Source organism: Pseudomonas sp. AM4(2022), from assembly GCF_036346515.1.
Classification (GTDB): domain Bacteria; phylum Pseudomonadota; class Gammaproteobacteria; order Pseudomonadales; family Pseudomonadaceae; genus Aquipseudomonas; species Aquipseudomonas paracarnis.
The window spans coordinates 115,343-170,568 of record NZ_JAOTNW010000012.1 but is presented as its reverse complement, the minus strand read 5'-3'; the positions used below and the strand labels follow the sequence as shown (position 1 = coordinate 170,568).

Here is a 55,226-nt window from a genome sequence, read left to right as displayed (position 1 = left end):
GCGTGCAGTTACAGGCCACAACTAATGGGGCGCGTACCGAGTTCACCGAATACATGAGCAAGACCCCAGCCGAACGTATTCGTGAACAGTTGCTCAAGGAACAAGGGCTGACCGAAGAACAAGTGCAGGCGCTACCCCAGGAAAAACAAGACGCCATCGCCAAGCAAGTGGCCGAGCGCTTGAAGGAGCAGCAACAACAGCAGGTAGCGGCGAAGGCCACTGCTTCGCCAGCCGAGACACTCAAAGAAACCCTGGCCGCGATCTAAACAGGTGGGAGCTGGCTTGCCTGCGATAGCCTCACCTCGGCCCAACTGATACACCGAGGTGTCTGTATCGCAGGCAAGCCAGCTCCCACACTGTTCGGTTCAGGGGTCTGACTCATGGAAGGTCAAGGGGCTTGAAGACAGCCTGCTGCACATCGACTTTTTTCGGGATCAGGCCGTTGGCAAAAAACAAGTCGGCGGTGCGTTGCTGGTTGGCGATGTCGATGGCTTCCAAGGGGCGGATCGGCTCAGGCGAGCGATGTTCGAAGTAGCTTTTGACCACTGCCGGTTGCAAGCCCAGGGTGCCGGCCATCAGCGTGATGCTCGCGTCGGGCTGATCAAGCGACAGGCGCTGCGCCTTGCCAAGCGTCTGGATAATCGTGGCGATGGCCTCTGGGTGCTGCTTGGCAAACGGGTGGTTGACCACGAAGAAACTGCCCGCGGGGTTCAACCCTTGCCCGTCCCGCAGTACGCGTGCCGAGCCGTCGATCACGGCGGCCGAATAGTACGGGTCCCACACGACCCAGGCGTCCACCTTGCCTTGTTCGAACGCGGCACGGCCGTCGGAAGGCGACAGGTACACCACGTTCACATCCTTCCACTGCAACCCCGCGCGCAGCAGGCTCTTGAGAAACAGGTTGTGCGCACTGGAGCCTTTGAGCAATGCCACGCGCTTGCCCTTGAGTTCGGCCACGTTCTGCACGGTACTGGCCTTGGGTACCAGCACTGCTTCGGCCTTGCCCTCGTTGGGCTCGACGGCAAAATACTGCAAGTCGATCCCGGCCGCCTGGGCGAAGATCGGCGGGATATCGCCAATATTGCCAATGTCCAGGCTGCCTGCGTTAAGCGCTTCGATCAGCGGCGGGCCACCGAGGAATTCGGTCCACTGCACCTGTGTACCGGGCAGCGCCGCTTCGAAGAGCTTATGCTCACGGGCGAGCACCATGCTGACCGAGCTTTTCTGGTAGCCGATGCGCAGCGTGGAAGGTTCGGCCGCCGAGGCGGGTTGCGCCAGTACCGCCAATGCCAGCAGCGCGCTGCCCAACAGGTGTTTGATTGCTTTCATAAGTCGCCTCTGGGTGGTTCGATTCAGATTCAAAGTGAGCACCGTCAGTGTGGGATTCAAGTCCGGTAACGGCGCGGGCCATGTAGTCACTGACCGAGCGCTGGGAAATCCCCAGTTCGGCGGCGATCTGGGGGTACGTCAGGCCGTTGACGCGGGACAACAGGAACGTCGTCTTGATCTTGGCCGGCAAGCGGTCGAGTAATAGATCGATGGCTTGCAGGGCTTCGAGTACCTGGGCCCGATCCTCGGCGCAGGCTGCATCGTCATCCAGCGCAGCGAGGTAGGCACGCTCCAGGTCACGCCGGCGCCACACCTCGTACACCAGGCGCTGGGCAATGGTGGTAAGCAATGCGCGGGGCTGTCGTATCGGCGTTAACTGAGGTGCACTCAGGAGCTGGACAAAGGCGTCGACGGCGATGTCTTCGGCGTGGGCACGGGAGTTGAGGTAGCGGTGCAAGCGGCTGCACAGCCAAGGGTAATGAATGCGAAACAGTGAGCCCACGTAGTTGCTGTGAGCACTATCGGCGCCGGACATAGTGGCTCCTTCTGAGTAGGTTGCGCGGTATGTCCGGTGTTCCGGTAGAGCGATCCTAGCAAGGCTTCTTATGCTTTAATAATATTTAAAATGCATTTTTATATAACCTTATTGAAGTTTTGGATAGCCGGCGCTGGCGGCCTGCCGTTGGTAATCCAACACCACCTGATAGTCGTCTTCGCTGGCAGGGAGCACGGCTTGCACACCCAAGGTTTGCGTCACCTGCGGCAGGTCCTGCAACGCCAGGTTCATCGCCTCACGAATCTGCGCCACCTGCGCGTCGCTCAAGCCCAGCGCGCCTATGTAGGGCAAAGTCGGGCTCGGCGCGCTGTGGGCGATGACGCGCAGGCCCGCGACCTCTTCGGGGGCGAATCGGGCGAGGTAGTCGTAGGTGACGCTGTCGATGGCGGCGAGGTCGGCACAGTCTTCACGCAGCCAGCGCAAGCTCTCGCGGTGGGCGCCGCTGATGCCGACGCTGGCGAAGAACCGCCCGTCGCGCTGCAACGGCGCCAGACAGTGACGCAGCAGATTCATGCCGCTGTTGGAGTTGTGGTCGTTGATCACGCCACGACTGCGGTAGAACTGCGCCAGGCGGGTACGCGGGTTGTCAGCGCGGGTCAACAGCAGGCTGCAATGTTCGCCGTGGCTGCTGTGGGCCAACTCGTAACGGGGGCGCCCAATGATGCGCACCTGGCCGCGCAGTTGGGTCATCAGCGGGTAGCCGCAGGTTTGGGTGAAAAGCAATTGCGGCGCTAGCCACAGGCCGGGCAAGTCGAGGTGGTCGGCGTTAACACGATGCAGCTTCAAGCGCTCAAGGATGCGCGCCAGCCAGTGTTGATTGGCCTGCTGGATGGGCTCGGGCGCAACGTACATGCGCAGGTCGGCGTAGTGCTCACTCATGGTCGTCTCTCAGGCAAACGGGTGCCGGGGACTGTCGATGGCCTTGAGGCCGTGACGGCTGATCAACTGGCCGTAGCCCTGCACCAGGAAACCACCGCTGCGCGCCAGCCACTGCTCGCGCCGGGCACGGTACACCCTGGGCAGCAGGTACCACGGCAACTTTGGCAGATCGTGGTGTACCAGGTGCAGATTGTTGTTGAGAAACAGCCAGGCCCAGGGCCAGGACGCTTCGTTGAGCACTGTGCGCTGTTCCGGCCGGGGATGGGGGCGGTGCTCATAGTAGGAACGGATCGAGGCCAGGGACAAGGCTGGCACGCTGACCAGCAGCAGGTAATGCCACACCGCAAGCGCGCTGTAGTAGGCGATGAAACTCAGCATCAGCACAGTGACGGCGCCGTGGGCCAGCCACATCGGCCATACCTGGGGCAGGCGTTGAAACTCGTGACGTGCCAACCGGCCAATTGCCAACGGCGCAGCCAGCAGGAAGCGGCCAAGCACGGTCTTGGTCAGCCAATGCACGCCACGTTCGAACAGCGAGCTGTTGTTCCATTGCTGTTGATTGAGGTAGCGGCTTTCCGGGTCGATGCCCGGTAGGGTCAGGTCGTGGTCGTTATGGTGCAACAGGTGGCTGTCGCGGTACAGCGTGTAGGGATACCACACCGCGAAAGGGGCATAGCCGAGGAGTTTATTCAGCCATAACGAACGGGTCGGGTGGCCGTGAAGCAATTCGTGCTGCACCGATAGCCACAGGGTCACCAGCGGTATCAGCAGCAACATGCTCAGCCACAGGCCCAGCCACCGGCTGCCAAGGATCACCGCGAACCAGCCGGCATATACGCCGATCAACAGCAGCCAGGTCGGCCACTCCGTTCTTGCCACAAAGGTCGTCGCCAGGGCTTCGATTTCCCGGCGTTGGGTCGGATCAAGGTAATTGGCCATCGGCAGCTCAGAGCAGGTGTTTCCTGCTCTGTGCAATGAGGCGGGAAAATCTTGCAGATCGTTTGGTTCTAAGCTTGTAACTCAGTGACCGAACAGGCCTGCTTCGGATTTTTTGGTCTTCTTGTCCGCGCGTTTTTCATCCGCGGTCTTTGCCGGTTTTTTCTTCGCGGCTTTCTTTGAATCCATACCTTTGGCCATGATGCATGCTCCACTAACAGGGGATGTAGCACTGGGTATACCACCTATTGCCCGGCAGAAGGCGCTTATAATCCCCTGCCCTGGATAACGCTTGTCTGAATCCCATGCCCCCATTGCACATCGAACCGCTGGCCGAGCCTCTGTGGCCACTGCTAAACAAGTTTTACCGCAGCCACAATTCATCGATGAAGGCGCTCAAGGGCGGCCGTTTGTGGGTAGTGCGAGATGGCGAGATCGTGGCCGGCTTGTGCCTGAGCCCGGTGGTGGGCGGGCAGTGGCTCACGGGGGTGTTTGTGGCGCCGACTTATCGTGGCCAGAGGCTGGCAGCGCGACTGATTGGCGAGGCCGTGGCAAGTTGTGAGGGGACGGTTTGGTTGCTGTGCCATCCGGACCTGGAACGGTTATATCAACGCATGGGGTTCAGCCAGGACACGGTTTTGCCGCAATCGCTGAGTGAACGGCTGGTGCGTTACAAGCGCAATAAGCCGATGATTGCGATGGGGCTCAATGCCCAGGATAAACACTGAACCCATGTGGGAGCTGGCTTGCCTGCGATGGCGGTGGGCCAGCCAATCTATCTGTGACAGATACACCGCTATCGCAGGCAAGCCAGCTCCCACAGTTGAACTGTGGGTGTGTCAGAAGGGCTATTCGTCAGCCGTTGGGTCCAGCTCCGGGAACATCACTTCAATAAACCCGAATTTGCTGAAATCGGTAATCCGCGACGGGTACAGCCGGCCAATCAAATGGTCGCACTCATGCTGCACCACCCGCGCATGGAAGCCGTCGGCAAAACGTACGATCGGCTCGCCCTTGGGGTCGAACCCTTCGTAGCGGATGTGCTGGTAACGGTTCACGGCGCCGCGCAGGCCGGGCACTGACAGGCAACCTTCATAGCCCTCTTCCAGCACCGGGCTGAGCGGTGTGATCAGCGGGTTGATCAGGATGGTCTGCGGCACCGGCGGCGCGTCCGGGTAGCGTTCGCTGGCCTCGAAACCGAAGATCACCAGTTGCAGGTCCACCCCAATCTGCGGCGCGGCCAGGCCAACGCCGCCCACGTGCTCCATGGTCTGGAACATATCGTCGATCAGTTGCCACAACTCGGGGCTGTCGAACATCTCCGGCGGTACCGGCGGGGCGATACGCAGCAGGCGCTCGTCGCCCATTTTCAGGATTTCACGGATCATTGTTCAGGCTCAGTCATGGGCTTGGAGTGGTCCCGGCCTAGGCCTGAGACATGTTGTTTTTCATCGGTGTGGCCCGGCTCGCCTATTTCCTTCTCACCGGGGTCCTTGCCCTCGGCGGACATGTGCTCGATCACCGCGTTCATCTCCGCGCCCAGCAGCAGTACGGCGGCAGAGATGTAGAAATACAGGAGCAAGACAATGATCGCACCGATGCTGCCATACATGGCGTTGTAGTCCGCGAAGGTCTTGACGTAGTAGCCAAAGCCCAGGGAGGCGACGATCCATACCACCACGGCCAAGACGGAGCCGGGGGTGATAAAGCGAAACTCCTGCTCAACGTCCGGCATCACGTAATACATGAGGGCCACGGCGAACATCAGCAAGATCACAATCAGCGGCCAACGCAGGATCGTCCACAGCGTGACCACGAATTCCTGCATGCCGATCTGCCCGGCCAGCCACTCCATGACTTGCGGGCCCAGCACCATCAGCGCGGCGGCGGCCAGCAGCATGCCAGCGATGCCCACGGTGTAGAAAATCGACAGCGGGAAACGCTTCCAGATCGGCCGCCCTTCAACCACGTCGTAGGCGGCGTTCATGGCGCTCATCATCAGGCGCACGCCCGCAGAGGCTGTCCACAGTGCGATGACGATACCCACCGAGAGCAAGCCGCCCTTGGACTGCTGCAACTGATCGATCACCGGGTTGACCTGTTCCAGCGCCTGGGGAGGCAACACCAACTCCGATTGCAGGCGCAGCCATGTGAAGAAGTCAGGCAGGTGCAGGAAACCGATCAGGGCAATGAGAAACAGCAGGAACGGAAACAACGAGAACAGCATCTGGTAGGCCAGTGCCGAGGCGTAGGTAGGCATCTCGTCATCGACGAATTCCTTGACGGTGCGTACCAGCACCTTGTGCAGCTTGAGACCATCGAGTACCGGAAAAAGCATAGCGTCTCCTTTCGCCGCAAAGAGATTGAGTTCGTGGGCGACTCAGGGGCCGTTTTCTACATCAAAGTAGCCCATTTGGCGACTTTGAAACAATTTCGAAAGTTTAGTTGCACCTTCAGATACAAAAACGGCCATCCGTGGATGGCCGTCGGGCTGCTGGGGTCAGCCAGCCAGGACGTGTTACTCAGTGGCTTTTTTCACTGCGTCCTTGGTCTTGCCCACTGCTTGCTGCGCTTCGCCTTCTTTCTCTTGGATCACGCCTTCAGCACGCAGTTTGTCGTTGTCTGTGACTTTACCGACGCCTTGCTTGATGTTACCGACAGCTTCGTTCGCCAAGCCCTTTACCTTATCGGAAGTGCTGCTCATGGTATTACTCCTGATAACAATCAAATGGTTTTTGGTCACTACGTAGCGGTTGACCTGAAGCGCAGCGGCGGAGTTTCAATTATTTTTACGTGAACATTTCATCGAAAGCGGCAGGTTTGGCTTTATGTTTTGCAGCCAACCCACGAGAATGCCCGGCACATTCAGGCTGCAACGCTGAATAACAGATCCCGTAGGAAGGTTATGAAACTCAATAAAGCACAGGCCATTGCCCGCAGAAACCAGGAACTGGGCGGTGCCGTACTCGGCGTCAACAACTGCCACTTCACCGACCTGGACCGCAAACGCAACATCTGGTGGTTCGACCTGCCGGTGGGGCGTATTGCCGTGGGCCAATACGAGTGGATCCACCTGTTGATGCACAACGCCGACACCGACCAGTTGCTGCACCTGAAGGTGCCGACGGTGTTCCTGCGTGAAAAACTCGAAGGGCTGGTGGTACGCAATGCGGGCAAACGCAAGCCGGAGATTACCCTGGAGCTAAGCGCGGATAAGGACTCGTTCTTGAAGGACGTACGCCCCGCCGGTGCGGGTGTGAGCTTCGCGCAGTTCGCCCTTTAAAAAACCGTGCGGGCTGCCCTGACAGGCTTTTTGTAGGAGCGAACTTGCTCGCGAAAAACTCACAGGCACAGCGTTTATCCAGGAAGCACGCGTTACCGTTGACGTTCTTCGCGAGCAAGCTCGCTCCTACAAAAGGTGATGAACGCGCCCACATAAAAAACCCCGCATCAGCGGGGTTTTTTATGGGTTACTTTTTAAGACCAAGTTTCTTCAGTTCTTCATCACGCAATTCACGCCGCAGGATCTTGCCCACATTGGTGGTCGGCAACGCATCACGGAACTCCACGGCCTTGGGCACCTTGTAGCCGGTGACGTTGGCGCGCATGTGTTCCATCACCTGGTCCTTGGTCAGGGTGGCCCCTGGCTTGACCACGATGAACAACTTGATGTGCTCGCCGGATTTTTCATCCGGTACACCGATGGCCGCACACTGCAGCACGCCTGGCAGGCCCGCCAGCACGTCTTCCAGCTCGTTGGGGTAGACGTTGAAGCCGGAGACCAGAATCATGTCCTTCTTGCGGTCGACGATACGCATGTAGCCGTCTGGCTGGATAATCGCGATGTCGCCGGTCTTCAGCCAACCTTCGCTGTCGAGCATCTCGTCGGTAGCGTCCTGGCGCTGCCAGTAGCCCTTCATCACTTGCGGACCTTTCACACACAGCTCGCCGGTTTCGCCCAGTGCAAGCTCGGTACCGTCGTCGGCGATGACTTTACACGCAGTGGAAGGCACCGGAATGCCAATGGTGCCAATCTGGATGTGCTGGATCGGGTTGACCGTGGCCACCGGGCTGGTTTCGGTCATGCCGTAGCCTTCGCAGATCGCGCAGCCGGTGACGGCCTTCCAACGCTCCGCCGCAGCCAGTTGCAACGCCATGCCTCCCGATAGGGTGACCTTCAGCGCAGAGAAGTCCAGCTTGCGGAAACCTTCGTTGTTGCACAGCGCCACGAACAGGGTGTTGAGGCCGACGAAGCCACTGAACTTCCACTTCGACAGTTCCTTGACCATCGCCGGCAGGTCGCGCGGGTTGCTGATCAGGATGTTGTGGTTGCCGATCAGCATCATCGCCATGCAATGAAAGGTGAAGGCATAGATGTGGTACAGCGGCAGCGGCGTGATCAGGATCTCGCAGCCTTCGTTGAGGTTGGAGCCCATCAGCGCCTTGCATTGCAGCATGTTGGCGACCAGGTTGCGGTGGGTCAGCATGGCGCCCTTGGCCACGCCGGTGGTACCGCCGGTGTATTGCAACACAGCCACATCGCCGCTGGCCGGGCTGGCATCGTTGACCGGCTGGCCATGGCCCTTGGCGAGTATGTCGTTGAACTTGATGGCCTGGGGCAGATGATAGGCCGGGACCATTTTCTTCACGTACTTGATCACGCTGTTGATCAGCACGCGCTTGAAGGGCGAGAGCAGGTCGGCAACTTCGGTGACGATCACATGCTTGACGGCGGTCTTGGGCACGACTTTTTCAGCCAGGTGCGCCATGTTGGCCAGGCAAACCAGGGCCTTGGCCCCGGAATCATTGAATTGGTGTTCCATTTCCCGCGCGGTGTACAGCGGGTTGGTGTTGACCACGATCAGGCCGGCGCGGATGGCACCGAATACAGCGACGGGGTATTGCAGAACGTTGGGCAGTTGCACGGCGATTCGATCGCCAGGCTTCAAGTCGGTATGCTGTTGCAGATACGCGGCGAATGCGCCGGACAACTCGTACAGTTCACCGTAGGTGATTGTCTTGCCCAGGTTGCTGAAAGCCGGTTTGTTAGCGAAGCGCTGGCAGGACTGCTTCAGTACCGCCTGAATATTCGGATACTCGTCTGGATTGATCTGTGCAGCAATCCCGGCGGGGTACTTATCCTTCCAAAAGTCTTCATTCATGGAAGCCCACTCCTCAGCGACGCGAATTCATCATCGCATTTGATGCGATTATTATTGGTGTATGTTTTTAGGTGAGTCTGGCGCTTTCAAGCAGGCCTAGAAGTCACAAAGCGCGCCGAGAGTAGCAGCTTTGCCAAGGGCCGCCTAGAGCCAAAAGAGGGCCCTACAGTCATAAACATGACTCAAGAATATCCAATGGTCACTTTTAGAGCAAAAATTCTATAACACCAAAAATGGCTCTAGAACAGGCTTTCAAGGGCGAAAAATACAGTGTGGGAGCTGGCTTGCCTGCAACAGCGGTGGACCAGTCAATTCAACAGGCGCCTGAAACACTGCTATCGCAGGCAAACCAGCTCCCACATTTTTTGGACCCTATTTCAATTCAAGCGATCTCGCGCAGCTCCCGGCGCAAGATCTTGCCCACCGGTGTCATCGGCAACGACTCCCTCAACACAATATGCTTGGGCACCTTGTACCCCGTGAAGTTGGCCTTGCAATATGCCTTCAGCTCCTCAAGGCTCACCCCCTGGGCCCGTGCCACCACGAACAGCTTCACCGCCTCCCCCGTGCGCTCGTCCGGCACGCCGATCACGGCGCAGTTGGCCACGGCCGGATGGGCCATGATCACGTCTTCAATTTCGTTGGGGTACACGTTGAAACCCGAGACGATGATCAAATCCTTCTTGCGATCCACAATACTGATGTAGCCATCGGTGTCGATCACCGCGATGTCACCGGTCTTCAACCAGCCATCGGCGTCCAGGGTTTCGGCGGTGGCGGCCGGTTGCTGCCAGTAGCCCTTCATCACTTGTGGGCCCTGGATGCACAGCTCGCCGCGCTCGCCCAACGGCAGTTCTTGCCCCAGGTCATCCACGACTTTCATCGCCGTACCCGGCACCGGGATGCCCACGGTACCCAGGCGCGACAGGCCGCCGTACGGGTTGGTACTGGCCACTGGCGAGGTTTCGGTGAGGCCGTAGCCTTCGCCGATGGCGCAGCCGGTCAGCGCCTCCCAGCGTTCCGCCGTGGACTTGACCAGGGCAGTGCCTCCGGAGTTGGTGATCTTCAGGTGGGAGAAATCCAGGGTCTTGAAATCCGGGTGGTCCATCAGCGCCACAAACAGTGTGTTCAGCCCCAACAGGCCGGAGAACTGCCACTGCTTGAGCTCCTTGATAAACCCGCCGATGTCCCGTGGGTTGGTGATCAGCACGTTGTGGTTACCGGAGACCATCATGCACATGCAATTGGCCGTGAATGCATAGATGTGGTACAGCGGCAGCGGTGCAATCATCACCTCCTGCCCTTCCTTGATCAGCGGATGGCCGTCGTCGCCCAGTTGCGACATGCACGCCCGCACCTGCTGCATGTTCGCCACGAGGTTGCCGTGGGTGAGCATCGCGCCCTTGGCCAGCCCAGTGGTGCCGCCGGTGTATTGCAGCACGGCGACGTCGTCCAGGGTCACCGGATGGCGCGTCACTCCAAGGCCCGCGCCCATGCGCAGGGCGCGCTTGAACGACACCGCCCGCGGCAGGTGGTAGGCCGGGACCATCTTCTTGACTTTGTCGACCACGGTGTTGACTAGCCAGCCTTTGGCGGCGGGCATGAAGTCGCCCATCTTGGCTTCGATCAGGTAGTCGATTTCGGTGTCGGTGCACACCTCCTGCACCCGCGAACCGAACAGGTTGAGATAGACCAGCGCCCGCACACCGGCATCCTTGAACTGGTGGCGCATCTCGCGCGGGGTATAAAGCGGGTTGGTGTTGACCACGATCAGCCCGGCGCGCAGTGCGCCGAACACCGCAACCGGGTAATGCAGCACGTTGGGCAGCTGCACCGCGATGCGCTCACCGGGCTTGAGGTCGGTGTGCTGCTGCAGGTAACCGGCAAACGCCGCACTCTGGCGCTCAAGGTCAGCGTAGGTAAGGGTAATGCCCATGCTGCTGAATGCCGGACGGTCGGCAAAGGTCTTGCAGGAACGCTCGAAGACCTCGATCACCGACTTGTAGGTGCTGAGGTCGATGGCATTGGGGACTCCCGCCGCGCGTTTGTCATTCCAGAAATCAGGTTGCATTATTCTTGTCCTCTTTACCTGAGTGTGTCCGGCCGCTGCCATGCAAAATGTGCAGCAATAAGAAGCGGAGCTTTGGGGAAGTTAGCAGCTATGGCCAAACAGGCAAGATGCGCAACTGTGTCATTGATTGTATGAATCTTGTACCTAAGGTGTAGGCAGATACCCCGCCCCTCGCCGGATGAGCTATACAATGCAACCACCCTGAGCAAAGGAAGCCGCCATGAACCACAGCACCTTCTGGCTGACCGCGAACGACCACACCCGTCTGTACGTCAACCAATGGATGCCCGACGGCCCGCCCAAGGCCGTGGTGATGATCTCCCATGGCATGGCCGAGCATGGCGGCCGCTATGCGCGCCTGGCACAGGCATTGTGTGAGGCAGGCCTGGGTGTGTATGCGCTGGACCAGCGCGGGCATGGCCGTACCGCAGAGGCCGGCACCGTTGGGCTGTATGCCGAAACGGATGGCTGGAACAAAGTAGTGGGCGATCTGGCCAGCCTTAATCAGCACATCGGCCAACAGCATCCCGGGCTGCCGATCATCTTGCTGGGCCACAGCATGGGCAGCTATATCTCCCAGGCATACTTGCTGCATCACAGCGCCAGCTTGCATGGCGCAATACTCAGCGGCTCGAATTTCCAGCCGGTGGCGCTCTACCGTGCAGCGCAAATCATTGCGCGCATCGAGCGAGCACGCCAAGGCCTGCGAGGACGCAGTGCGTTGATCGACTTCTTGTCGTTCGGTTCATTCAACAAAGCCTTCAAACCCAATCGCACCAAGTTCGACTGGCTCAGCCGCGACCCGGCTGAAGTGGACAACTACATCAACGACCCACTTTGTGGCTTCCGTTGCACCAATCAACTGTGGATCGACCTGCTGGGCGGCTTGCAGCAGATCAGCAAAGTCTCCAACCTGGCGCAGATCGATCCTGGCCTGCCGATCCTGGTGATGGGCGGCGATTGTGATCCGGTGAGTGAAGGCAAGCGTCTGAAAAACCTGGCCCATGCCCTGCGTGAGGCCGGTTGCCAGGACGTGCAATTGACGCTCTACCCGCAGGCGCGCCATGAAGTATTCAACGAAACCAACCGTGATGAAGTCACCGCCGACCTGCTGGCCTGGCTCGAACAGGCGCTGGCGTTGCGCAGGCCCACCCGCTGCGAATAGTTTTTGCTTTAAAATCAGCCGATTAATTACCGTTAAGCCACAGGATGCACCTTGAGATGACCCAGGTAACCAACACCCCGTACGAAGCGCTTGAAGTGGGCCAGACTGCCAGCTTCAGCAAAACCGTCGAAGAGCGCGATATCCAGCTGTTCGCCGCCATGTCGGGTGACCACAACCCGGTGCACCTGGACGCTGAATACGCCAAGGCGACCATGTTCAAGGAGCGGATTGCCCACGGCATGTTCAGCGGTGCGCTGATCAGCGCGGCAGTGGCCTGCGAGCTGCCTGGGCCGGGTACGATTTACATCGGCCAGCAGATGACCTTTCAGAAGCCGGTGAAGATCGGCGACACCCTGACCGTGCGCTTGGAAATCCTCGAGAAACTGCCGAAGTTTCGCGTGCGCATTGCCACTCGAGTGTTCAACCAGCGTGATGAGCTGGTAGTCGATGGCGAAGCGGAGATTCTGGCGCCACGTAAGCAGCAAGTCGTGACCTTGACCGAGCTGCCGCCGATCAGCATCGGCTGATCTGGGCTCCAGCCTTTGCATAAAACAAATGTGGGAGCGGGCTTGCTCGCGAATGCGGTGTGTCAGTCAATACAACAGTGACTGACCTACCGCTTTCGCGAGCAAGCCCGCTCCCACGGGTCTTACGACTGAGCGCGAGCCTGGTTACGCAGGGCTTTTACCTGGTCGTGGTTGCGCTGTACACCGTGGTACTGACGCTCAACCAAGTCACGAATGCCCAGCAGGTTGTGCTTGTTGATCTTCTCGATCGCTTCCTTGTAAGCCTTCAGTGCGTGGTCTTCACCGCGCTCGGCTTCGTTCAATACGGCCTCTTCGTCCTTGCCGGTGACCATCGACTTCACGTCGACCCAGCCACGGTGCAGGGCGCCGGCCATGCTGCCGGAATCTTCAGGATCGCCACCCAAGGCACGCACAGCCGTTTTCAGTTCAGCGGCGGCTGTCGCGCAATCAGCGGAGCGCTTGGCAAACAGAGCCTTGAGTTCTGGATGCTTGATGTCTTCAGCGCATTCCTTGAAACCCTTTTGGCCGTCGATGCTGGTCTCGATCAGGTCGTTTAGTACGGAGATCGATTCTTTGTTGATATCAGTCATTTTTCAATTCCTTGTACGGTTTAGAAGGTTGCCTTGGTTATTGCAGTGCCCGTGCCAGGTTTTCAAAAATAATTTTTATGTTTATTTTCAATAGTTTACGAATTATTGAACCATCTGTATGTTGGTTATTTGCATGATCTGTCATTTGGCCTTCATGCAGAATGCCTGTATTTTCGAAAGCCTGGCCTCAACCTTACGACGCTCATGAATCCCGAAAAACTCGAACTGCTCATCACCCGCCAAATGCCCTTCGGCAAATACAAGGGCCGGATCATTGCCGACCTGCCTGGGCCCTACCTGAATTGGTTCGCCCGCGAAGGTTTCCCCCACGGCGAACTGGGCGGTTTGCTGGCCTTGATGCAGGAAATCGACCACAACGGTCTGTCCGAATTGCTCGAACCGCTGCGCGCCAAACACGGTAAACCTGCCCCCCGCCACTAAGAGACTCACCATGCCAAGGAATGCTGATAACGAACCGCACTGGCACGCCATCGCCCAGCGCTATGAGTGCGAGCCCGGCCCGATCAACCTGGAAAACGGCTACTTCGGGCGCATGAGCCGGGCGGTGCAGGCCCAGTACCTTGAGTACATCAGCTTTATCAACCGCAGTAACTCGGTGCATGTGCGCCAGCGTTTTGAGCAGGGTGAAAACAACGAGATACGCCGCCAGTTGGCCGGGTTGATTGATGTCGACCCCGAGTCGGTGGCTTTCACCCGCAACGCCACCGAAGCCTTGCAGTCGCTGATCCGCAACTACAACCGCCTGCAACCGGGCGACCAAGTGCTGATCAGCGACCTAGAGTACGACACGGTCAAAGGCGCCATGCGCTGGTTGGCAGCGACTCGCGGTGTGAAAGTAATAGAGGTGTCCCACACCCACCCGGCCAGTTTCGACAGCCTGGTGCAGACTTATCACGATGCGTTTGTGCAGTACCCGCGCCTGAAATTAATGGCCTTGACCCATGTGACCCACCGTACGGGCCTGGTCATGCCGGTTGCGGCCATTGCCAAGGCCGCGCGCGAACGGGAAATCGACGTGATCCTCGACGGCGCCCACGCCTTGGGCCAGATCGAATTCAACCTGGCCGAACTGGGCATTAAGTTCGCGGGCTTCAACCTGCACAAGTGGATCGGCGCGCCGCTAACCCTGGGCTTTTTGTACATCGCACCGGAGCGCCTGGCCGATATCGACCCGGACATGGGCGAGTTCCATTACCCAGCCACCGATGTGCGAGCGCGTACGTCCTACAGCACGTCGAACTTTCCGGCGCTGATGACCTTGCCTCTGGTGTTTGAAGAGCATCGACAATTGGGTGGCGCTGCGGCCAAGGGCGCACGCGTCAATTACCTGCGCAACCTGTGGGTAAACCAGGTACGGCCGTTGCCGGGAATTGAAGTGCTGACCTCGGATGACCCGCGTCTGTATTGCGGGATCACAGCCTTCAAGTTCATCGAGCGTGATCAGCAGGCGATGGTGGACCGGTTGCTCAAAGAGCACGGCCTGTTCACCACTACGCGCACGGGGGCAGCGTTTGGCACCTGTATCCGGGTGACGCCGGGGCTGGTGACATCGGCGGCGGACATCAAAGCGCTGGTCCACGCAATCACCCAACTAAACAAAGATTAAAACTGTGGGAGCGGGCTTGCTCGCGAAGGCGCGATACCAGTCACTAGATGCGTTGACTGACCCACCGCATTCGCGAGCAAGCCCGCTCCCACATTTGGATCCAGGGTGGTTTTGAGGCTTTTTACAGGCAAAAAAAAGCGGCACACCGACCAAGTGCGCCGCAAAAATGCCGTTAAGCACAGCAACAACGATTCGATAAATCCGTTCAGTCCAGCAGCGCCAGCGCCTGGGCAGTGACTTCCTGGATACGCGCCCAGTCGCCGTTCTTGACCCACTCCGGATCCAGCATCCAGCTGCCCCCCACGCACATCACGTTTTTCAACGCCATGTAGCTCTTGATGTTGGCTGGGCCAACACCGCCAGTCGGGCAAAATTTCACTTCGCCGAACGGGCCGCCAAGGGCCTTGATGGCAGCAACACCACCGCTGACTTCAGCCGGGAACAGCTTGAAGCGGCGATAACCCAGGCCGTAGCCTTCCATGATACCGGAGGCGTTGCTGATGCCCGGCAGCAGCGGGATCGGGCTGTGCACCGAAGCTTCCAGCAAGTCACGGGTGATGCCGGGGGTGACGATAAATTGCGAGCCTGCCACTTCTGCCGCTTCGAGCATGTGACGGTCGAGCACGGTACCGGCACCGGTGCACAGCTCAGGACGTTGCTCGCGCAAGACCTGAATGGCCTTGAGGCCGAACTCGGAACGCAGGGTCACTTCCAACGCGGTCAAACCGCCAGCTGCCAGGGCATCGGCCAGGGGCAGGATGTCCTGTTCGCGGGCGATGGTGATCACCGGCAGGATCCGCGCCTTGGCGCAGAGGCTGTCGATCAAGGCAACTTTATCCGCCATGGACACGGTCGGTTGAGGGCTTTTCATAGCGGCTGATCCTTGGCTCATGGGCACCAGTAAATCTCTAGAGTAGGTTGCAAAAACGCGCGAATCGGCATGGCAGCAACATCGTCGCTGGCCAGGGCGGCGCTCAAGGTGGTCAATTTCGAACTGCCGGAAATCGACAGCACGGTGTAGTCGGCCGTGGCCAGCAACGCACGACTCATGGTCAGGCGCTGGTGCGGCACCGTGGGCGCAAGCATCGGCCAGCAACGGCGGGTACCGTCGGCCTTCAGCGCGTCACTCAGGTTGGGGCTGTTGGGGAACAGCGATGCGGTGTGGCCGTCATCGCCCATGCCCAACACCAGCACATCAATGGCTGGCAACTCGCCCAGCAGGCGATCGGCCTGCTCGGCAGCATCTTCAAGGTTGGCAGCGGGGCTGTACAGGCTCAAGAACTTCGCCTTGGCCGCCGGACCTTGCAGCAAATGTTGCTTCAACAGGCCAGCATTGCTGTCGGCGTGTTCGACCGGCACCCAGCGCTCATCGGCCAGAGTGATGGTGACCTTGGACCAGTCCAGGCCCTGCTTGGCCAGGTTCTGGAAAAACGCCACGGGGCTGCGGCCACCGGACACCACCAACGTCGCCTCGCCACGGGCACTGATGGCCGCGCGCAGTTGTTCAGCCACGTCATTGGCCAGGCCATCGGCCAGCAGCGCAGGCGTACGGTACTCATGGGCAGTGACGCCCTGAGGCAGTTTCAATTCAGATATCGCCATACCACGACCTCCCATCCCGCGTGATCAGTGCAATGGAGCTCATCGGCCCCCAGGACCCCGCCGCATACGGCTTGGGCGCATCACCGGATTTTTTCCACCCGGCGATCAGTTGGTCACACCACTTCCACGCGGCTTCGATTTCATCTTTGCGAACAAACAGGTTCTGATTGCCGCGCATCACTTCCAGCAACAATCGCTCGTAGGCATCGGGGATGCGTGCGCTGCGATAGGTGTCGGAAAAATTCAGTTGCAGTGGCCCGCTACGCAGTTGCATGCCCTTGTCCAGGCCCTGCTCCTTGGTCATCACACGCAAGGAAATACCTTCATCCGGCTGCAGGCGGATGATCAGCTTGTTGCTGATCTGCAGGCGCTGCTCGGGAGCGAAGATGTAGTGGGACGGTTCCTTGAAGTGGATAACAATCTGCGACAGCTTTTGCGGCATACGCTTACCGGTACGCAGGTAGAACGGCACGCCGGCCCAACGCCAGTTACGGATATCAGCACGCAGGGCAACGAACGTCTCGGTGTCGCTCTGGGTGTTGGAGTTGTCTTCTTCCAGGTAACCCGGCACGGCTTTACCGGCGCTGTAGCCGGCGATGTACTGGCCACGGACTACCTGGGTGGTCAGGCCCTCGGGACTGATCGGCGCCAGGGCCTTGAGCACCTTGACCTTCTCGTCGCGGATGCTGTCGGCAGACAGGTCGGCGGGCGGGTCCATGGCAATCAGGCAAAGCAGTTGCAACAGGTGGTTCTGGATCATGTCGCGCAACTGGCCAGCCTTGTCGAAGTAACCCCAACGGCCTTCGATGCCAACCTGCTCGGCCACGGTGATTTCCACGTGGGAGATGTAGTTCTGATTCCACTGGGTTTCGAACAGGCTGTTGGCGAAACGCAGGGCGATCAGGTTCTGCACCGTCTCTTTGCCCAGGTAGTGGTCGATGCGGTAGGTGCGGTTTTCCGGGAAAAACTGCGCCACGGCGTCGTTGACCTTGCGCGACGACTCCAAGTCCGAACCGATGGGTTTTTCCAGCACTACGCGGGTATTTTCCGCCAGGCCGACCTTGGACAGGTTTTCGCAGATCGCGCCGTACACCGCCGCCGGGGTGGCGAAGTAGGCAATCAGGCGCTGATCGCTGCCGGCTTTTTCGGCCAGGGCGACGTAGTCGTCGGCTTTCATGAAGTCGACATGCACATAAGCCAGGCGTGCGAGGAAACGCTGGGCCACGGCTTCGTCGAGCTCCTTGCCGACGTATTTACGCAATTCTTTTTCGATATGGGCCAGGTGTTGCTGCTCGGAGCCGGCCTCACGGGCCAGGGCCAGGATGCGTGTGTCGTCGTGCAGCAACCCGGCGCCATCGAGTTGATAAAGGGCATGAAATAACTTGCGCAGCGCCAGATCACCCAAGGCGCCAAACAGGGCAAAGGTGCAGGGTTCCACGGTTATCGAAGGCATGATGTTTGTTCTTTTATCAAGTTAAGCTACAAATACCTTTTTTCAAGGCATCACTCAAGGAAAAATGTAGTAATAACCACAACATTTTCCCGAAATACGCATTGCGAGTGGTGGTGTTCAGCTACCCTCAGTAGGATAGGCCACCGCGAAAAGCCACTCATCGATTGGTTACCGCCTTTTTATTTGCATCGTCGCCCGAAGGAAAGACTGAATGGACCGCGTGCGAAATCTTCTGGAACAGATCCGGAACCGCCTCGAAGAATTGAACAAGGCCGAGCGCAAAGTCGCTGAAGTGATCCTGCTCAACCCGCAGCAGGCCACACGCTTCTCGATCGCCGCCCTCGCCCAGGCCGCTTCGGTCAGTGAACCGACGGTCAACCGTTTCTGCCGTTCGTTCGGTGTCAGCGGTTACCCTGAACTTAAATTGCAGTTGGCGCAAAGCCTGGCCAGTGGCGCCGCGTATGTCAGCCGCGCCGTGGAGGCCGATGATAACCCCGAGGCCTACACCCAGAAGATCTTTGGCAGCGCCATTGCATCCCTGGACAGTGCGTGCCAGGCCCTGGACCCGGCGCTGATCAGCAAGGCCGTGGACTTGTTGATCCAGGCGCGGCAAATCCACTTCTTTGGCCTGGGTGCTTCGGCTCCCGTGGCCATGGATGCGTTGCACAAGTTCTTCCGCTTCAACCTGGCGGTGACCGCCCATGCCGACGTGCTGATGCAACGCATGATCGCCTCGGTGGCGCACACCGGTGAGTTGTTCGTGATCATTTCCTACACCGGCCGTACCCGCGAACTGGTGGAAGTGGCGCGTATCGCTCGGGAAAACGGTGCGTCAGTGCTGGGCGTAACCGCCGAGAACTCGCCGCTGGCCAAGGCCAGTACGGTGAGCCTGAACATCCCGTTGCCGGAAGACACCGATATCTACATGCCGATGACTTCTCGGATTATCCAGTTGACGGTGCTGGATGTGCTGGCGACCGGCATGACCTTGCGTCGCGGGGTGGATTTCCAGCCGCATTTGCGCAAGATCAAAGAGAGCTTGAATGACAGCCGGTATCCGGTGGGGGATGAGTTCAACTAGCAGGCAGCTCTACCAGCAGTACCGGCCCTATCGCAGGCAAGCCAGCTCCCACAGGGGGATGCATTCCAAATGTGGAAGCTGGCTTGCCTGCGATAGCGCCATCAGCCACACCGCTAAACGCCAGCCCTGGCCTGCAAACTCAAATGGGCCCTCTCCCCCGGCGCCAGGCTCGCCGCCGCCATCGCCGCCTCTACGCACACAAACCCTGACGCTTCGTTAAAGCTCACACCCAACAGCGGCCGGCTCCCCGGGTGCCACACCACCGTGTCGGCGCTGTCGCCAGTGTCGATGCACAGTTCACGCTGCCAGGCGTGGTCCTTGAGCTGCAATTCGCCCTCATGCTGGAACACCCGCTGGCATCCGCCATCGACCCGCAAGTCACCTTCCTGCTGGCAAACCTGGCGATTGAGCTGGTCGTAACCTTGCGCCCCTTCAAGCCCAGACAGCGCTACCTCATCAACGTGACCAATACGCCAGTAAGCGTGCAATGCATGACTCAACTGGCACGGCAGCTCGTCGTGATGCTCGGTGCTCAGGCGCAGTTCCAGGGTGTCGCCCAGGTGCGCGTGCAAATCCACCTGCCAGTCGCACAGTTGCAATTGCCAGTGCAGACGCACGCCGTCGTCATCGGTGCTGCTGTCGAGCAGTTTCCAGTCGATCAAGCGCGCCCAACCGTGGGAAGGCCAGGCATTTTCGCTGGGGTGGCGGCCATACCACGGCCAGCACACCGGTACGCCACCACGGATAGCCCCGACTTGCGGCCATTTGGCAGCACACCACAGCCACGGCTTCTGGCCCGTAGGTTGAAAGTGCAGCAATTGCGCACCCTGGCGACTGAACACCGCCTGGCACAGGGGGTGGTCGATCACCAACACATCGCGCATCTGAAAGCGCTCCCAGGCGAACACCGGTCGCTCGCGCAGGGATTTGAAAAAGCGTTGCAGCGGTTGCTCATGCATGTGCACAGGTTCCGAATATCACAGTGCAAGCCAAAAAAAAGCGGATAGCCATGGCTACCCGCAAATGCGCACAGAGAGAGGAGCTTATCGCAACAGCGTTAGAACGTAGACTGAATTTTCAGGCCGGCGACCAAGGCGTTGTCGACTTGATCCACACCACCTGGGTGGGTGATGTATTGCAGGTTAGGGCGTACGGTCAGCCAATTGGTGACATGGAAGCCGTAGTTGATTTCGTAGTTGTACTCAGTGCCTTGCAGTGGCATGTAACCCGCCTGGCTGTAGTCAGTGAAACCACCGGCCGCGTTACGCAGCTCTGCGGTTTTCTTCACGTCATCGTTGACATGGATACGGGCAAAACCGATGCCGATGTCATCCTTTGGACGCGCATCGAACGGGCCTTTGTACACAAACATCAGCGACTGATAGTTGTCGATGAAGTTGGTGTCCTTGTCGTGGAAGGTGACGTTGGCCGCAACGTTCAGACCACGGGAGGCATCACCATTGTGAGTGGTGAGTTGCTGTTGCACCACGCCCCAGTAGCCGCTTTTGCTGTTGCGAACGCGCAGGGCATCGCCAGTGGCGCCAGCGTCGCCGCCGTTGACGTCTTCGCGCACATCGTCAGCGTCCGCCGTGCTCTTGTAGTAACCCACGCGGTATTCACCCGGCAGGCCATTGACCTTCGGCGACCACACCAATTCAACTGGCAACACGGTGCCCTTGGTGCCGCTGCCGCTGAGCTTGAAGCCGTTGCCCATTTCGGTTTGCGATGGGTTCTGGTTGTACGCGCCAATTTGCGCATACAGCTCAGGCGTGATGTGGTATTTCACACGCAGAGCGGCCTGGCTGACGGGCCAGTTGTACCAGATGTTGGTGGCCCAGTTACCCACTTGGGAACCGCAGAACGCCAGGTTCTGGAACTCGCAGGGGAAGGTGTTGAAGTCTTCGCCTTCACCGAAGTAACCGGCTTTTACGTCCAGCTTGCCGTCGAGGAACTGGTGCTGGATCCACAGTTGGGTCAGACGCACCATGTGGCCACGGCCATACACTTCCTGCGATGAACTCAAGGTGCCGGCACGCGGGTCGCCAATACGGTCATTGGAGATGTTCTCGCCATTACGGTTGGTCAACTGGATCTTGGCCTGGGTGTTATCCCAGCCCCACAGTTTTTGCAGGTCCAGCGCCACGCCCAGACCGAACTGGTCGGAGTAGCGACCGGTCTTGTCGTCGTTGTAGCCGCCGTGGGCGTTGTAGCCCATCTCGCCCACGTAGTCGGCCTTGATGTCGATACCTTGCTCGATCAGCTTGGTACGCTCGCCGCCCCAATCACCGGTCATCCACTTGGAATCGGCGCTGAATGCATCGGCCGCCATCGCATTGGCGGACAATACAAGGGCTGCTGCCGCTGACAGTTGGCAGATCAGCCGGGTGTTGTTGTGTTGCTTTTTCATCCCTACATCCTCGTCTTTATTGTTATTAAACTGTTTTTATCTAACGCGGGTTACATTTTTTTAGCCAAAACAACAAGTTAACCATTTATCACATTACTGTAGGAGCGAGCTTGCTCGCGAAAAACTCAAGGTCACTGCGTTCATCCAGGATGCCCGCGTTACCGTTAACGACCTTCGCGAGCAAGCTCGCTCCTACACGATGCTTTAGCGACCCTTGAATTGGGTCACGTTGTCGGCATGCCCCTGTGCCGGCACCGCAGCAGCAGTCCCCAATCGCTCACCGGTCTTGGCGTCAAACAGCAACACCTTGGCCGGGTCGAATTGCAGCGTCAGGGTCTCGCCCACCTGCGGCGCGACGTCCGGCGCCAAACGGCAGCAGACCTTGGTGTCGTTGAGCTGCACAAACACCAGGGTGTCCGGGCCGGTGGGCTCGGTCACCTGCACTTCGGCGCGAATGCTCGACGAGCCATTGCCCTCGCCCGCTGCCAGCACGATCTGCTCCGGGCGCAGGCCCAGGATCACATCGCGGTCTTCAAGCCCTGCGTCATTCATGCCCAGCGCCAACTCGCAACGGGCCTGGCCGCTGTCGAGCAGTGCGACCAGACCACCGTTCTGGCGTTTTAGGCGCATGGGAACGAAGTTCATCGGTGGTGAACCGATAAAGCTTGCCACAAACAGGTTGGCCGGGTCGTTGTAAATTTCCTTCGGGGTGCCGAATTGCTGGATGATGCCGTCCTTCATCACCGCCACTTTGTCGCCCAGGGTCATCGCTTCGATCTGGTCGTGGGTCACGTAGACGGTGGTGGTTTTCAGACGCTGGTGCATCAGCTTCATTTCGGTGCGCATCTCGACGCGCAGCTTGGCGTCGAGGTTGGACAGCGGTTCGTCGAACAGGTAGATCTTCGGCCGACGCGCCAGGGCACGGCCCATGGCCACGCGCTGTTGCTGGCCACCGGACAACTGGCCCGGCTTGCGGTTGAGCAGGTGTTCGATCTGCAGCAACTTGGCTACGCGCGCCACTTCGGCGTCGATGTCGGCTTGCGGCATCTTGCGGATCTTGAGGCCGAACTCGATGTTCTCGCGCACGCTCATGGTCGGGTACAGCGCGTAGGACTGGAACACCATGGCGATGTCGCGGTCCTTGGGGCTCATGCCGCTCACGTCTTGATCACCGATCATGATCGCGCCGCCGGTGATGGTCTCAAGGCCAGCGATGCAGTTCATCAGCGTGGATTTACCACAGCCCGACGGGCCGACCAGGATGAGGAACTCGCCTTCCTTGATCGACAGTTCGATGTTCTTCAAGGTGTCGGGCAGGCCGGCGCCATAGGTCTTGTTTACATTGCGAAGTTCAAGCGTAGCCATGATTACCCCTTGACCGCGCCGGCCGTGAGGCCGCGCACGAAATACTTGCCTGCGATCACATAGACCAGCAGGGTCGGCAGCCCGGCGATCATCGCCGCCGCCATATCCACGTTATATTCCTTGGCCCCGGTGCTGGTGTTGACCAGGTTGTTCAGCGCCACCGTGATGGGCTGGGAGTCGCCGCTGGAGAACACCACACCGAACAGGAAGTCGTTCCAGATCTGGGTGAACTGCCAGATCAGGCAGACCATGATGATCGGCGTCGACATCGGCAGGATGATCCGGCGGAAGATGGTGAAGAACCCCGCTCCGTCCAAGCGTGCTGCCTTGATCAGCGCATCCGGGATGCTCACGTAGTAGTTACGGAAGAACAGCGTGGTGAACGCCAGGCCGTAGACCACGTGGATAAACACCAGGCCGGTAGTGGTGCTGGCCAGGCCCATCTTGCCGAGGGTGAACGACGCGGGCAGCAGCACGGTCTGGAACGGCAGGAAGCAACCGAACAACAACAGGCCGAAGAACAGCTGCGAACCGCGGAAGCGCCAGAACGACAGCACGTAGCCGTTCAAGGCGCCGATGGCGGTAGAGATCAGCACAGCAGGAACAGTGATCTTGATCGAGTTCCAGAAGTAGCCATCCACGGTGGCCCAGGCTTTCACCCAGCCGATGCCGCTGACCACGGTGGGCCAGCTGAGCAGGTTACCGGTGCTGATGTCTTCCGGGGTCTTGAAGCTGGTGAGCAGCATCACCACCAGCGGCACCAGGTACAGCAGCACCGCCAGGATCAGCACCGCGTAGATCGCGATGCGGCTCAGGCTGATGGCAGGTTTGGCGGCGAGACTAGTCATTACGCTTGGTCCTCAGCTCGGAATACAGGTACGGCACGATGATCGCGAGGATCGCACCGAGCATCAGGATTGCACTGGCCGAGCCCATGCCCATCTGGCCGCGACTGAAGGTGAACGAGTACATGAACATCGCTGGCAGGTCGGAGGAGTAGCCCGGGCCGCCTGCGGTCATTGCCGCCACCAGGTCGAAGCTCTTGATCGCAATGTGCGCCAGGATCATCACCGCACTGAAGAACACCGGACGCAGGCTGGGCAGCACCACGCTCCAGTAGATACGCGGCAGGCTCGCGCCGTCGATCTGCGCAGCACGGATAATCGACTGATCAACACCGCGCAGGCCGGCGAGGAACATCGCCATGATAAAGCCAGAGGCTTGCCACACAGCGGCGATCACCAGGCAGTAGACCACGCGGTCGGGGTCGATCAGCCAATCGAGACGGAAGCCTTCCCAGCCCCAGTCCCGCAGGAGTTTGTCCAGGCCCATGCCCGGGTTGAGCAGCCATTTCCAGGCGGTACCGGTGACGATCATGGAGAGCGCCATCGGGTACAGGTAAATGGTGCGGATAAAGCCTTCGCGGCGGATTTTCTGGTCGAGGAAAATCGCCAGCAGCACGCCGATCACCAGGGTGATACCGATGAACATGCCGCCGAACACGGCCAGGTTCTTGCTCGCTACCCACCAGCGGTCGTTGTCGAACAGCCGCTGATACTGTGCCAGGCCCGCCCATTTGTAGCTGGGCAGGAAGGTCGAGGTGGTGAACGACAGCACGAACGTCCACAGGATGTAGCCATAAAAGCCCACCAGCACGATGAACATGCTCGGCGCCAGCACCAGTTTAGGGAGCCAGCGCTGCAGCACATCGAATGGCGAGGCCTTGCTGAACACAGCAACAGAACTCATGGGAAAATCCAGTACAGGGAAAAAGGACTACAAGGTGAACCGTCTGGTACGCGGTTCGTGTGGGAGCGGGCTTGCTCGCGAAAGCGGCAGGTCAGTCACCAAACATGCTGTCTGATACACCGCTTTCGCGAGCAAGCCCGCTCCCACACAAGCCCGCTCCACAGCTGTTACTTGGCCGACTTGATCGCCGCGCCGAGCTTCTTGGCCGTGTCGGCCGGGTCGGCTTTCGGGTCGTTGATGTAGTTGGTCACGACATCGAAGAACGCACCCTGTACCGCCAGGGTCGTGGCCATGTTGTGGGCCATGCTCGGCTGCAGGCCCCCGGTCTTGGCGTCGGCCAAAAAGTCCTTGGCGGCGGTCTGGGCACAGGAATCAAAGCCGTAGGATTCCATCTTGGTCAGCATGTCGTTACGCACAGGGATCGAGCCCTTGTTGATGCTGAACACCTTCTGGAAGTTTTCACCCAGCACGACTTTGGCAATGTCCTGCTGGCCCGCGGCAGTGCCTTTGTCTTTCTGCTTGAACACCGCCAGGGAGTCGATGTTGTAGGTGAAGGCCTTATCAGTGCCCGGGAACGCTACGCACTCATAATCCTTGCCGGCAACTTTCTTGGCCGCGGTCCATTCGGACTTGGCCCAGTCACCCATGATCTGCATGCCGGCCTTGCCATTGATGACCTTGCCAGCTTCCAGGTTCCAGTCCTGGCCCTTGCCGTCGACGTCCATATAGGTCGCGACTTTCTTCAGCTCGGTGAGGGCCTTGACCATTTCCGGGCCGGTCAATGCGCCGTTATCCAGGTCGACCAGGGCTTTCTTGTAGCCATCAGCGCCCATTACCGAAAGCACCACCGCTTCGAACACGGTGCTGTCCTGCCAAGGCTGGCCGCCGTGGGCGAGCGCAATGAAGCCTGCAGCCTTGAGCTTGTCGCCCGCTGCGTAGAATTCTTCGAGGGTGGTTGGGTTCTTGGTGATGCCGGCTTTCTTGAAGACTTCCGGGTTGATCCACAGCCAGTTCACGCGGTGGATATTCACCGGCACGGCCACGTAGTCACCGTCGTATTTCACGGTGTCGGAGACTTTCTTGTCGAGCAGCGAATCCCATTTTTCTTCTTTGGCGACGTCTTTGAGCACGTCGGTGTCGAGCAGGCCAGTAGACGCCCATTCCTGGATGTCGGGGCCTTTGATCTGGGCAACGCCTGGCGGGTTACCAGCAACCGCGCGGCTTTTCAGCACGGTCATGGCAGTGGCGCCACCGCCGCCTGCTACAGCACCGTCTTTCCAGGTGAAGCCGTCTTTCTCAACTTGGGCCTTCAGGACATCCACAGCCGCTTTTTCACCGCCGGAGGTCCACCAATGCACCACTTCCACCGTACCTTTGGAGTCGGCGGCAAATGCACTGAGGGGGAACAACGAGGCAATGGAAATAGCGACGGCGAGGCGATTAATCGCGTTCATCTGAGTACCTTTTCTTGTTGTTATGCATGCAAGTCTAGAGCTTGCGCTGCACGGAGTTTAAACATGGATTTTCAGGGCGCAGGTAACAAAGGGACGTACAAATGTCACCACTTGGTGACATAGCATCCACTGCCCAATGCACTGGCCAAGCTGGGTGCCAAGGGCAGTGCAGGCAGCACTACCGCTTGCCAGGCATGGTACAGGTCAGGTTTGCCGCCCCAGATTTTACTGCTGGGTTGGTTGTGCGGGCTGAGTTCGTGGTGCCAACTGCCCTGGAGCCGGTCGATGAAGTGGGTTTCGCAAAACTCCCAGAAACGTCGGTACCAGGTTTCGTAATGCAGCTCACCAGTACGTTTGAGCAGCGCCTGAGCAGCGGCGCTGGCTTCGGCATGGGTCCAGTGCAGGCGCTCGCGTACCACCGGGCGCAGGTTCCAATCCAAAGTGTAGACAAGGCCCGGCGCACCATCCACCGCCCAGGCGTACTCGCAGGCACTGGCGAACAGGCCTTTGGCGTCGCTCACCAGCCAGTCCGGCGTGGCCAGCTTGGCCTCAAGGCGCGCAGCTTCCAGGTGCAGCAGCAACCGCGCCCATTCAAAACCATGGCCTGGGGTGATGCCGTAAGGGCGAAAGCCATCGGCGGGATTGTCTTGGTTGTAACCGAGCAACGGCTTCCACTGCGCGTCGAAATGTTCGATCACCATAAACTGGTTGTCGGCGGCGTGGGTGTGGATCACCCGCTCGACGATACGCAGCGCGCGGTCCAGCCAGCGTGTATCACCGCTGACATCGGCCAACGCCAGGAAGGCTTCGGTGGCGTGCATGTTGCTGTTGGCGCCACGATAGGCTTCGACGCCGCTCCAGTCCCGGGCAAAGGATTCGAGCATGACGCCCTCCTCTTCGCTCCAGAAGAACTGGTCGATGATATGGACGGCGTCGTTCATTAATGTGCGCGCACCCGGCGCGCCGGCCACCACGGCAGAGCTGGCGGCGAGGGCCACGAAGGCGTGCAGGTAGGCGGCCTTGCCGGTGTTGCCATCAGCCGCCTGGGGCGCGGCGAACCAGCCACCGTGCTCACTGTCGCGCAGCGGGCCGCTGAGCGCTGCCACACCGTGCGCTACCAGCTCGGCATAACCCGGCAACCCCATGGCATGGGCCATGGCAAAGCTGTGGGTCATGCGCGCGGTGTTCATGGTTTCGGCTCGAGCATTGGCCGGCAACTGGCCTTTATCGTCAAGGTTGCCGAAACCGTCCGGCAGGCGCGACGCCTTGGCGAACGCCAGCAGGCGCTGGCCTTCGGCGGCGAGCCAAGCGTGATGGGCTGGTGCATTCAGCCAACTGCTGGCAGGCAGTGGGTGGGTGGTCATGGGTGGCCCTTATTGTTTTTTTGGGATGACCGGAGTCTAAACAAGGGCGTGGGATGGGCAAGTAACGAAGGGGAGAAGAAATGTCACCGAGCGGTGACAATCCATGTAGGAGCGAGCTTGCTCGCGAAAAACTCACAGGCACCGCGTTCATTCAGCAAGTACCCGTTATCGTTAACGTTTTTCGCGAGCAAGCTCGCTCCTACAGAGGGCGATTTTGCGTTCATTGACCCAGTGGCGTGGCCGCAGCAGGCGCATTGAGGCGCTGATTCAAGTTCTGCACCTGGCTCTGCAAGGTGGTGATATTGCGCGTGGTCTGGATGCGGAACACGTCGAATTCCTTGTTGGTCGGCGCGTCGATATTGGCCGGCTGGTTTTCCTGGGCGCTCTTGAGCACCAGCACGTCCTGCTCGAGACGGGCGATGGCCGCGCTTGGGTTGCCTTGTTTCTTCAAGGCCGCCACATCGGTGGCCAGGCCCTTGCTCTCGGCCTGTGCTGCCGTGAGGCTGGCGACCGCGTCAGTGAGGGCCTGCACCTGGCCTTGCAGCTTGGTATTGGCCGCTGTCAGTTCGGTGGTGCTGGCACTCATCTGGGCCAGGCGGTTGTCCAGTTCGGTGGCTTGACCCGCGACGCCCAACTGTTGCTTGCCCTGCTCCTGCAACTGGGCTTCCAGCTGCTTGATCTGCAGCTTCAAGGCTTCGCTGCCGTTGTTCACATTGGCTTCGCTGGCCACGACCTTGCCGGAAATCGCCTGCAGGCGCCCCGCCGCTTCCTCGCTGATGCGGGCAAAGCTTTCCTGGGTGGCAACCAACTGCTGGCCCATCAGGGAGATCTGCTGGAAGCTCCACCAGGCCAGGCCCGCAAAGGCAATCAACAGCGCGCCGACCAGTGCCCACAACGGGCCAGTGCTGGCGCTCTTGACCTTGACCACGGGCGTCGTTCGCGAACGCACCGACGTCGCGGGGGTCGGCACGAAATCATCGTCATCCCCAAGATCGGCCCGTAGGCTGGGAACGTTGTCGAAGTCGTCTTTAGCATCGTTACGCATGAATCTACCCTGAATCAATGAGATGGCTGGCTGCAAAGCCGAGCGGCAGGAGTATAAACCGCACTCCCGGCGCATGGATCGACTCGGAACCTGGAATTGGGTTCCCGAAGTGTTGCTGCTTATGAGCTTATTGGCGGCCCGGGTCCTGGGCTTTCCACCAGCTGCAGAACTCGTCGAGCGCGGCCCACAGGCTGATCTTGGGCTCGTAGTCGAGATAATGCCTGGCGCGGCTGATGTCGAGGGTGAAATCTTTGTTCATCACCTGCATGCCCAGGCGCGACAATGCCGGTTCCGGCCGCCCCGGCCACATCGCGCAGAAGGCTTCATTCAAGGCCGCCACGCTGTAAGACAAACCGTAGGAGCGGTAACGGGTCACCTGGGGCAGCTCCATTTGCCGCATCACGTAGTTCACCACATCCCAGATCGGCACCGGTGCGCCGTTGCTGATGTTGTAGGCTTTGCCCAGCGCAGAGCCTGTGGCGAGCAAACTGCTGAGCAGCGCCTCGTTAAGGTTATGCACGCTGGTGAAGTCGACTTTGTTCAAGCCGTCGCCGACGATCGCCAGGCGGTTCTTGCGCTGCATTTTCAGCAGGCGCGGGAAGATGCTCATATCGCCGGCCCCGGTGACAAAGCGCGGGCGCAGGGCGATCACTTCCAGGCCGAACTCCTGAGCGCCAAAGACCTTCTGCTCAGCCAGGTACTTGGTAGCGGCATAGGGATGCTTGAAACGCTTGGGCACTTGTTCTTCGGTGAGCCCCAGATGGTCGCGACCGTCAAAGTAGATCGACGGCGACGACAGGTGCACCAGGCGCCCGACGCGCTGTTTCAGGCAGGCTTCGACGACGTTTTCGGTGACCAGCACGTTGTTCTGATGGAAGTCCTGGTACTTACCCCACAGCCCGACGGCGCCGGCGCAATGCACCACGGCTTCGATATCGCGGCACAGGTCGCGCACCAGGTCGGCGTCATTCAAGTCACCCTGGATAAACTCGGCACCGCGCCGTACCAGGTGCTCCACACCCTCGGCGCGCCGCCCGTTGACCCGCACGTCCAGGCCTTGTTCAAGGGCGAAGCGCGCAAAGCGCCCGCCAATGAAGCCGCTTGCGCCGGTGACCAGAATTTTCATGTCGTACTCCGTGTTCTTTCGTTTTTCATCGCTCTTGCCTTGACGCGCGCCATCACTCCAACGGCACCAACCAATGGCCACACACATCGGCCAGATGGTCAGTCAACAAGCCCAACAGTTGCCCACCACTGCGCCAATGATGCCAGTACAGCGGCACGTCGATGGGCTTATCTGGCAATAACTCGACCAGCACGCCGGTTTCCAACTGGTCACGCACCTGTAATTCAGGTACCAGGCCCCAGCCCAGACCGGCTTCCGTCAGGCGGATAAAACCTTCGGACGACGGGCATAGATGGTGTTCGAAACCACCGTCTACCCCCAGGGACGCCAGGTAGCGGTGCTGCAGGAAATCATCCGGGCCGAACACCAGCGCAGGCGTGCGCGCCAATTGGTCAGCCCGCACGCCCCCAGGAAAATGCCGCGCCAGAAAGGCCGGGCTGGCCAGGGCCCGATAACGCATGGCGCCCAGCAACAGGCTGCGGGCACCGGCCACGGGACGCTCGCTGGCGCAAATGCAGGCCGCCACTTCACCGGCGCGCATGCGCTTGAGGCCCACGGTCTGGTCTTCGACCACCAGGTCCAGCAGCAAATGCTGTTCGGCGCAGAAGTCGCTGATCGCCTCGGCCCACCAAGTGGCAAGGCTGTCGGCATTCAGGGCAATGCGCAGGCGCTCGGGCATGCCCTCCTCGTCCAGGGCCGGCACCTGGCTTTGCAGGTCACGCTCCAGCAAGCGCACCTGTTGCACATGGTTGAGCAAGCGCCGGCCGATATCGGTGGGCGTCGGCGGCGAGGCGCGTATCAACACCGGCTGGCCAATGCGCGCTTCCAATAGCTTGATGCGTTGAGAGATGGCTGACTGCGACAGCCCCAGCACCTGGGCACCGCGCTCAAAGCCGGCTTGTTCCACCACCGCCGCCAGGGCAGAAAGCAATTTATAGTCGAACATCAGTTTCTCTAATGAGCGATCAGCAATATTGGTTTTTCTTATACAGCCTCGAGCCGCACCATAGCCAGCATCGTATGAGTATCAACAAGGATCTCCCTCTATGTGGCAAAGCTATATGAACGGCTTGCTGGTGGCCCTCGGGCTGATCATGGCAATCGGCAGCCAAAATGCATTCGTACTCGCGCAAAGCCTGCGCCGCGAACATCACTTACCCGTGGCGGCGTTATGTGTGATCTGCGACGCACTGCTAGTGGCTGCCGGGGTATTCGGGTTAGCCACCGTGCTGGCGCAGAGCCCGATACTGCTGGCGGTGGCACGCTGGGGCGGCGCAGCGTTCTTGCTCTGGTACGGCGCATGCGCGCTACGCAGGGCCTGCTCGAAACAGAGCCTGGACCAAAGCGACAGCCTCAAGACACGTTCATTGCGCGCCGTGCTACTGAGCGCCTTGGCGGTCACCTTGCTCAACCCCCATGTTTACCTGGACACCGTCCTGCTGATCGGCTCCCTGGGCGCGCAACAAACCGAACCGGGTGCTTATGTCGCCGGAGCAGCCAGTGCCTCGTTCCTGTGGTTCGCCACCCTGGCCCTGGGTGCGGCATGGCTGGCACCCTGGTTGGCACGCCCGGCCACCTGGCGCCTGCTGGACCTGCTAGTGGCCGCGATGATGTTCTCGGTGGCCTATCAACTGATCAGCGCCTGAGCAATATTCCAAAACGCTCTGGAACCTCTATCCCACACAGTTGTTGCGTGGTTATGCCGCACCCCCGGTGCTATGATCGGACCCCTGCGCCGCAAAGAGTACAAACTCCCCGGCGCATGTTTGGCCGCCCGTGATCGGCCTTGCGCTCACCGCAACTGACCTGATTAGGAGAATCATCATGGCTTTCGAATTGCCGCCGCTGCCCTACGCACACGATGCCCTGCAGCCGCACATCTCCAAGGAAACCTTGGAATACCACCACGACAAGCACCACAACACCTATGTCGTGAACCTGAACAACCTGGTGCCTGGCACCGAGTTCGAAGGCAAGACCCTGGAAGAGATCGTCAAGTCTTCCTCGGGCGGCATCTTCAACAACGCCGCTCAGGTCTGGAACCACACCTTCTACTGGAACTGCCTGGCGCCAAACGCCGGTGGTCAACCAACCGGCGCGCTGGCTGAAGCCATCAACGCTGCGTTCGGTTCGTTCGACAAGTTCAAAGAAGAGTTCACCAAGACTTCGGTTGGCACCTTCGGTTCCGGTTGGGGCTGGCTGGTGAAAAAGGCTGACGGTTCCCTGGCCCTGGCCAGCACCATCGGCGCCGGCAACCCACTGACCAACGGCGACACCCCGCTGCTGACCTGCGACGTGTGGGAACACGCCTACTACATCGACTACCGCAACGTGCGTCCAAAGTATGTGGAAGCGTTCTGGAACCTGGTCAACTGGAAGTTCGTGGCTGAGCAGTTCGAAGGCAAGGCCTTCACTGCCTAAGCGATGCTTGCAGTAGGAAAAGCCCGGCGATTGCCGGGCTTTTTTTTGGGCGACGATTGTGGATCGGCCGAAATAATGGAACTCATTGAGACGAACCGGCCACGTAGTCGAAGAGAGGAATACACCTCTCGTCCAACGCAGGAGAGTCAATTATGGAACCAGTTTCGATGATGGCCGCCGCCGGCGCCGCCGCCTCGGTGGCACTGCCCATTGCAGGAAAAGCGGCCGAGATGGGAATGGATATACTCAAGGACATGATGGACAGTGTCACGGACGGAGCCCAAGGCGGCCAACTGGGCGCGGATTCACAGTCATCTGCCCCACCACAGATTAATTTTTAATCAAGCATCCACTTGCCCCCCGCAAGGCAACAATCACGGCGGATTCCATCCGCCGTTTTCCTGCCCACCGTCGCTGCAAAGCGCCACCCCCCTTCCCACAGTAATGTCCCTTTGACTGCCCTCCCCAGATTGCCAATACTCATGGCATATTGACGGCCACCCGCATGAGACAAGGAATGCCCCTTTGAAGCTGGAACTCAAGAACAGCTTGTCGGTGAAGTTGCTACGGGTTGTGCTGCTGTCGGCCTTGATCGTGGGTGTGGCGCTGAGCGTGGCGCAGATCGTTTTTGATGCCTACAAGACGCGCCAGGCCGTAGCGGGCGATGCCCAGCGCATCCTCGACATGTTTCGCGACCCCTCGACCCAGGCCGTGTACAGCCTGGATCGCGAGATGGGCATGCAGGTGATCGAAGGTCTGTTCCAGGACGACGCTGTGCGCATGGCCTCTATCGGCCATCCCAACGAGACCATGCTGGCGGAAAAAAGCCGCCCTTTACAGCTGTCCCCCAGCCGCTGGCTGACCGACCTGATTCTTGGCCAGGAACGCTCCTTTACCACCGCGTTGGTGGGCAAGGGCCCCTACAGCGAATATTACGGCGACCTGAGCATCACCCTCGACACCGCCACCTATGGCAGAAGTTTCCTGGTCAGCTCGGTCATCATCTTTATCTCGGGCGTATTGCGCGCCTTGGCCATGGGGCTGGTGCTGTACCTGGTGTATCACTGGATGCTGACCAAACCGCTGTCGCGGATGCTCGAACACCTGACCTCGATCAACCCGGACCGCCCCAGCCAGCACAAGATCCCTCAGCTCAAAGGCCACGAGCGCAACGAACTGGGGCAGTGGATAAACACCGCCAACCAATTGCTCGAATCCATTGAGCGCAATACCCACCTGCGCCACGAGGCCGAATCGAGCCTGTTGCGCATGGCCCAGTACGACTTCCTGACCGGCCTGCCGAACCGCCAGAAGTTGCAGGCGCAGTTGGATAAAATCCTCACGGATGCCGGTCGCCGACAACGTCGTGTCGCAGTGTTGTGCGTGGGGCTGGATGACTTCAAGAGTGTCAACGAGCAATTCACCTACCAGGCCGGCGACAAACTCTTGCTCGCCCTGGCCGACCGCCTGCGCGCCCATAGTGGCCGCCTGGGCACGCTCGCCCGCCTGGGCGGCGACCAGTTCGCCCTGGTGCAAGCCGATATCGACCAGCCCTACGAAGCCGCCGAACTGGCACAAAGCATCCTCGATGACCTGGAGGCCGAATTCGCCCTCGATCATGACCTGATCCGCCTACGCGCCACCATCGGCATCACGCTGTTTCCGGAAGATGGCGACAGCACCGAGAAGTTGCTGCAAAAAGCCGAGCAGACCATGACCCTGGCCAAGAGCCGCTCGCGCAACCGCTATCAGTTTTATATCGCCAGCGTCGACAGCGAAATGCGCCGGCGCCGTGAACTGGAGAAAGACCTGCGCGATGCCCTGAGCCGCGAGCAGTTCCACCTGGTGTACCAACCGCAAATCAGCTATCGCGACCATAAGGTGGTCGGCGTGGAGGCCCTGCTGCGCTGGCAACACCCGGAACATGGGCTGGTACCGCCGGACTTGTTTATCCCGCTGGCGGAACAGAACGGCACCATCATTCCCATTGGCGAATGGGTGCTGGACCAGGCGTGCCGGCAATTGCGCGAATGGCATGACCAGGGTTTCACGGCGCTGCGCATGGCCGTCAACCTGTCCACTGTGCAACTGCACCACACCGAGTTGCCGCGGGTGGTCAACAACCTGATGCAGATCTATCGCCTACCGCCGCGCAGCCTCGAGCTGGAAGTCACCGAGACCGGCCTGATGGAAGACATCAGCACCGCCGCCCAGCATCTGTTGAGCCTGCGCCGCTCCGGGGCGCTCATCGCCATTGATGACTTCGGCACCGGCTACTCATCCCTGAGTTACCTCAAAAGCCTGCCACTGGACAAGATCAAGATCGACAAGAGCTTCGTCCAGGACCTGCAGGACGACGACGATGACGCAACCATCGTGCGCGCCATTATCCAACTGGGCAAAAGCCTGGGCATGCAGGTGATTGCCGAAGGGGTGGAGACCGCCGAACAGGAGGCCTACATCATCTCCGAGGGGTGCCATGAAGGGCAGGGTTATCACTACAGCAAACCGCTGCAGGCCCGGGAGTTGACGGCTTATCTGAAGCAGTCCGTGCGTAATAACGCCGTGAGTCTTTGAATTTACACTTCGATACTCAATATTTCCCGCGTATAAGCCTTTACACAAAATGCAAATCTTTCGCATTATGTCGCAGCGTTTGCGCTCCCCGCGCGCCCTTTCAACAACCGAAGCAGGATGTTCGCCATGATTCGTATGCCCCTGGCCACCGCCAGTCTGCTGGCCATTGCCATTTCTCTCGCCGGTTGCGGCGAAGGTAAAGACAAGGCCGCCGCGCCCCAGGCACCCGCTGCCGCCAGCACTACCGCACCGGCGGCTGCCCCGGCTGGCCAGGTCGACGAAGCGGCCGCCAAGGCCGTGGTCGCGCACTACGCAGACATGGTGTTTGCGGTGTACAGCGATGCCGAATCCACCGCAAAAACCCTGCAGACCGCAATCGATACCTTCCTCGCCAACCCGAACGACGAAACCCTGAAAGCGGCCCGTACCGCCTGGATCGCCGCGCGCGTACCCTACCTGCAGAGTGAAGTATTCCGCTTCGGCAACACCATCATCGACGACTGGGAAGGCCAGGTGAACGCCTGGCCCCTGGACGAAGGCCTGATCGACTACGTCGACAAGTCCTACGAGCACGCGCTGGGCAACCCAGGTGCCAACGCCAATATCATCGCCAACAACGAGATCCAGGTGGGCGAAGACAAGGTCGACGTCAAGGAGATCACCCCGGAAAAACTCGCCAGCCTCAATGAGCTGGGCGGTTCCGAAGCGAACGTCGCCACCGGCTACCACGCCATCGAATTCCTGCTGTGGGGCCAGGACCTCAACGGCACCGGCCCAGGCGCGGGTAACCGTCCGGCGTCGGACTACATGACCGGTGACGGTGCAACCGGCGGCCACAACGAGCGTCGCCGCACTTACCTGCGTGCCGTCACCCAACTGCTGGTCAGCGACCTGCAGGAAATGGTCGGCAACTGGAAACCCAACGTCGAAGACAACTACCGCGCCACCCTGGAATCGGAACCAGGCACCGATGGCCTGCGTAAAATGCTGTTTGGCATGGGCAGCCTGTCCCTGGGCGAACTCGCTGGGGAGCGCATGAAGGTGTCCCTGGAAGCCAACTCGCCGGAAGACGAGCAAGACTGCTTCAGCGACAACACCCATTACTCGCACTTCTACGACGCCAAGGGCATCCGTAACGTCTACCTGGGCGAATACACCCGTGTTGACGGCACCAAGCTGACCGGCGCCAGCCTGTCGTCCCTGGTGGCCAAGGCCGACCCGGCAGCCGACGCGGCCCTCAAGGCTGACCTGGCAGCCACCGAAGCGAAGATCCAGGTGATGGTTGACCACGCCAACAACGGCGAGCACTACGACCAGTTGATCGCCGCTGACAATGAAAAGGGCAACCAGATCGTGCGTGACTCGATTGCCGCCCTGGTCAAGCAGACCGGCTCGATCGAGGCTGCTGCCGGCAAGCTGGGCATCAGCGACCTGAACCCGGACAGCGCTGATCACGAGTTCTGATCAAGCGCAGTTGAAAGAGGCGACCTGCGGGTCGCCTTTTTCATGCACGCAATAATTGCGGCACCTCTCTCCGTGTGGGCTGGCTTGCCTGCGATGGCGGTGGGCCAGTCGACTAATTGCCACTGATACACCGCCATCGCAGCATGTGTAGGCTGTACCCGCCAACGGTAACCACGATGCGAAGCGAGCCGCTCTTGATCTTGATCTGCTTGTGATCTTGATCTTAGGCGCCCCGTTAAACCACGCTGGCCGGAATTCGACAGGGATTTGGGGGGTAAGCCGGCAGGGATGCCGGTTTAGCCGCCCCGCGCCATGAATGGCGCGTGGCGGCGGCCCCCCAAATCACTGGCGGATTACGGGCACACCGAGCCCAGGCGAGGTGCCGAGTGGTGGGGCAAGAGCGCTTTGCTTACTTTCGCCTGGGCCGGCATTCCGGCTTTTCGAAAGTGAGCCGCCGTCAGGCGGAACCCTAAGTAGCCGTTACCGCAGCAATGGATATGTACACGGTCCAACTGTGTTGACTGCCAGGCCGCCTTCGCGAGCAAGCCCGCTCCCACAGTTTTGACCACGGGGTGTCAGGTAGATATGGGGCGGCTGTTAGGCCGTCTTCGCAGGCAAGCCAGCTCCCACATTTGGATCGTGGTGTGTCAGGGAAATCTGCGTCGGTTGATAGGTTGTCACGGGAGCAAGCTCCCTCGCCACAGCTTCAGCGTCGCTGCGAAGTTGTGTAAACACCAAGCCACACACAGGGGTTCTCCATCAACCGGCAGCCCTTGGTTTACAAGACCTGCACCGCAGGTAGAATGGCGCCTCTGCCCAATCACCCGAGCGAACTTCATGGCGTTGCCGACCCTGCGCATCATCGGTTTCATCATCGGCATCTTCCTGATCACCCTTGCGGTCGCCATGGTAATCCCGATGGCGACCCTGGTGATCTTCGAACGCACCAGCGACCTGCCCTCGTTCCTGTGGGCCAGCCTGATCACCTTTATCGCCGGGTTGGCGCTGGTCATCCCTGGTCGCCCCGAGCACGTGCACCTGCGCCCCAGGGACATGTACCTGCTGACGGTCAGCAGTTGGGTGGTGGTGTGCATCTTCGCCGCCCTGCCCTTTTTGCTGACCCAGCACATCAGCTACACCGACTCGTTCTTTGAAAGCATGTCCGGCATCACCGCCACCGGCTCCACCGTGTTGAGCGGCCTGGACAGCATGTCGCCGGGCATTTTGATGTGGCGTTCGCTGCTGCACTGGCTCGGCGGTATCGGCTTTATCGGCATGGCGGTGGCGATCCTGCCGCTGCTGCGCATTGGTGGCATGCGCCTGTTCCAGACCGAATCCTCGGACCGCTCGGAAAAGGTCATGCCTCGCTCACACATGGTGGCGCGCTTGATCGTGGCCGCCTATGTGGGCATCACCATCTTCGGCAGCCTGGCCTTCTGGTGGGCCGGGATGGGCGTGTTCGATGCGATCAACCATGCAATGTCGGCGATCTCCACCGGTGGGTTTTCCACCTCGGACGAGTCCCTGGCCCATTGGAAACAACCGGCGGTGCATTGGGTCGCGGTGGTGGTGATGATCCTTGGCAGCTTGCCGTTCGCCCTGTACGTGGCCACCTTGCGCGGCAACCGTCGGGCGCTGATCAAGGACCAGCAAGTGCAAGGTTTGCTCGGCTTGTTGCTGGTGACCTGGCTGGTACTCGGCACCTGGTACTGGTGGACCACCAACCTGCATTGGCTCGATGCCTTGCGCCATGTGGCGCTGAACGTCACGTCGGTGGTGACCACCACCGGCTTTGCACTGGGGGACTACAGCCTGTGGGGCAACTTCTCACTGATGCTGTTCTTCTACCTGGGCTTTATCGGCGGCTGTTCGGGCTCCACCGCAGGCGGTATCAAGATCTTCCGTTTCCAGGTGGCCTATATCCTGCTCAAGGCCAACTTGAACCAGTTGATCCACCCGAGGGCGGTGATCAAGCAGAAGTACAACGGCCATCGCCTCGATGAAGAGATCGTGCGCTCGATTCTGACTTTTTCGTTTTTCTTCGCCATCACCATCTGCATGATCGCCCTGGCCCTGTCACTGCTGGGCGTGGACTGGATGACCGCGTTGACCGGCGCCGCCAGTACCGTTTCCGGCGTGGGCCCCGGCCTGGGCGAAACCATCGGCCCGGCCGGCAACTTCGCCACCCTGCCGGATGCCGCCAAGTGGATCCTGTCCCTGGGCATGTTGCTGGGCCGCTTGGAGATTATTACCGTGTTTGTGTTGTGCATTCCGGCGTTCTGGCGCCACTGATGCTGGACATTTGCTGCAACCGCGCCCGGTATTCGCCGGGCGTGGCATCGAACCAGCGGCGAAACGCGCGGAAAAAGTTGCTCGGGTCGGCAAACCCCAACAGGTAGGCGATTTCCAGCAAGGTCATGCTGGGTTGTGCCAGGTACTGCTCGGCCAGTTCGCGACGGGTGTCATCGAGCAAGGCCTGGAAGCTGGTGCCCTCCTCCTGCAAACGCCGCTGCAAGGTGCGCTGGGACAGGTGCAACGTCTTGGCCACCGCTTCACGCTTGGGTTCGCCCTGGGGCAGCAGGCGGCACAGCACCTGACGCGCCTTGTGGGTCACGCGGCTTTCGGAAAAACGCGCCAGGTATTCACCGGCAAAGCGATCATGCAACAGCGCCATGGCTTCATTGGCCGTGGGCAGCGGCGCCTCCATGTCGACCTGTTCGAAAATCAGCGCGTCATAGGGCGCATTAAATTGCAAAGGCGCATGGAAGGCGCGCTGGTAGGGCGCCAGGTCCGCTGGCTGGTCGCCCTGCAGCAGCACTTTGCGCGGTTGCAGTGTGCGCCCGGTGAGCCAGCCGCACAGGGCCAGGGCGCTGGCCAGCGAGGCTTCGGCGCTTTGACGGGTGGGCGGCAAGTGATCGCCATGCACCGTCAGAATCAGCGCATAGCCTTCGGGTAAAAGCCGAAAACTCAAGTCAGCGCTTTCGGCGATGATGCGCTGGTAGCGCACCAAGCGCATAAAACCTTCGGCCAGGGTGTTGCTGGACATCAACGCATAACCGGCAACGTGAAACGAGGCCGGGCGTACCACCTTGCCCATGTTCAGGCCAATCGCCGGGTTGCCCGACAACTCCACCGCGCGTTGCCACAGGCGGGTCATGGCGTCTTGCGGGAAGCGCGCATCGGGGTCACTGAGAGCGGCGTAGTCCAGGCCCAGTTGCTTGAACAAGGCACGGCAATCCAGGCCATCCATTTCCAGCGCCTTGACGATGCCCATCGCCCAGCTTGCAGAAGTTGTTCGTTCGCTCATGGCGTCTTCTTATTGAAAGCAGGCTCAAACGGCAGCCAGGAAGCCAAGGATACTAAAGTGGCATCTATTGTCACTGGCTGTTAGCACTGATCACTCTAGACTCAAATAAGCTCCCCGCCTCGCACCCGTTGGCGGCACAACAACCAGAGGGCCGGTGACCGTGGAAAACATCAAGAAATTCAACAGTTTTGCCGAGTTCTACCCGTATTACCTGAGCGAACATGGCAACAGCACCTGCCGACGCCTGCACTTTATCGGCACCACCTTGGTAATAGGCATTCTCGCGTACGCCATCGGCAGAGGCTCATTGGTCCTGCTGCTGGCGTTGCCCCTGGCGGGCTACAGCTTTGCCTGGATTGGCCACTTCTTCTTCGAAAAGAACCGCCCAGCCACCTTTCAACACCCGTTCTACAGCTTGCTGGGGGATTTTGTGATGTACCGCGACATGATCCTGGGCAAGGTGCCGTTCTAGGGGTGTGACCTCATGTCACTTGCGCCTGAACCATTAAAAATTGTGCATACGTCGAGATAAAAGTCTTTTTGTCATTTACGGTGCTGTATCCTGCCAAGGCTTTTTGAGAGCGCGGAATCACCTGCGATTGAAAAAACAGACCTTGCGAGGAGCGACCACGATGCACGAGATACCTAATCTCCCCTTCCCAAGCCTGCACCCAACTGAGCAGCCAACACCGCAGCAGGCCAGCGACAAGCAGCCTGAGGCCAAAGAAGCAAAACCAGTCGAACGCGAAAGCCGGGACTGACGCCGTACCAGACCGTGTGGAAAGCGCACCTTTGAGCGCTTTCCACACTGCCTGAATCATCCGAGACCTTCACTATGACCACTTCCCCTTCCGACACGCCGGACGCCGCTGTACTCGACGCTGCCTTGCAGATGGTCGAAGTCTGGAACCGCCTCAGTGCCGACAAGCAAGCGGCACTGCTCAAGCGCTTCGGCACCCAGGAAAACGCACTGGCGGCTCTGGTGACCACCCAATTGCTGGCCCCCGCGCAAGCTTGATCTTCTTTAGATCTGACGTTTTACATTTTTGCCGCCCTGCCCGGCCTGCGCGCCGGTATCATTAGCAGCCTATCTTTACCTGCTGCGACAGTGGATCTCTCCCATGCCAGATACCCAGCGCCCCATGGCGGTCACGCTGCAAGTCGTTTCCATCGTGCTGTTTACCTTCATCGGCTACTTGAATATCGGCATCCCCCTGGCCGTATTGCCGGGTTATGTGCATAGCCAGCTGGGCTATGGCGCCGTCATTGCAGGGCTGGTGATCAGCGTGCAATACCTGGCAACGCTGCTGAGCCGCCCCTATGCCGGAAAGATCATCGATAACCTGGGCAGCAAGCGCGCCGTGCTGATTGGCCTGGTGGGCTGCGGTTTGAGTGGCGTGTTCATGTTGTTTGCGGCATGGTTTTCCAGCCTGCCGGCCTTCAGCCTCGGCTGCCTGCTGATCGGTCGGCTGGTGCTGGGCAGCGCTGAAAGCCTGGTGGGTTCGGGCGCGATTGGCTGGGGCATCGGCCGCGTCGGCGCGGCGAACACGGCCAAGGTTATTTCCTGGAACGGCATCGCCAGCTACGGCGCGCTGGCGGTCGGCGCGCCGTTAGGGGTGCTGCTGGTCAGCCATTTAGGACTGTGGAGCATGGGCGTCAGCATCATTCTGTTGGCCGTGTTGGGTGTGCTGCTGGCCTGGAAAAAACAAGCGGCGCCGATTGTGCCAGGCGTACGTTTGCCGTTCATGAATGTGCTGGGCCGCGTGCTGCCCCATGGTTGCGCGCTTGCGCTGGGCTCCATCGGCTTTGGCACCATCGCCACCTTTATCACGTTGTATTACAGCACCCAGCACTGGGATAACGCGGTGTGGGCCTTGAGCCTGTTCGGTGCCAGTTTTATCGGCGCACGCTTGCTGTTTGGCAACTTGATCAACCGCATTGGCGGTTTTCGCGTCGCAATCGCCTGCCTGTCGGTGGAAGTGCTCGGCTTGCTGTTGCTGTGGCTGGCGCCGGATGCACAACTGGCGTTGGCGGGTGCGGCGTTAAGCGGTTTCGGCTTCTCCCTGGTGTTCCCGGCGTTGGGGGTAGAGGCGGTCAACCTGGTGCCGGCTTCCAGCCGTGGCTCGGCGGTGGGCGCCTATTCGCTGTTTATCGACTTGTCCCTGGGCATCACCGGGCCGCTGGCGGGCGCCGTGGCGGCAGGTTTTGGCTTTGCCTCGATCTTCCTGTTCGCCGCCCTCGCGGCTTTCGCCGGTTTACTGCTGAGCTTCTACCTGTACCGCCAGGCGCCTAAGGCCCGCGAAACACGCGACGCCTAGAAGTCGACCTTGCCGCGCCCGGCCTTGATGCTGCCGCGCTTGGTCTTGGACTCCAGGCGGCGTTTCTTCGAGCCTAGGGTAGGCTTGGTCGGACGGCGCTTTTTTTCGATCTTGGTGGCGCTCTGGATCAACTCCACCAAGCGCTCCAGCGCATCGGCGCGGTTCTGCTCCTGGGTGCGATATTGCTGGGCCTTGAGCACCAGCACGCCTTCGCTGGTGATCCGGCTGTCACGCAGCGCCAGCAGGCGCTCCTTGTAGAACTCCGGCAACGACGACGCCGGAATATCAAACCGCAGGTGCACCGCACTCGACACTTTATTGACGTTCTGCCCACCGGCACCCTGGGCGCGAATGGCGGTCAGCTCGATCTCGGCATCGGGCAACTGTACGTTGTTGGAAATCACCAGCATGAGTAACACGGTCCTCCGGAAGAAGCCCTAGGATACGCGAATGCACCTTGGCCATCCCCTCAAACAACAAACCCGGCACAAGGCCGGGTCTGCTTAACAACATTGACGCTTACTTCACCGCGGGGACCGCCATATCCATGGACTGCTGCGCCCGCTTGTTCTTGATCCAGTAACAAACGCCCATGAACGCCACCCAAACCGGGATCGCGTACACCGAGCGGTCAATGCCAGGAATCATCAACATGGTGCCCAGGATAAACACCACGAACGCTACGCAGATAATGTTGCCATACGGGTACCACAACGCCTTGAACAGCGGCACCTGGCCGGTGCGGTTCATGTGCTGGCGGAACTTGAAGTGGGAGAAGCTGATCATCGCCCAGTTGATCACCAATGTGGCTACCACCAGCGACATCAGCAGTTCCAGCGCGTCATGGGGCATCAGGTAGTTCATCAGTACCGCCACCAGGGTGATCGCCGCCGAGGCCAGGATCGAACGCACCGGCACGCCGCGCTTGTCGATTTTCGCCAGGGCCTTGGGCGCGTCGCCCTGCTCGGCCATGCCCAAGAGCATGCGGCTGTTGCAGTAGGTGCCGCTGTTGTACACCGACAGCGCGGCCGTCAGCACCACAAAGTTGAGGATATGCGCGGCGGTGTTACTGCCCAGCATCGAGAACACCTGCACGAACGGGCTGCCGCTGTAGGCATCGCCGGAGGCGTTGAGGGTCGCCAAGAGGCTGTCCCACGGGGTGAGCGACAGCAGCACCACCAGGGCGCCGATATAGAAAATCAGGATGCGGTAGATCACCTGATTGATCGCCTTGGGGATCACGGTGCGTGGTTGATCGGCTTCAGCAGCGGTAAAACCGAGCATTTCCAGGCCGCCGAAGGAGAACATGATGATCGCCATGGCCATCACCAAGCCGCCGACGCCATGGGGGAAGAAACCACCATGCTCCCACAGGTTGCTGACCGAGGCTTGCGGGCCGCCGCTGCCGCTGACCAGCAGGTAGCTGCCCAGGGCAATCATGCCGACGATCGCCACCACCTTGATGATGGCGAACCAGAACTCGGCTTCACCGAAGACTTTGACGTTGGCCAGGTTGATCGCGTTGATCAGCACGAAAAACGCTGCCGCCGAGACCCAGGTCGGGATTTCCGGCCACCAGTAGTGCACGTACTTGCCGACGGCCGTCAGCTCCGACATACCCACCAGAATGTACAGAATCCAGCAGTTCCAGCCCGACAGGAAGCCGGCGAAACCGCCCCAGTACTTGTGGGCGAAGTGGCTGAAAGAGCCGGCAACCGGCTCCTCGACAATCATTTCGCCAAGCTGGCGCATGATCATGAAGGCGATAAAGCCGCAGATGGCATAGCCCAGGATCATCGAAGGGCCGGCGGATTTGAGCACCCCGGCCGAGCCCAGGAACAGGCCGGTGCCGATGGCGCCACCAAGGGCGATCAACTGGATATGCCGGTTTTTCAGGCCGCGTTTCAGCTCGCCTGAAGAAGAATGGGGTCCACTCATGAAAAGGGTCTCACGCAAGGTTTGAAGAGTTGAATGCAGGTTGCTGCCTTGAATTACCGACTCAAGCAGCGCCGCTCAAACCCCAGCGCAGGCACCAGGAGTACAGCGTCTTTCTAATGGTCATGCGTCACCTGTTTGTTTTTATCTGTGACGAAATCGAACCCGTCCGGCTCGTGGCCAGGCGGAGTGATCAGGGGGATCGAACCCTGAGGTCTTGGCCTTTTGCGTGGATACGCAAGGGGGGGTCACAGTAAAACGCGGCGCATTGTACACCGCTCGACAGCTTCGGCACGCACCGGGAAAGCGCACAGGCGATTCTGTCAGCTAATGCTTACATCGGCGCGCCCCCCAACAAAGCCAGGGCAGTTGCGTAAACTTATCGTTACACGCCGGAAAACCTGCGTTACAGCCAGACTTTGGCAGCCCTCAACGGAATTCTGTCGGTAGGCAATGTCTGAAGAATCGCTTCAGCCAATTCACTGTTTTACCTGAATAAAAAAACCCACCAAAAAACAGAAGAAAAAATCCAAATGAAACCGTGTCAATAAATTTTTTGCATTTCGAAACACTCTCTTCTAGGTTCTTTCCACTTGCCCGCGAAGCCCGTGGGTGAGCCGTTCTCAATCAACGTCCTCTAGGAGATACACCATGCAAGCACTGGAAAACGACCTGGAAACCGAACTGCAACTCGACGATTGGTTTGAAGCGCCGACCCATGAGGCCGCCGTTGAAATGATGCAAGCCGATGCCGTTGTGCCTTTTGGCACCGCGATGTGGCCTTTCTAATACCCGGCAGGCATCCGGCAGGCGCTGTGCACGGCGCCTGCCCCCTTACCCAAGGCACAGAAGGACACTCGTCATGGACAAGGCCCGCGCTGTCGAACACTTTCTCTACTACCTTGCGCACCACCCCGCCCTCAGCGGCCTGAATCGCCCCACCGTGTTGCTGGGCCATACCGAGCGCTACGACGCCATCGCGCAGGCCATCACCCATGGCAGCGCCGCCCGCTTCAACTTCCAACTGCAACGCCTGGACCTGGCGCCCAGCGACACCCTGGCACAGTCCATTCAAAGCTGTGACCTGTACCTGTTTCTCTACGATTCCTCCACGCTGCCCAACCCACGCGCCGAAGGCCCTGACTTTATCCGCGCCCTGCAAGGCGTGATGGCCGAGCATTGGAAAAAATCCCTGCTGTTCAAGGATTACGGCGACTATTTTTACGACACCTTCAGCGTCGAGCCCCAACGCATCGCCGACCTCAACGCCACACTGATCCGGCGCATGGCCCAGGCCAATGTGCTGAGCTTTACCGACAAACACGGTTCGCGCCTGGAAGCGCCGATGAGCAGCATCAAGAAGTGGACCAATATCAACGGCGTCGGCAACCACGACCTGGCGCCTGGCGAAATCGCCACCCACAGCGAAGCCATCAACGGCCAGGTGCGGTTTGTCGGCACCTTCCTCAGTACTATCCCCTTTGCACGCAAATACGGCGTGCTGCAATCGCCGCTGGAGCTATGGATCGAGAACTCCACCGTTTGCAGCGTGGCCAGCGAAGTGCCAGGGCTGGCGGATGACTTCAACAAGTACCTGAATGCCAACCCGTCCAACCGTCGCGTGGAGGAGTTGGGGATTGGCACCAATGAAGGGGTCAAGGACCTGTATGCGCGCAATGCCGGGTTTGAAGAGCGTCACTGCGGGCTGCACCTGGGCTTGGGTGGCGGGCAGAAAGGCAGTCATCACCTGGACCTGATCTTTGCCAGTGGGGTGTTGGCGCTGGATGACAAGCCGGTGTTTGATGGCGCCTTTGCCTTTTGAAAGACCGTCAGACGTGTACAGCTCCCACAGTTGGTTGCATTTCAAATGTAGATCGCAAAAAAAACGCCAACCCTAGGGTTGGCGTTTTTGTGCAGCGCTTAACGCATCACTGCGGCTTCTTGCGACCAAAACCAGGGCGCTGGCCGGAACCGGCCGGTGCGCCACGGCGCTTGCCCGACGGCTCATCCGCGACCAGTTTCGGGCCAGGGCGCTTGTTCGCCGCTGGCTTGGCTGGACGCTTGGTGCTGGCGTTGTCGGCCGGGCGATCCTCACCACGGTTGCTGCGACCACCTGCAGGGGCAGGACGCGGCGTACGTGGCGCACGCTCGCCTTCTTGACGCGATGGCGCGGTGGGGCGGCGCTCGCCTTCAATGTGCGGCTGACGCGAGATACGACCGCCGGTGGCCGGTGCATCCAGCGCAGGGCGCACGGTGCGGGCAACACGTTCGGTACGTGGCACCGGGCGCGACGATTTACGCTGCATACGCTCAAGCTTGTCTTTGCTCTTGGCGTTCATCTGCGGCATAGCGACGGGCGTCAGGCCCACTTCGGCGCTGAGGATATCGACTTCGTACTGGCTCATTTCGCGCCAGCGGCCCATCGGCAGGTCGGAGTTCAGGAACACCGGACCAAAACGCACGCGCTTAAGGCGGCTGACCACCAGGCCCTGGGACTCCCACAGGCGGCGCACTTCACGGTTACGGCCTTCCATCACCACGCAGTGGTACCAGTGGTTGAAACCTTCGCCACCCGGCGCCTGCTTGATGTCGGTGAACTTGGCCGGGCCGTCTTCGAGCACCACGCCCGCCTTGAGACGTTCGATCATCTCGTCATCGACTTCACCACGTACACGCACGGCGTATTCACGATCCATCTCGTAGGACGGGTGCATCAGGCGGTTGGCCAACTCACCGTCGGTGGTGAACATCAGCAAGCCGGTGGTGTTGATGTCCAGGCGGCCGATGTTGATCCAGCGGCCTTCTTTAGGCTTGGGCATCTTGTCGAACACGGTCGGACGGCCTTCCGGGTCGTCACGGGTGCAGATCTCGCCGTCGGGCTTGTTGTACATGATCACGCGGCGCACCGATTCGGCGGCCTCTTCACGCTTGATGACCTTGCCATCAATGGTGATTGCATCGTGCAGGTCAACGCGCTGGCCAAGGGTGGCCTCGACACCGTTGACCTTGATGCGCTTCTGGGTGACCCAGGCTTCGACGTCGCGGCGCGAGCCCACGCCGATACGCGCCAGCACCTTTTGCAGTTTTTCGCCTGCTGGGCCGATTTCCTGGTCTTTCTGGTCTTGGTCATTCATCGTAAGCACCTCCCGGTGGGTCGATTCAGGCGTGGCCTGAGGGGTATTGAAAGCGGGGCCTTGGCCAAATAGCTCGGCAAGGGGTCGCGAATCATACGCGCATGGCGCGTGTTGCGCATCACAGACTAGTCGATAACGCCCAGCTCATTTGCTTTTCCGCCGACCGGTGGCCCCCAGGGCCAGCAATCGCAGCTGGGCTTCGGCCAGAACCGTGCGCTTGTCGGTTTTGTCGAGTTTCTTCCAGGCACGGATTTCACGCTTGCTGCGGCCACAGCCGACGCAGATGTCGTCGCTGAATTTGCAGATGCTGATACACGGGTCTTTCATAGCACTCATGGTCGATCCTCTGTGGGAGCTGGCTTGCCTGCGATGGCATCACCTCCTTGCATCTGAGAGACCGAGGGGTCCGCATCGCAGGCAAGCCAGCTCCCACATGGGTTGCGCGGTCAAAGTCAGAACGGGTCAGTCTTCGAGTTGGCGGCGTTCGTTTTCAATGGCTTCAGCCAGCGCCCGGGCTTCGTCTTCTTCGTCACTCAGGGGCGGCTGTTCGAGGGCGGCGACGGCGGCCAGGAGCTTTTCCCGGGCCTGGGCCACGCCAAGCACATCGTCTTCGGCTTCGACCTCAGGCTCGGATTCAACGTTCACCTGAGTTTCTGGCTCCGCCGCACCATCACGCAGCAAATCGTCGAAATCAGTCTTGATGCCCTGCTCCATGTCGTCCAGTTCCAGCAACAACGTATGGAAACTGGTCTCGTCCTTGGGCTCCTCCGGCTCGGCGCTGGCATCGGCCAGTTCCTGCAGGCTTTGCGGCACCGGCGCATCGTCAAAGTCGAGCACCGGCTCGGCCTCCATTTCGCGCAGCTCGGCCAGGGGCGGCAAATCGTCGAGGTTTTTCAGGTTGAAATGGTCGAGGAACACCTTGGTGGTGGCGAACATCGCCGGCTTACCGGGCACATCACGGTAGCCGACGATGCGAATCCACTCACGCTCCAGCAGGGTCTTGACGATATGGCTGTTGACCGCCACACCACGCACGTCTTCGATCTCGCCCCGAGTGATGGGCTGGCGATAGGCGATCAGCGCCATGGTCTCCAGCATCGCACGGGAGTAGCGCTGCGGGCGTTCCTCCCACAAACGCCCGACCCACGGCGAAAACTTCTCACGGATCTGCAGGCGGTAACCCGACGCCACTTCGCGCAGTTCAAAGGCACGGCCCTCGCAGGACTTGCGCAGGATCTCCAAGGCCTTCTTGAAGACCGGCGGCTCCGGGCGTTCGGCTTCTTCAAAGAGCTCGAACAGGCGCTCCAAAGATTGCGGTTTGCCCGAGGCCAGGAGAAAGGCCTCCAGCAAAGGGGCCAGTTCGCGGGGTTCAGTCAGATTCATCGATTCAGCTCGTTATTCGGCTCGCGCCCGCACGTGGATAGCCGCAAAAGGCTCATTCTGCACCAGCTCGACCAAGGACTCCTTGACCAGCTCCAGGATCGCCATAAAGGTCACCACCACGCCCAGGCGCCCTTCTTCGGCGGTGAACAACTCGACAAAGGGCACAAACCCACCGCCCTTGAGACGTTCCAGCACATCGCTCATGCGCTCGCGGGTGGACAGCGCTTCACGGCTGACCTGGTGGCTCTCAAACATATCGCCACGGCGCAGTACTTCGGCCATGGACATCAGCAATTCTTCCAGGCTCACGTCTGGCAGCAACTTGCGCGCGCGCGCCTCGGGGGCGTCGAGCTTGGGCACCACCACATCACGGCCCACACGGCTCAGGCCGTCGATGCCTTCGGCGGCAGCCTTGAAGCGCTCGTACTCCTGCAGGCGGCGGATCAGCTCGGCGCGCGGGTCATCCTCTTCGGCCTCCACCGTCTCCGAACGCGGCAACAGCATGCGCGACTTGATCTCGGCAAGCATGGCCGCCATCACCAGGTACTCGGCGGCCAGTTCCAGGCGCACCGACTGCATCAGCTCGACATAGCCCATGTACTGGCGGGTGATTTCTGCCACCGGGATGTCGAGGATGTTGATGTTCTGCTTGCGGATCAGGTACAGCAGCAAGTCCAGCGGGCCTTCGAAGGCTTCAAGGAACACCTCCAGGGCGTCCGGCGGGATGTACAGGTCCAGAGGCATTTCCATGACCGCCTGGCCGTACACCATGGCAAACGGCAGTTCCTGCTGGGCGCCGGCCTGGGGATCAGCGGTTTCCACGGCCGACATTCAGGCCTCGACCATGAACGGAGCCGGGTCGCCACAACCCACACGCACCACTTCTGGCTCGCCGTCGGCCAGGTTGATCACCGTGGAGGCCTTATTGCCGCCGTAGCCGCCATCGATGATCAGGTCGACGTGTTTCTCCAGCAAGCGACGCATTTCGTAAGGGTCGTACAACGGTTCGGTTTCACCCGGCAGGATCAACGACACGCTCATCAGCGGTTCGCCCAGCTCGGCCAACAACGCCAGGGCGATCGGGTGTTCCGGCACGCGCAGGCCGATGGTGCGCTTTTTCGGGTGCAGCAACAGGCGCGGCACTTCGCGGGTGGCGTTGAGGATAAAGGTGTAGGGCCCCGGCGTGTGGGCCTTGAGCAGGCGGAACGTGCCGGTGTCGACCTTGGCGAACAGCCCGAGCTGGGACAAGTCGCTGCAGATCAGCGCAAAGTTATGCTTGTCGTCCAGCTGGCGAAGGCGTCTTACCCGCTCGACCGCGCCCTTGTCGCCGATCTGGCAGCCAATGGCGTAAGACGAATCCGTCGGGTAGATGACTACACCACCGGCGCGGATGATCTCCACGGCCTGTTTAATCAGGCGCGCCTGAGGGTTTTCCGGATGAATCTGGAAGAATTGACTCACGTGCTCTACCTGTTCAGACGGTGGCAATAATGGGGTCATGCTTGAATCGCCCCCACAACAGCGGCAAATCTTCCGGGACCTGGCGATACTCACCAATCTCGGACCAGCCGCCTGGGCCATGAAAATCACTGCCGGCACTGACCAGCAGACCAAATTCGCGAGCAAGGATCGCCAGGCTGCCGACCTGTTCCGCCGGTTGATGCCCGTTGACCACCTCGATCGCGTGGCCACCCGCACCAATATAGTCGCTGATCAGCTTGCGGCGCTTGCTGCGGGTGAAATCGTAATGCCAGGGATGCGCCAGGCTGACCCAGGCCCCGGAGTCCCGCAGGGTCTGGACGGTGTCTTCCAGGGTCGGCCAATGCAGCTTCACATCGCCCAACTTGCCGGCGCCCAGCCATTTGCGAAAGGCTTCGGCGCGATCCTTTACATACCCTTCACGTACCATCCAGTCGGCAAAGTGCGGACGGGCCGGTGCGTTGCCGCTGTCGCCCAGCTCTTGCTGGATGGCACGGGCGCCATCGAGGGCACCTGGCATGCCTTTAAGGCTGAGCTTGCGGCTTATTTCTTCGGACCGCAGCCAGCGGCCATCGTGCAATTGGGCAATCGCCGCCACCAAGGGCGGGGCCTTTTGATCAAAACCGTAGCCCAGCACATGGATGGTGGCGCCGCCCCAGGTGCAGGACAATTCCACGCCGTTGACCAGGTGCATACCCAGAGAATGCGCGGCCTGGCGGGCTTCATCGAGGCCTTCGAGGGTGTCGTGGTCGGTCAATGCCAAAACTCGCACGCCTTTTTCAAACGCACGCGCAACCAGTACCGCGGGCGCCAGGGCGCCGTCGGAGGCCGTGCTGTGGCAGTGCAAATCAACATTCACGGGAGTGTGTAACCTCAAGTCAGCTGGCGCTATCGCAACCAAGGATGTTTGTTATTATGCCGCCACATCCAGCTTCTGGCTCTTACTGTGAAACAATTCATCGACTTCATCCCGCTGTTGCTGTTTTTCATCGTTACCAAACTCGACCCCAGGGTCATCGAAATCGCCGGCCAGCAGCTGTCGTTCGGGGGCATCTACAGCGCCACGGCCGTACTGATCGTCAGCTCCATCGTGGTCTACGGCGCCATCTTCATCTCCCAGCGCAAGCTGGAAAAAAGCCAGTGGCTCACCCTTATCGCCTGCCTGGTATTCGGTGGCCTGACCCTGGCCTTCCACAGCGAAACCTTCCTTAAATGGAAAGCCCCGGTGGTGAACTGGCTGTTCGCCCTGGTGTTCATCGGCAGCCACTTCATTGGTGACCGCCTGCTGATCAAGCGGATCATGGGCCATGCGCTGACCTTGCCGGAGCCGGTGTGGGTGCGCCTGAACGTGGCCTGGATCGTGTTTTTCCTGTTCTGCGGTGCCGCCAACCTGTTCGTGGCCTTCACCTTCCAGGACTACTGGGTCGACTTCAAAGTGTTCGGCAGCCTGGGCATGACCGTATTGTTTTTGATCGGCCAGGGTATCTACCTGTCGCGCCACCTGCATGACACCGCAGCTACCACACCGAAAACCGAGGACTGACATGCTCTACGCCATCATTGCCACCGACGTTGCCAACTCGCTGGAAAAACGCCTGAGCGTACGCCCGGCCCACGTCGAGCGCCTCAAACAGCTGCAAGCCGAAGGCCGCATCGCACTGGCCGGCCCGCACCCGGCCGTCGACAGCAATGACCCGGGCGACGCCGGTTTTACCGGAAGCCTGATCGTGGCCGAGTTCGCCTCCCTGGCCGACGCCGAGGCCTGGGCCAAGGCAGACCCTTACGTTGCAGCAGGCGTCTATGCCGATGTGGTGATCAAGCCGTTCAAGCAAGTCTTGCCTTGAGCCCGGCTGCGTCGAACCTAATCGTTTCGGCGTACTCCTAATGGCTCACGGGTCACCGGTGGGGCCTTCGCCGCCGACAATGGCTAAATTGAGTGAGTCATGAGCGAGCTGTTACTGATAGATGATGACCAGGAGCTCTGTGAGCTGCTGACCAGTTGGTTGAGCCAGGAAGGTTTCCAGGTGCGCGCCTGCCACGACGGCTTGAGCGCCCGGAAAGCCTTGGCCGACAGTGCGCCGGCGGCCGTCGTACTGGATGTGATGCTGCCCGACGGCAGCGGCCTGGAACTGCTCAAGCAATTGCGCAACGACCACCCGGAGCTGCCGGTGCTGATGCTCTCGGCCCGGGGCGAGCCCCTGGACCGCATCCTTGGCCTGGAACTGGGCGCCGATGACTACCTGGCCAAGCCTTGCGATCCGCGCGAACTGACGGCGCGCCTGCGCGCCGTGTTACGCCGCAGCCACCCGGCCGCGGTATCGACCCAGCTGGAACTGGGCGACCTGTGCTTCAGCCCGGTGCGCGGCGTGGTCAGCATCGATGAACAGGAGTTCGCCCTGACCGTCTCCGAAAGCCGCCTGCTCGAAGCCTTGCTGCGTCAACCCGGCGAGCCCCTGGACAAACAGGAACTGGCGCAGATCGCCCTGGGCCGCAAGTTGACCCTGTATGACCGCAGCCTGGACATGCACGTCAGCAACCTGCGCAAAAAGATCGGCCCACACCCCGATGGCCGGCCACGGATCGTGGCGTTGCGTAGTCGTGGCTATTACTACAGCCCTTAACGCCCTGCGCGGTTGGGCTTGTGTGGGAGCGGGCTTGCTCGCGAAAGCGGTTTATCAGCCAGCACATGCTTAGACTGACCCAGCGCTTTCGCGAGCAAGCCCGCTCCCACAGTTGAACATCCAAAGCCGGATAGTTTTGTCAGTTCCTATCAAACCCGTCTTTACCGAAGCTTTACCCTCCCCTGACCGCCGCTGACCTTGCTCTGCGTAACCTACTCACATCCGGACTCACCGGAATAGAGACAGGAGAATCACCATGCGCAAGACCCTTATCGCTTTGATGTTCGCCACCGCCCTGCCCACCGTTGCCATGGCAATGCCGGAAGGCCCAGGCCCGATGGGTGGACCTGAAAGCCGAATGATGGGTGGCCCAGGCCACGGTGAACACGGCCCGCGTGGCAAAGGCGGCCCGTTCAGCCAACTGGACTTGAGCAAGGAGCAGCGCGAGCAGATCCGCAAGCTGATGGGTGACCAATGGCACGCCCGCAAAGACCTGACCCAAAAGTACCTGGACAAACTGCCAGCCGCTGACCAGAAAGCCATGCAGGACGAAATCGCCGCCGGCAAGCAGAAAACCCAGGCCGATATCCGTGCCGTGCTCAAGCCCGACCAACAGAAGAAGTACGACGAGATCGTCAAGAAGCAAGCCGAGCGCCGCGCCGAATGGAAAGAGTTCCAGGCCTGGAAAGCCCAGCAAGCGCAAAAAGCGCAATAATGGCCTAGCTTCACCCCAGCCCAGTGGTTCGCGCCGCTGGGTTTTTCCTGTTTGAGGGTTTCCTGTGCGTTCATTGTTCTGGCGTATCCTGGCGAGTTTCTGGCTGGCCATCGCCCTGGTTGCCGGTTTGTCGATCCTGCTTGGGCACATGCTCAACCAGGACGCCTGGATTCTCAGCCGCCACCCTGGCCTCAACAACCTGGCCCAAGAGTGGACGCAGCTCTACGAAAGCCAGGGCGAAGACGCCGCCCAGGACTTGCTGCAACAACGCAAACGCCAGTACCACATTGACGTGCAAGTGCTTAACGAAAGCGGCGAGCCAGTGGTGCGCGGCACCTTCCCGCGCCGCGCCGCCGCGTTCGAAGCCCGGCAGAACGACAGCCAGGACGGCCACCTGCCGTGGCGCCGCCTGACCGCCGAGTACACCAGCGATAAAACCGGCGATACCTATCTGCTGATCTACCGTATTCCTCACCCGGAGCTGGACGCCTGGCACCGCAGCAGCCTGCTGTGGCCGCTCAGTGCATTGGCGATTACCCTGGTGGTGCTGACCCTGTTCAGCCTGCTGGTGACCTTGTCCATCACCCGCCCGCTCAGCCGTCTGCGCGGCGCGGTGCATGACCTGGGGCAAACCACCTATCAGCAGAACAGCCTGGCGCAACTGGCCAACAGGCGCGATGAATTCGGCGTGCTGGCCAACGACTTCAACCGCATGGGCGCGCGCCTGCAAAGCCTGATCGGCAGCCAGCGCCAGTTGCTGCGTGACGTCTCCCACGAACTGCGCTCGCCGTTGGCGCGTTTGCGTATCGCCCTGGCCCTGGCCGAGCGTGCCAGCCCCGAAGAAAGGGAAAAACTCTGGCCGCGCCTGACCCGCGAATGCGATCGCCTGGAAGCCTTGATCAGCGAAATTTTGGTATTGGCACGGGTCGACGCCGACAACGCCAGCGCCGAAGACATCGACCTCACCCCGTTGCTTAAAACGCTGCAAAAGGACGCCCAACTCAGTGCCCCCGAGCAAGTGGTGCAACTGACGGCTGCCAATGATTTGCAGCTTAAAGGCTGGCCGACCATGATCGAACGCGCCGTGGACAACCTGCTGCGCAATGCCCAGCGCTTCAACCCGGTTGGCGAAGCGATTGAATTGCAGGCCCAGCATCAAGGCGGGCGCATTTTGATCAGCGTACGCGACCACGGCCCCGGCGTTGAAGCCGAGCACCTGAGCCAATTGGGCGAGCCGTTCTACCGGGCGCCGGGCCAGACCGCGCAAGGCCATGGCCTGGGCCTGGCCATTGCCCGTCGCGCCGCCGAGCGCCATGGCGGCAACCTGATCCTGGCCAACCATCCCGATGGCGGCTTTATCGCCAGCATCGAACTGCCCTTGATCCCTGGGGTTGCCACACCGGTGGGATGATCTTCTATAGTGGCCCTTCTCTTACGGAGGGCCTTTGATGACTGACCTGCTGACTCCCATCCAAGCCGCACTCGCTTTACCGCACGCCCCACTGCCCCAGGCCCAGGCCCAGGCCGGTGCCCTGCCCTCGACCTTCGCCGTCACTGACCTGGCGGCCGCCAGCATCGGCGCCGCGGGCCAGGCTATCGCCCAGTTGATTGAGCAACAAACCGGGCGCCTGCCCAGCGTCAGCGTGGATCGGCGGTTGGCCTCGTTGTGGTTCTCCTCGTCGATTCGCCCCGTGGGGTGGCAAGTGCCGCCTTTGTGGGACCCGGTAGCGGGTGATTACGCCAGCGTCGATGGCTGGATCCGCCTGCACACCAACGCGCCTCATCATCGTGCAGCGGCTGAGCGGGTATTGGGGCCCGCCGCTGATCGCGCAGCCATGGCGAGTAGAGTTGCGACCTGGAAAGCCGCCGAACTGGAACAGGCGATTGTCGATGCAGGCGGTTGTGCGGCTCAGATGCGTAGCTGGCAAGCCTGGCAGCAGCACCCCCAAGGCTTGGCGGTAAACGCCGAGGCGTTGATCCAGCGCCAGGTCTTCGAACCCGGCATCGACAAACCCTGGCTCGGCTCAGCCGCTCGCCCACTGGCTGGCATCAAGGTGCTGGATTTGACCCGGGTGCTGGCCGGCCCGGTGGCCAGTCGGTTCCTCGCAGGCTTAGGTGCCGACGTACTGCGCATCGACTCACCCACCTGGAACGAACCTGGCGTCGTCCCGGAAATGACCCTGGGTAAACGCTGCGCTCGCCTTGATCTAAAGCGCCACGACGACCGGCAGGTGTTTGAAGCGTTGCTCAAGGACGCCGACATTCTGTTTCACGGTTACCGCGCCGATGCCCTTGAGCAACTGGGTTATACCCTTGGCGAACGGCAGCACCTCGCCCCCGGCCTGATCGACGTCAGCCTCAACGCCTACGGCTGGAGCGGCCCA

General features: G+C 60.2%; 58 protein-coding genes (2 of these 58 running past the window's edge). 25 read left to right on the top strand and 33 right to left on the bottom strand.

Features of this window, described 5'->3' with window-relative positions:
* Positions 1–266, top strand: partial view of a hypothetical protein gene (locus ODQ19_RS18115; protein ID WP_330210808.1) — the 3' portion only. 196 nt of this gene lie to the left of the window's left edge; only the last 266 of its 462 coding nucleotides appear in the window; its start codon lies beyond the left edge, outside the window; its stop codon occupies positions 264–266.
* 112 nt (positions 267–378) lie between these two features.
* Here ODQ19_RS18115 and ODQ19_RS18110 read toward each other — a convergent pair whose 3' ends face one another.
* The 4 genes from ODQ19_RS18110 to ODQ19_RS18095 all read right to left on the bottom strand — a co-directional run bounded on the left by ODQ19_RS18110 (position 379) and on the right by ODQ19_RS18095 (position 3,703).
* Complete coding sequence (locus ODQ19_RS18110; RefSeq protein WP_256660441.1) at positions 379–1,287, bottom strand: aliphatic sulfonate ABC transporter substrate-binding protein; 909 nt, start codon at positions 1,285–1,287, stop codon at positions 379–381.
* On the bottom strand, positions 1,193–1,864 hold the full coding sequence (locus ODQ19_RS18105) for a sigma-70 family RNA polymerase sigma factor (RefSeq protein ID WP_256660440.1): 672 nt from the start codon (positions 1,862–1,864) through the stop codon (positions 1,193–1,195). The genes ODQ19_RS18110 and ODQ19_RS18105 overlap by 95 nt, the downstream gene beginning before the upstream one ends.
* A gap of 108 nt (positions 1,865–1,972) precedes the next feature.
* On the bottom strand, positions 1,973–2,764 hold the full coding sequence (locus ODQ19_RS18100; protein ID WP_330210807.1) for a phosphate/phosphite/phosphonate ABC transporter substrate-binding protein: 792 nt from the start codon (positions 2,762–2,764) through the stop codon (positions 1,973–1,975).
* Positions 2,765–2,773: 9 nt separating this feature from the next.
* On the bottom strand, positions 2,774–3,703 hold the full coding sequence (locus ODQ19_RS18095; protein ID WP_330210806.1) for a fatty acid desaturase: 930 nt from the start codon (positions 3,701–3,703) through the stop codon (positions 2,774–2,776).
* Positions 3,704–4,005: 302 nt separating this feature from the next.
* On the opposite strand from ODQ19_RS18095, the gene ODQ19_RS18090 reads away from it, so the two are divergent.
* Entirely contained in the window at positions 4,006–4,428 is a 423-nt protein-coding gene (locus ODQ19_RS18090; protein ID WP_330210805.1) for a GNAT family N-acetyltransferase, read from the top strand.
* Between the two features lie 120 nt (positions 4,429–4,548).
* Here the strand turns inward: ODQ19_RS18090 and def are convergent, their stop codons facing one another.
* The 3 genes from def to ODQ19_RS18075 all read right to left on the bottom strand — a co-directional run bounded on the left by def (position 4,549) and on the right by ODQ19_RS18075 (position 6,404).
* Positions 4,549–5,088, bottom strand: coding sequence for a peptide deformylase (gene def, locus ODQ19_RS18085; protein ID WP_330210804.1), 540 nt, complete (start codon positions 5,086–5,088; stop codon positions 4,549–4,551).
* A complete protein-coding gene (locus ODQ19_RS18080; protein ID WP_003193733.1) occupies positions 5,085–6,038 on the bottom strand; it encodes a YihY/virulence factor BrkB family protein in 954 nt (317 codons plus the stop codon). The genes def and ODQ19_RS18080 overlap by 4 nt, the downstream gene beginning before the upstream one ends.
* A gap of 180 nt (positions 6,039–6,218) precedes the next feature.
* On the bottom strand, positions 6,219–6,404 hold the full coding sequence (locus ODQ19_RS18075) for a CsbD family protein (RefSeq protein ID WP_330210803.1): 186 nt from the start codon (positions 6,402–6,404) through the stop codon (positions 6,219–6,221).
* A gap of 201 nt (positions 6,405–6,605) precedes the next feature.
* Between ODQ19_RS18075 and ODQ19_RS18070 the strand changes: the two genes are divergently transcribed.
* Entirely contained in the window at positions 6,606–6,983 is a 378-nt protein-coding gene (locus ODQ19_RS18070) for a hypothetical protein (protein ID WP_003193739.1), read from the top strand.
* A 187-nt stretch (positions 6,984–7,170) separates the two neighbouring features.
* On the opposite strand, the gene fadD1 is transcribed toward ODQ19_RS18070, so the two are convergent.
* Both fadD1 and fadD2 read right to left on the bottom strand, forming a co-directional pair.
* A complete protein-coding gene (gene fadD1, locus ODQ19_RS18065; RefSeq protein WP_330210802.1) occupies positions 7,171–8,862 on the bottom strand; it encodes a long-chain-fatty-acid--CoA ligase FadD1 in 1,692 nt (563 codons plus the stop codon).
* Between the two features lie 382 nt (positions 8,863–9,244).
* Positions 9,245–10,933 (bottom strand): long-chain-fatty-acid--CoA ligase FadD2, encoded by a 1,689-nt coding sequence (fadD2, locus tag ODQ19_RS18060; protein WP_330210801.1) that lies wholly within the window; start codon positions 10,931–10,933, stop codon positions 9,245–9,247.
* 220 nt (positions 10,934–11,153) lie between these two features.
* Here fadD2 and ODQ19_RS18055 point away from each other — a divergent pair, with 220 nt between their 5' ends.
* Positions 11,154–12,098, top strand: a complete 945-nt coding sequence (locus tag ODQ19_RS18055) for an alpha/beta hydrolase (RefSeq protein ID WP_330210800.1) — start codon at positions 11,154–11,156, stop codon at positions 12,096–12,098.
* Between the two features lie 56 nt (positions 12,099–12,154).
* The gene (locus tag ODQ19_RS18050) at positions 12,155–12,625 is read left to right on the top strand and encodes a MaoC family dehydratase (RefSeq protein ID WP_003193747.1); all 471 of its coding nucleotides are present in this window, start codon (positions 12,155–12,157) and stop codon (positions 12,623–12,625) included.
* Positions 12,626–12,747: 122 nt separating this feature from the next.
* On the opposite strand, the gene ODQ19_RS18045 is transcribed toward ODQ19_RS18050, so the two are convergent.
* Complete coding sequence (locus ODQ19_RS18045; protein WP_330210799.1) at positions 12,748–13,215, bottom strand: ferritin-like domain-containing protein; 468 nt, start codon at positions 13,213–13,215, stop codon at positions 12,748–12,750.
* Between the two features lie 204 nt (positions 13,216–13,419).
* Between ODQ19_RS18045 and ODQ19_RS18040 the strand changes: the two genes are divergently transcribed.
* Positions 13,420–13,656 (top strand): DUF3820 family protein, encoded by a 237-nt coding sequence (locus ODQ19_RS18040; RefSeq protein WP_008056784.1) that lies wholly within the window; start codon positions 13,420–13,422, stop codon positions 13,654–13,656.
* Between the two features lie 10 nt (positions 13,657–13,666).
* A complete protein-coding gene (locus ODQ19_RS18035; protein WP_330210798.1) occupies positions 13,667–14,842 on the top strand; it encodes an aminotransferase class V-fold PLP-dependent enzyme in 1,176 nt (391 codons plus the stop codon).
* A 205-nt stretch (positions 14,843–15,047) separates the two neighbouring features.
* Here ODQ19_RS18035 and ODQ19_RS18030 read toward each other — a convergent pair whose 3' ends face one another.
* Genes ODQ19_RS18030 through zwf form a run of 3 tightly spaced genes read right to left on the bottom strand, consistent with a single transcriptional unit; the run spans position 15,048 to position 17,897 of the window.
* Positions 15,048–15,713: a bifunctional 4-hydroxy-2-oxoglutarate aldolase/2-dehydro-3-deoxy-phosphogluconate aldolase gene (locus ODQ19_RS18030; protein ID WP_026067364.1), complete on the bottom strand. Its 666-nt coding sequence runs from the start codon at positions 15,711–15,713 to the stop codon at positions 15,048–15,050.
* A gap of 17 nt (positions 15,714–15,730) precedes the next feature.
* Positions 15,731–16,444: a 6-phosphogluconolactonase gene (gene pgl / locus ODQ19_RS18025; RefSeq protein WP_116666713.1), complete on the bottom strand. Its 714-nt coding sequence runs from the start codon at positions 16,442–16,444 to the stop codon at positions 15,731–15,733.
* On the bottom strand, positions 16,431–17,897 hold the full coding sequence (gene zwf / locus ODQ19_RS18020) for a glucose-6-phosphate dehydrogenase (protein WP_330210797.1): 1,467 nt from the start codon (positions 17,895–17,897) through the stop codon (positions 16,431–16,433). Before zwf ends, pgl begins: the two co-directional genes overlap by 14 nt.
* 220 nt (positions 17,898–18,117) lie before the next feature.
* Between zwf and ODQ19_RS18015 the strand changes: the two genes are divergently transcribed.
* On the top strand, positions 18,118–18,978 hold the full coding sequence (locus ODQ19_RS18015) for a MurR/RpiR family transcriptional regulator (RefSeq protein ID WP_169856377.1): 861 nt from the start codon (positions 18,118–18,120) through the stop codon (positions 18,976–18,978).
* 113 nt (positions 18,979–19,091) lie between these two features.
* Here the strand turns inward: ODQ19_RS18015 and ODQ19_RS18010 are convergent, their stop codons facing one another.
* The 10 genes from ODQ19_RS18010 to ODQ19_RS17965 all read right to left on the bottom strand — a co-directional run bounded on the left by ODQ19_RS18010 (position 19,092) and on the right by ODQ19_RS17965 (position 30,434).
* Complete coding sequence (locus ODQ19_RS18010; protein ID WP_116666712.1) at positions 19,092–19,937, bottom strand: D-hexose-6-phosphate mutarotase; 846 nt, start codon at positions 19,935–19,937, stop codon at positions 19,092–19,094.
* Positions 19,938–20,035: 98 nt separating this feature from the next.
* The gene (locus ODQ19_RS18005; RefSeq protein WP_014719665.1) at positions 20,036–21,385 is read right to left on the bottom strand and encodes a carbohydrate porin; all 1,350 of its coding nucleotides are present in this window, start codon (positions 21,383–21,385) and stop codon (positions 20,036–20,038) included.
* 204 nt (positions 21,386–21,589) lie between these two features.
* The gene (locus ODQ19_RS18000) at positions 21,590–22,750 is read right to left on the bottom strand and encodes an ABC transporter ATP-binding protein (RefSeq protein WP_330210796.1); all 1,161 of its coding nucleotides are present in this window, start codon (positions 22,748–22,750) and stop codon (positions 21,590–21,592) included.
* Between the two features lie 2 nt (positions 22,751–22,752).
* The gene (locus ODQ19_RS17995) at positions 22,753–23,598 is read right to left on the bottom strand and encodes a carbohydrate ABC transporter permease (RefSeq protein WP_003193763.1); all 846 of its coding nucleotides are present in this window, start codon (positions 23,596–23,598) and stop codon (positions 22,753–22,755) included.
* A complete protein-coding gene (locus tag ODQ19_RS17990; RefSeq protein ID WP_003193765.1) occupies positions 23,591–24,499 on the bottom strand; it encodes a carbohydrate ABC transporter permease in 909 nt (302 codons plus the stop codon). The genes ODQ19_RS17995 and ODQ19_RS17990 overlap by 8 nt, the downstream gene beginning before the upstream one ends.
* Before the next feature lie 167 nt (positions 24,500–24,666).
* Positions 24,667–25,953, bottom strand: a complete 1,287-nt coding sequence (locus tag ODQ19_RS17985) for an ABC transporter substrate-binding protein (RefSeq protein ID WP_116667695.1) — start codon at positions 25,951–25,953, stop codon at positions 24,667–24,669.
* A 104-nt stretch (positions 25,954–26,057) separates the two neighbouring features.
* A complete protein-coding gene (locus tag ODQ19_RS17980; protein WP_330210795.1) occupies positions 26,058–27,317 on the bottom strand; it encodes a D-mannose isomerase in 1,260 nt (419 codons plus the stop codon).
* A gap of 220 nt (positions 27,318–27,537) precedes the next feature.
* The gene (locus ODQ19_RS17975; RefSeq protein WP_330210794.1) at positions 27,538–28,362 is read right to left on the bottom strand and encodes an ATPase; all 825 of its coding nucleotides are present in this window, start codon (positions 28,360–28,362) and stop codon (positions 27,538–27,540) included.
* 127 nt (positions 28,363–28,489) lie between these two features.
* Complete coding sequence (locus ODQ19_RS17970; protein WP_330210793.1) at positions 28,490–29,488, bottom strand: NAD-dependent epimerase/dehydratase family protein; 999 nt, start codon at positions 29,486–29,488, stop codon at positions 28,490–28,492.
* A gap of 52 nt (positions 29,489–29,540) precedes the next feature.
* On the bottom strand, positions 29,541–30,434 hold the full coding sequence (locus tag ODQ19_RS17965; RefSeq protein ID WP_330210792.1) for a LysR family transcriptional regulator ArgP: 894 nt from the start codon (positions 30,432–30,434) through the stop codon (positions 29,541–29,543).
* Between the two features lie 100 nt (positions 30,435–30,534).
* On the opposite strand from ODQ19_RS17965, the gene ODQ19_RS17960 reads away from it, so the two are divergent.
* From ODQ19_RS17960 to ODQ19_RS17935, 6 genes are all read left to right on the top strand, one after another.
* A complete protein-coding gene (locus ODQ19_RS17960; protein ID WP_032895568.1) occupies positions 30,535–31,134 on the top strand; it encodes a LysE/ArgO family amino acid transporter in 600 nt (199 codons plus the stop codon).
* A gap of 178 nt (positions 31,135–31,312) precedes the next feature.
* Positions 31,313–31,909 carry a superoxide dismutase gene (locus tag ODQ19_RS17955; RefSeq protein ID WP_014719672.1) on the top strand — a complete coding sequence of 199 codons (597 nt, stop codon included), beginning with the start codon at positions 31,313–31,315 and terminating at the stop codon, positions 31,907–31,909.
* Positions 31,910–32,061: 152 nt separating this feature from the next.
* Positions 32,062–32,250 carry a hypothetical protein gene (locus ODQ19_RS17950; RefSeq protein WP_116667701.1) on the top strand — a complete coding sequence of 63 codons (189 nt, stop codon included), beginning with the start codon at positions 32,062–32,064 and terminating at the stop codon, positions 32,248–32,250.
* A 184-nt stretch (positions 32,251–32,434) separates the two neighbouring features.
* Positions 32,435–34,486 (top strand): putative bifunctional diguanylate cyclase/phosphodiesterase, encoded by a 2,052-nt coding sequence (locus ODQ19_RS17945; RefSeq protein WP_330210791.1) that lies wholly within the window; start codon positions 32,435–32,437, stop codon positions 34,484–34,486.
* A 126-nt stretch (positions 34,487–34,612) separates the two neighbouring features.
* Positions 34,613–35,950, top strand: coding sequence for an imelysin family protein (locus ODQ19_RS17940; RefSeq protein WP_105228131.1), 1,338 nt, complete (start codon positions 34,613–34,615; stop codon positions 35,948–35,950).
* Positions 35,951–36,787: 837 nt separating this feature from the next.
* The gene (locus ODQ19_RS17935; protein WP_003193780.1) at positions 36,788–38,242 is read left to right on the top strand and encodes a TrkH family potassium uptake protein; all 1,455 of its coding nucleotides are present in this window, start codon (positions 36,788–36,790) and stop codon (positions 38,240–38,242) included.
* Here ODQ19_RS17935 and ODQ19_RS17930 read toward each other — a convergent pair.
* Entirely contained in the window at positions 38,199–39,257 is a 1,059-nt protein-coding gene (locus ODQ19_RS17930; RefSeq protein ID WP_116667704.1) for an AraC family transcriptional regulator, read from the bottom strand. The two genes, ODQ19_RS17935 and ODQ19_RS17930, sit on opposite strands and share 44 nt — an antisense overlap.
* Positions 39,258–39,417: 160 nt before the next feature.
* On the opposite strand from ODQ19_RS17930, the gene ODQ19_RS17925 reads away from it, so the two are divergent.
* A complete protein-coding gene (locus tag ODQ19_RS17925; RefSeq protein ID WP_034128574.1) occupies positions 39,418–39,729 on the top strand; it encodes a DUF962 domain-containing protein in 312 nt (103 codons plus the stop codon).
* 10 nt (positions 39,730–39,739) lie between these two features.
* Here ODQ19_RS17925 and ODQ19_RS17920 read toward each other — a convergent pair whose 3' ends face one another.
* Entirely contained in the window at positions 39,740–40,078 is a 339-nt protein-coding gene (locus tag ODQ19_RS17920) for a hypothetical protein (protein WP_330210834.1), read from the bottom strand.
* 14 nt (positions 40,079–40,092) lie between these two features.
* Here ODQ19_RS17920 and ODQ19_RS17915 point away from each other — a divergent pair, with 14 nt between their 5' ends.
* Positions 40,093–40,275 (top strand): hypothetical protein, encoded by a 183-nt coding sequence (locus ODQ19_RS17915; protein ID WP_054918213.1) that lies wholly within the window; start codon positions 40,093–40,095, stop codon positions 40,273–40,275.
* A gap of 103 nt (positions 40,276–40,378) precedes the next feature.
* The gene (locus ODQ19_RS17910) at positions 40,379–41,575 is read left to right on the top strand and encodes an MFS transporter (RefSeq protein WP_330210790.1); all 1,197 of its coding nucleotides are present in this window, start codon (positions 40,379–40,381) and stop codon (positions 41,573–41,575) included.
* On the opposite strand, the gene arfB is transcribed toward ODQ19_RS17910, so the two are convergent.
* On the bottom strand, positions 41,572–41,985 hold the full coding sequence (arfB, locus tag ODQ19_RS17905) for an alternative ribosome rescue aminoacyl-tRNA hydrolase ArfB (RefSeq protein WP_330210789.1): 414 nt from the start codon (positions 41,983–41,985) through the stop codon (positions 41,572–41,574). The genes ODQ19_RS17910 and arfB overlap by 4 nt on opposite strands.
* Before the next feature lie 109 nt (positions 41,986–42,094).
* Positions 42,095–43,513: an amino acid permease gene (locus ODQ19_RS17900; protein WP_330210788.1), complete on the bottom strand. Its 1,419-nt coding sequence runs from the start codon at positions 43,511–43,513 to the stop codon at positions 42,095–42,097.
* 648 nt (positions 43,514–44,161) lie between these two features.
* Between ODQ19_RS17900 and ODQ19_RS17895 the strand changes: the two genes are divergently transcribed.
* On the top strand, positions 44,162–44,299 hold the full coding sequence (locus ODQ19_RS17895; RefSeq protein WP_003175756.1) for a hypothetical protein: 138 nt from the start codon (positions 44,162–44,164) through the stop codon (positions 44,297–44,299).
* A 73-nt stretch (positions 44,300–44,372) separates the two neighbouring features.
* Positions 44,373–45,332, top strand: a complete 960-nt coding sequence (locus ODQ19_RS17890; RefSeq protein ID WP_330210787.1) for a leucyl aminopeptidase — start codon at positions 44,373–44,375, stop codon at positions 45,330–45,332.
* A 106-nt stretch (positions 45,333–45,438) separates the two neighbouring features.
* On the opposite strand, the gene rluB is transcribed toward ODQ19_RS17890, so the two are convergent.
* From rluB to ODQ19_RS17860, 6 genes are all read right to left on the bottom strand, one after another.
* Positions 45,439–46,644 (bottom strand): 23S rRNA pseudouridine(2605) synthase RluB, encoded by a 1,206-nt coding sequence (gene rluB / locus ODQ19_RS17885; protein ID WP_330210786.1) that lies wholly within the window; start codon positions 46,642–46,644, stop codon positions 45,439–45,441.
* Between the two features lie 144 nt (positions 46,645–46,788).
* Positions 46,789–46,980 carry a DUF1289 domain-containing protein gene (locus ODQ19_RS17880; RefSeq protein WP_330210785.1) on the bottom strand — a complete coding sequence of 64 codons (192 nt, stop codon included), beginning with the start codon at positions 46,978–46,980 and terminating at the stop codon, positions 46,789–46,791.
* Between the two features lie 126 nt (positions 46,981–47,106).
* The gene (gene scpB, locus ODQ19_RS17875) at positions 47,107–48,027 is read right to left on the bottom strand and encodes an SMC-Scp complex subunit ScpB (RefSeq protein WP_003193794.1); all 921 of its coding nucleotides are present in this window, start codon (positions 48,025–48,027) and stop codon (positions 47,107–47,109) included.
* 12 nt (positions 48,028–48,039) lie between these two features.
* Positions 48,040–48,738, bottom strand: coding sequence for a segregation and condensation protein A (locus tag ODQ19_RS17870; RefSeq protein ID WP_164365898.1), 699 nt, complete (start codon positions 48,736–48,738; stop codon positions 48,040–48,042).
* 120 nt (positions 48,739–48,858) lie between these two features.
* Positions 48,859–49,488 carry an L-threonylcarbamoyladenylate synthase gene (locus ODQ19_RS17865; protein WP_003193796.1) on the bottom strand — a complete coding sequence of 210 codons (630 nt, stop codon included), beginning with the start codon at positions 49,486–49,488 and terminating at the stop codon, positions 48,859–48,861.
* Between the two features lie 13 nt (positions 49,489–49,501).
* Complete coding sequence (locus ODQ19_RS17860; protein ID WP_330210784.1) at positions 49,502–50,365, bottom strand: PHP domain-containing protein; 864 nt, start codon at positions 50,363–50,365, stop codon at positions 49,502–49,504.
* Between the two features lie 87 nt (positions 50,366–50,452).
* On the opposite strand from ODQ19_RS17860, the gene ODQ19_RS17855 reads away from it, so the two are divergent.
* The 6 genes from ODQ19_RS17855 to ODQ19_RS17830 form a co-directional block, all read left to right on the top strand.
* Complete coding sequence (locus tag ODQ19_RS17855; RefSeq protein WP_330210783.1) at positions 50,453–51,049, top strand: septation protein A; 597 nt, start codon at positions 50,453–50,455, stop codon at positions 51,047–51,049.
* Position 51,050: 1 nt separating this feature from the next.
* Positions 51,051–51,350 carry a YciI family protein gene (locus ODQ19_RS17850; protein WP_330210782.1) on the top strand — a complete coding sequence of 100 codons (300 nt, stop codon included), beginning with the start codon at positions 51,051–51,053 and terminating at the stop codon, positions 51,348–51,350.
* Between the two features lie 99 nt (positions 51,351–51,449).
* On the top strand, positions 51,450–52,127 hold the full coding sequence (locus ODQ19_RS17845; RefSeq protein WP_105228145.1) for a response regulator transcription factor: 678 nt from the start codon (positions 51,450–51,452) through the stop codon (positions 52,125–52,127).
* 256 nt (positions 52,128–52,383) lie between these two features.
* Complete coding sequence (locus tag ODQ19_RS17840; RefSeq protein WP_003193804.1) at positions 52,384–52,842, top strand: LTXXQ domain protein; 459 nt, start codon at positions 52,384–52,386, stop codon at positions 52,840–52,842.
* A gap of 64 nt (positions 52,843–52,906) precedes the next feature.
* On the top strand, positions 52,907–54,253 hold the full coding sequence (locus tag ODQ19_RS17835; protein WP_330210781.1) for a sensor histidine kinase: 1,347 nt from the start codon (positions 52,907–52,909) through the stop codon (positions 54,251–54,253).
* A gap of 37 nt (positions 54,254–54,290) precedes the next feature.
* On the top strand, positions 54,291–55,226 hold the 5' portion of the coding sequence (locus tag ODQ19_RS17830; RefSeq protein WP_330210780.1) for a CoA transferase. The gene runs 420 nt beyond the window's last position; only the first 936 of its 1,356 coding nucleotides appear in the window; its start codon is at positions 54,291–54,293; its stop codon lies off the right edge, out of view.

What these genes read in the sequence shown, in the direction of transcription:
- ODQ19_RS18105 (WP_256660440.1), bottom strand. Translation starts at nt 1,864, where the DNA reads ATGTCCGGCGCCGATAGTGCTCACAGCAACTACGTGGGCTCACTGTTT.
- ODQ19_RS18100 (WP_330210807.1), bottom strand. Translation starts at nt 2,764, where the DNA reads ATGAGTGAGCACTACGCCGACCTGCGCATGTACGTTGCGCCCGAGCCC.
- ODQ19_RS18095 (WP_330210806.1), bottom strand. Translation starts at nt 3,703, where the DNA reads ATGGCCAATTACCTTGATCCGACCCAACGCCGGGAAATCGAAGCCCTG.
- ODQ19_RS18090 (WP_330210805.1), top strand. Translation starts at nt 4,006, where the DNA reads ATGCCCCCATTGCACATCGAACCGCTGGCCGAGCCTCTGTGGCCACTG.
- def (WP_330210804.1), bottom strand. Translation starts at nt 5,088, where the DNA reads ATGATCCGTGAAATCCTGAAAATGGGCGACGAGCGCCTGCTGCGTATC.
- ODQ19_RS18080 (WP_003193733.1), bottom strand. Translation starts at nt 6,038, where the DNA reads ATGCTTTTTCCGGTACTCGATGGTCTCAAGCTGCACAAGGTGCTGGTA.
- ODQ19_RS18075 (WP_330210803.1), bottom strand. Translation starts at nt 6,404, where the DNA reads ATGAGCAGCACTTCCGATAAGGTAAAGGGCTTGGCGAACGAAGCTGTC.
- ODQ19_RS18070 (WP_003193739.1), top strand. Translation starts at nt 6,606, where the DNA reads ATGAAACTCAATAAAGCACAGGCCATTGCCCGCAGAAACCAGGAACTG.
- fadD1 (WP_330210802.1), bottom strand. Translation starts at nt 8,862, where the DNA reads ATGAATGAAGACTTTTGGAAGGATAAGTACCCCGCCGGGATTGCTGCA.
- fadD2 (WP_330210801.1), bottom strand. Translation starts at nt 10,933, where the DNA reads ATGCAACCTGATTTCTGGAATGACAAACGCGCGGCGGGAGTCCCCAAT.
- ODQ19_RS18055 (WP_330210800.1), top strand. Translation starts at nt 11,154, where the DNA reads ATGAACCACAGCACCTTCTGGCTGACCGCGAACGACCACACCCGTCTG.
- ODQ19_RS18050 (WP_003193747.1), top strand. Translation starts at nt 12,155, where the DNA reads ATGACCCAGGTAACCAACACCCCGTACGAAGCGCTTGAAGTGGGCCAG.
- ODQ19_RS18045 (WP_330210799.1), bottom strand. Translation starts at nt 13,215, where the DNA reads ATGACTGATATCAACAAAGAATCGATCTCCGTACTAAACGACCTGATC.
- ODQ19_RS18040 (WP_008056784.1), top strand. Translation starts at nt 13,420, where the DNA reads ATGAATCCCGAAAAACTCGAACTGCTCATCACCCGCCAAATGCCCTTC.
- ODQ19_RS18035 (WP_330210798.1), top strand. Translation starts at nt 13,667, where the DNA reads ATGCCAAGGAATGCTGATAACGAACCGCACTGGCACGCCATCGCCCAG.
- ODQ19_RS18030 (WP_026067364.1), bottom strand. Translation starts at nt 15,713, where the DNA reads ATGAAAAGCCCTCAACCGACCGTGTCCATGGCGGATAAAGTTGCCTTG.
- pgl (WP_116666713.1), bottom strand. Translation starts at nt 16,444, where the DNA reads ATGGCGATATCTGAATTGAAACTGCCTCAGGGCGTCACTGCCCATGAG.
- zwf (WP_330210797.1), bottom strand. Translation starts at nt 17,897, where the DNA reads ATGCCTTCGATAACCGTGGAACCCTGCACCTTTGCCCTGTTTGGCGCC.
- ODQ19_RS18010 (WP_116666712.1), bottom strand. Translation starts at nt 19,937, where the DNA reads ATGCATGAGCAACCGCTGCAACGCTTTTTCAAATCCCTGCGCGAGCGA.
- ODQ19_RS18005 (WP_014719665.1), bottom strand. Translation starts at nt 21,385, where the DNA reads ATGAAAAAGCAACACAACAACACCCGGCTGATCTGCCAACTGTCAGCG.
- ODQ19_RS18000 (WP_330210796.1), bottom strand. Translation starts at nt 22,750, where the DNA reads ATGGCTACGCTTGAACTTCGCAATGTAAACAAGACCTATGGCGCCGGC.
- ODQ19_RS17995 (WP_003193763.1), bottom strand. Translation starts at nt 23,598, where the DNA reads ATGACTAGTCTCGCCGCCAAACCTGCCATCAGCCTGAGCCGCATCGCG.
- ODQ19_RS17990 (WP_003193765.1), bottom strand. Translation starts at nt 24,499, where the DNA reads ATGAGTTCTGTTGCTGTGTTCAGCAAGGCCTCGCCATTCGATGTGCTG.
- ODQ19_RS17985 (WP_116667695.1), bottom strand. Translation starts at nt 25,953, where the DNA reads ATGAACGCGATTAATCGCCTCGCCGTCGCTATTTCCATTGCCTCGTTG.
- ODQ19_RS17980 (WP_330210795.1), bottom strand. Translation starts at nt 27,317, where the DNA reads ATGACCACCCACCCACTGCCTGCCAGCAGTTGGCTGAATGCACCAGCC.
- ODQ19_RS17975 (WP_330210794.1), bottom strand. Translation starts at nt 28,362, where the DNA reads ATGCGTAACGATGCTAAAGACGACTTCGACAACGTTCCCAGCCTACGG.
- ODQ19_RS17970 (WP_330210793.1), bottom strand. Translation starts at nt 29,488, where the DNA reads ATGAAAATTCTGGTCACCGGCGCAAGCGGCTTCATTGGCGGGCGCTTT.
- ODQ19_RS17965 (WP_330210792.1), bottom strand. Translation starts at nt 30,434, where the DNA reads ATGTTCGACTATAAATTGCTTTCTGCCCTGGCGGCGGTGGTGGAACAA.
- ODQ19_RS17960 (WP_032895568.1), top strand. Translation starts at nt 30,535, where the DNA reads ATGTGGCAAAGCTATATGAACGGCTTGCTGGTGGCCCTCGGGCTGATC.
- ODQ19_RS17955 (WP_014719672.1), top strand. Translation starts at nt 31,313, where the DNA reads ATGGCTTTCGAATTGCCGCCGCTGCCCTACGCACACGATGCCCTGCAG.
- ODQ19_RS17950 (WP_116667701.1), top strand. Translation starts at nt 32,062, where the DNA reads ATGGAACCAGTTTCGATGATGGCCGCCGCCGGCGCCGCCGCCTCGGTG.
- ODQ19_RS17940 (WP_105228131.1), top strand. Translation starts at nt 34,613, where the DNA reads ATGATTCGTATGCCCCTGGCCACCGCCAGTCTGCTGGCCATTGCCATT.
- ODQ19_RS17935 (WP_003193780.1), top strand. Translation starts at nt 36,788, where the DNA reads ATGGCGTTGCCGACCCTGCGCATCATCGGTTTCATCATCGGCATCTTC.
- ODQ19_RS17930 (WP_116667704.1), bottom strand. Translation starts at nt 39,257, where the DNA reads ATGAGCGAACGAACAACTTCTGCAAGCTGGGCGATGGGCATCGTCAAG.
- ODQ19_RS17920 (WP_330210834.1), bottom strand. Translation starts at nt 40,078, where the DNA reads ATGATTCAGGCAGTGTGGAAAGCGCTCAAAGGTGCGCTTTCCACACGG.
- ODQ19_RS17915 (WP_054918213.1), top strand. Translation starts at nt 40,093, where the DNA reads ATGACCACTTCCCCTTCCGACACGCCGGACGCCGCTGTACTCGACGCT.
- ODQ19_RS17910 (WP_330210790.1), top strand. Translation starts at nt 40,379, where the DNA reads ATGCCAGATACCCAGCGCCCCATGGCGGTCACGCTGCAAGTCGTTTCC.
- arfB (WP_330210789.1), bottom strand. Translation starts at nt 41,985, where the DNA reads ATGCTGGTGATTTCCAACAACGTACAGTTGCCCGATGCCGAGATCGAG.
- ODQ19_RS17900 (WP_330210788.1), bottom strand. Translation starts at nt 43,513, where the DNA reads ATGAGTGGACCCCATTCTTCTTCAGGCGAGCTGAAACGCGGCCTGAAA.
- ODQ19_RS17895 (WP_003175756.1), top strand. Translation starts at nt 44,162, where the DNA reads ATGCAAGCACTGGAAAACGACCTGGAAACCGAACTGCAACTCGACGAT.
- ODQ19_RS17890 (WP_330210787.1), top strand. Translation starts at nt 44,373, where the DNA reads ATGGACAAGGCCCGCGCTGTCGAACACTTTCTCTACTACCTTGCGCAC.
- rluB (WP_330210786.1), bottom strand. Translation starts at nt 46,644, where the DNA reads ATGAATGACCAAGACCAGAAAGACCAGGAAATCGGCCCAGCAGGCGAA.
- ODQ19_RS17880 (WP_330210785.1), bottom strand. Translation starts at nt 46,980, where the DNA reads ATGAGTGCTATGAAAGACCCGTGTATCAGCATCTGCAAATTCAGCGAC.
- scpB (WP_003193794.1), bottom strand. Translation starts at nt 48,027, where the DNA reads ATGAATCTGACTGAACCCCGCGAACTGGCCCCTTTGCTGGAGGCCTTT.
- ODQ19_RS17850 (WP_330210782.1), top strand. Translation starts at nt 51,051, where the DNA reads ATGCTCTACGCCATCATTGCCACCGACGTTGCCAACTCGCTGGAAAAA.
- ODQ19_RS17845 (WP_105228145.1), top strand. Translation starts at nt 51,450, where the DNA reads ATGAGCGAGCTGTTACTGATAGATGATGACCAGGAGCTCTGTGAGCTG.
- ODQ19_RS17840 (WP_003193804.1), top strand. Translation starts at nt 52,384, where the DNA reads ATGCGCAAGACCCTTATCGCTTTGATGTTCGCCACCGCCCTGCCCACC.